This is a genomic window from Dactylosporangium sp. NPDC048998 (assembly GCF_043197855.1).
Classification (GTDB): domain Bacteria; phylum Actinomycetota; class Actinomycetes; order Mycobacteriales; family Micromonosporaceae; genus Dactylosporangium.
In genome coordinates this window covers 55727-110098 of sequence record NZ_JBICTV010000028.1, presented here as the reverse complement: position 1 = coordinate 110098, position 54372 = coordinate 55727, and the positions used below count along the sequence as shown (strand labels likewise).

The window sequence follows — 54372 nt, the reverse complement described above, 5'->3', positions numbered from 1 at the left end:
ACGGTGCTGGCGTTGTCCTTCTCGTTCGGCACCCGGAAGGTGACCTTGCTGTAGCCGCCCTGCACGGCCGAGGCGGAGCTGACCGTGACGTGCGCAGACGCCGGGCCGGGCAGCGCGAGAGCGGCCGCCGCGGCGGCGAGCACGGCGACGCCGGCACGAAGAAGGGCGGTACGACGCATCGATGATCCTTCCAGGTCTGTCTGACTAGCTCGGCGAGATGGTCGACGGGTGGTCGCTGCCACACGCCGGAAAGTTCTCGGGAACCCCGCGGCCGGTTCCGCCGACTACCTGCCGAGCGGCGACCGCATCCGGCGCCGTCGATACGTCTTCGGAGGTCTCCGCCATGTCCGTCGCCACCGACGTCTCCCCGCCCGCCGACGACCCGGAGGCACCACCGATCGCCGCACCCGCCTCGGCGCCGGGCCGGTCGTGGTCATGGTCGTGGTCGATCGTGCCGCTGCTGACCCGGCTGCACTTCTACGCCGGCATTCTCGTCGCGCCGCTGCTGGCCGTCGCCGCGGTCACCGGGCTGCTGTTCGCCTTCGCCCCGCAGCTCGACGGCCTCGTGTACGACAAGGAACTCCACGCCGTGCAGGCCGGACCGGGCCTGCCCAGGCCGCTGTCGGAGCAGGTCGCCGCCGCCGTCGCCGCCCACCCGACCGGCACCCTCGCGTCGGTGCTGCCCGCAGCGGCGCCGGACGCGACCACGCGGGTCGTGTTCAGCCTGCCCGAACTCGGCGAGAAGCAGCACACCGTCTACGTCGACCCGTACACCGGGCAGATCCGCGGGCAGCTCACCACCTGGTACAACGAGACGCCGCTCATGACCTGGCTCGACGATCTGCACCGCAACCTGCACCTCTATGATCTCGGCCGGGTGTACTCCGAGGTCGCCGCCAGTTGGCTGTGGGTCCTCGTCCTCGGCGGCCTGATCCTGTGGTGCAACCGCCAGTGGCGCACCCGCGGCATCCGCCGCCGCGGCCGCGCCGAGGCTACCCTGCTCTACGACCTCACCGCGGCCAAGGGCGTGCGCCGCACCCGCGGCATGCACGCCGCCACCGGCGTCTGGCTCGTCGTCGGCCTGCTCTTCCTGTCGGCCACCGGCCTGACCTGGTCCCGGTGGGCCGGCGAGAACTTCACCCTGGCCCTGGACAAGCTGCACGCCCACCAGCCGGACCTCGATACCGCCATCGCCGCCGGTGCGGCTCCGGCGGCTTCCGGGGGCCATCACGGCGGAGGCACGACGGGCGCCGCGCCCGGCGACCCGGCCCAGATCGACACGGTACTGCACGTCGCCCGCGGCGCCGGGATGACCGGCCCGATCATCATCACCCCGCCGGCCGAGGCCGGGCAGGCGTGGACCGTGGCCGGGGACGACCGGGTCTGGCCGGTCGGCCTCGACCGCATCGCCGTCGACCCCGCCACGGCGACGGTGACGGCCCGCTCCGACTTCGCCGACTGGCCGCTGCTGGCCCAGCTGTCCAAGCTCGGCATCCAGGCCCACATGGGATACCTGTTCGGCCTGGCCAACCAGATCCTGCTCGCGGCCCTCGCACTCGGGCTGCTGTGCGTCATCGTCTGGGGCTACCGCATGTGGTGGCAGCGCCGCCCCACCCGCGCCGCCCGGCGCGCCCCGCTCGGCGCACCGCCGGCCCGCGGCGCGTGGCGGCGGCTGCGCCTGCCCCTGCTCATCGCCGGCGTCCTGGTCACCGCGGCGATCGGCTGGGCGCTGCCCACCTTCGGCGTCACCCTCATCGGGTTTCTGGTCATCGACGTCGTCGTCGGGCTGGTCCGGCGGGGCCGACGTCAAGCCGCCGTGCCGACCTCACCGGCGCCGGCGAATGCCTGACCGCTGACGAGCTCGGGCGTACCGGGCGGTGTTCCAGCAGCGCCCCGCCCGGTACGCTCGCCCCGCAGTCTTCCGGCGCGGCGGCCGGAACCCCGATGTCGGTGGCGGCGCACCGGCACGAACCTGTGAGCCGGCCCAGGGCCGGGTCGCTTCCCTCGTGAAGGAGTGCCGCCGTGCCACCCACCGCCGCCACCAAACCGGACGACGCCGCAGAGGCGTCGGCCCGGACGCGCTCTCGCGACGCCTGGTACAGGGCGCTCGCCGTCGCCGTCGTCGCGCTGACGGCGACCGTCGCGGTCGTCCTGTTCACGCGCGGCGACGATGCCGGCAGCGCCGCCGGGACAGCACCGGCGGCCGATATCGGCGCCGGCCCGGTCGACCGGGAACTCACCGTCACGATCACGAACCGCACCGCGAGCCCGCCGACCAGCCGGATCGAGATCGCCCGCGGCAGCACCATCCGGATCACGGTCACCTCGGACGCCCAGGACGAGCTGCACGTGCACGGCTACGACCGCAAGGCCACCCTCACCCCCGGCCAGCCGGGCTCGGTGCAGTTCCGCGCCGACACGCCCGGCCTGTTCGAGGTGGAGACCCACATCAGCGACCTGGTGCTGTTCCAGCTCGTCGTGCGGTAAACGCCGCCGCGGGTCGTCGAACGACCGCCAGCCGGCGCCGGGGTGCGGCCGCGGCCACGCGGCGCCGGCGTCGCGGTCGTCCACCGGCGAATCACCCGTGCAGTCGGTGCAGGACCTCCCGGCATGCCTCCGCGCACCGCAGCGTCGCCTGCGAGCACATCCGGCAGTGGTCGTGGTGGTGGGCGTGCTTGCCGCACAGCTCGGCGCTGTGCTCGCAGGCCATCACGCACGCCTCCAGCATCGAGCTCAGCAGCGCGGCGTCGGCGCCCCGGCTGACCAGCCGGCGGCCCGCCGCCACTACGTCGGCGCAGTTCAAGTCCCGGACGATCGCGTCCTGCAGCACGCGGACGTCATCCTCGGCGACCATGGCGGCCGCGCAGGTGGTGACGGCCTCCTCGCACGCCACCATGGCGTCGATCACCGCCGCCAGCCGCTCGCTGCTCACCTCCGGGCGAAAACTCACGGCGAACGTGTCAAGGAGCTCCCGGGTCTGCGACATGGCCATCCTCCCGACGTCCGGTAGAGACTGCACGCAACTACCACGGAAGCGACGCCCGAAACCGGGCTGGCCCGGCCTGGTCCGGGTGGGTCAGGCCGGGATGCGCAGCGGCGTGGCGCCGCCGATGCCGATGAAGTCAAGGCCCGGGTTGCCGCTGGCGATCGCCCGCGCCGCCTGCGCCCGCCAGGCGGCCCGGCGGGCGGCGGCGTGCCCGAGCCGCCAGAGCAGGTCCAGCAGCAGCACCGGCAGCAGCCGAGGAGAGGCGACCAACTCGTCGACGGTGCCGAAGACCGTCTGCGCGGCGAGGTGGCCGGCCCGGCGTACCACGGTCGCACGCGAGTGGTGCCCGCCCTCGGCGCCGAACAGGTACTCCCCCACCGGCACCCAACGCGGCGACCGGGTCACCCGCGGCGGCAGCGGCTCGAGCACGTGCGAGGCGGCCTGCAGCAGCGAACCGAGGACCACCCACGCCAGCGGCTGCGCCAGGAGCGCCGAGCCGGCGATCGCATGCGGCCGCAGCTCGTACGCGGCGTTGGCGAGGGCGTACAGGGCCGCGACCAGTACCACACCGCTCGCACCCCAGAGCGGATCGCGCTCCTTCACCGCCCACCACAGCCACCACACCGCCAGGCCCGCGGCGGCGGGCAGGGACGTATTGACCGGCAGCGACCCGAGCGGCAGCGCACAGCACGCCGCGAGCATCGAGGCCACGATGAGCGGCATGCAGACCGCGTGCCCGACCCTGGCCAACGCGGTCCGGTGGAAAATCAGGTTCAGATACGCCTGGTACCGCAGGTTCAGCACCGTGACGTTCGTGCTGGGCGTGACGGTGGCGATGGCCCACCAGCGGGCCAGCGGGCTGCCGCCCTCCACCGCCGGCGCGAACCACGCGGGCGCGTGGCGCAGCCAGAACAGCTGCCCGCGGCTCGGCGCCACCCAGATCTCCGCGGCCACCCCGTCGACGCGACGCAGGTACCGATCGATCGAACCGTCCATCCGGGTCCCCGATCATCCGCCCTCGTGCCGTCGAGCCGCACGTTACACGGATCCCCTCGACGACCGGGTGCTCCCGTTTCCGCGCCGGGTCGACGCCGGTGAGGATCAGGCCGCGGCGCCGGCGCCGTGGTGGTGTGGGGCCGGTTCGCGGCGACGCCAGTTGGCGGGGATGGTCTCGTCGAGGACGTCGTCGATGGTGATCACGCCGAGAAGGTGGTGGTCGTTGTCGACGACGGGCAGGGTGGGCAGATTGTAGTCGGCCATCAGGGTGGCGATCTCGATCTGGTCGGCGTGGGCCGGCACGTGGACCGGGTCCGGATCGGCGGTGGTGTGCAGGGTGGCGTCCGGATCGGCCTGCAGCAGGGCGACCAGCCCGATCGCGCCGGCCAGGCGGCCGTCGGGGGTGAGGGTGTAGACGGTGGCGAGGGCCTCGGGTTGGGTGGTGGTGGCCTGGTGGACGGCCTGGAGCGCCTCGTGCACAGTGGTGTGTCCGGGCAGGGCGAGGGCGTCGACGCCCATCAGGCCGCCGGCGGTGGCGTTGTGGTAGCCGAGCAGGGTGGTGACCTTGACGCGGTGCTGGTCCGGTAGGAGTCCGAGTACCGGCAGGCGCCGCTCGTGCGGCAGTCCGGCGATGGCGTCGGCGGCTTCGTCGGCGCGCATGTGGGCGATCACATCGGCGACCTCGGCGTCGCTGCGGTCGGCGAGCAGGTGGCTTTGCTGGTCGTCGTCGAGTTCTTCGAAGACGTCGGCCTCCAGTTCGGGGTCGGCGTGCACCTGGGTGAGGATCTCCCGTTGCTCCGGGGCGGAGGCGTCTTCCAGCAGGTCGGCCAGTTCGGCGGGTTTGAGGCGGCGCAGCCGGGCCAGCGGGTGGCGAACACGCAGGGATGGCTGGTGGCCGATGAGCGGCTCGAACGCGAGCCAGTCGCGGAACGGGTGGTGCGGGTGGTGGCCGGGGCGGTGCAGCCAGCGCAGGCGGTGGACGTCGACGCCGGACAGCACCCACCCGCCGGCCGGGCCGGCGGTCAGTTCGACGTCGTGGGCGTGGACCAGCCGGGCGTTGGCGGTGTCGAGCAGCCGGTGGCCCAGCACGTCGGCGCGTAGCAGTACCTCCCCCTCGCGGCGTTGGAAGGCGCGCAGGTCGACGCGGGCGCTGGCGAGTTCGACACGGTCGGGCTGCCAGGCGCGTACCACCTCGGCGGGGATGAACACCTGCCGCCGGCCGAGTTCGGCGACCAGGCCGGTGACCGGCGGATAGCCGCCGTCGGCGGGCAGCCGCACGATGACGTCGACGAGATGTCCCAGCCGCTGGCCTCGCGCGTCGATCGCGGCGGTCTTCAGCAGCCGTGACAGCATCAGCCGGGGCGCCCGGGCCGGACCGGTGGCGAACGGGGTGGTGGCCGCGGAATTCACCGCGTCACCCCCTTTCTGGGGACGTTTCCCAGCGTTTCACCTTCTAGTGTCCCAGGGCGAGCTGTGCCACCCGGACCGCGACGAGCGCAACGGCGATGACCAGGTAGCCGCGCAGCACCACCAGGCCCAGCCGCCGTCCGGCCGACAGGCGCGGCCGTGCCAGCAGCGCCAGTGGGGGCATCCGCCATGAGGCACGCTGTGACCGGTCGATCGGGGGCATGGCCGGTCTGGGGTGGCGGCGGCGGTCCACTACCAGCCATGCCGCGCCGAGCAGCCCGAGCAGGGCGCCCGCGGCGAGGATGGCCAGCATCTGGGTGACGGTGATCCTGGGGTACAGGACGCTGACGGTCAAGATGATCGACAGCGTCACCAGCACGCCGATGACGGCCGAGGTGAACAGGTTGGTGCCCCAGCGGTTGACCCAGGGGCCCAGCACCGCCCGGTCGTTGCACAGCAGCAGCAGGAACACCGTCGCCGAGGGCAGCAGCACCCCGGCCAGGGTCTGCACCCCCTCCGTCAGCAGCCCCAGCGGGGAGCCGGGAACGACCACGATGACCGCCGAGGCCAGCAGCAGCAGGGCGAACACCGCGTAGAACGCCTTGGCCTGCCGCGGCGTGCGATGCAGCGAGTGCTTGAGCCCCAGCACGTCACCGATGGCGTACGAGGTGGCCAGGCCGACCGCGGCCGCCCCGATGATCGAGGCGTCGATCAGCGCGATCGCGAACAGGATGCCCGCCACCTGGCTGACGTACCGGTCCAGGCCGGCGGCGACCCCTGCGGCGTCGGTGAAGTGCCCGAACTCGGGGCGGCCGCCGAACGCGGCGGCGGCGGCGCACATCATCGCCGCCGCGCCGACCACGACGATGACGATGCCGATCCACAGGTCGACCTGCTCGTAGCGGATGAATCGCGGTGTGATCCGCTTGTCGATCACGTAGGACTGCTGGAAGAACAGCTGCCACGGCGCGATCGTGGTGCCGACGATCGCGATGATCAGCAACAGCACCGTGGACAGTTCGCCGGTCGGCATGCCCGGCACCACGAAGTCTCGGCCGACCTGCCCCAGCGGCGGGTGGGCCAGCACCACCACGGGAATCAGCGCCAGGGAACCGGCCACCAGGATCATGCAGGCCCGTTCGAACCGCTGGAACGAGCCGGTACTGGCCGCGGCGACCACCGCCACGGCGGCCACCAGCACACCGGGGACCTTGGGCAGACCGAGATAGCCCAGCCCGAGGCTGATGCCGATGAACTCCGTGACGATGGTCAGCGCGTTGAGCAGGAACAGGTCGATCACGCTGAACGCGCCCCAGAACCGCCCGTAGCGTTCGAGGATGAGCCGGGCATGTCCCACTCCGGTCACCGCGCCCAGCCGCAGGACCATCTCCTGGTTGACGTACAGCACCGGCACCAGCAGCAACAGCGTCCACAGCAGCCGGGTGCCGTAGTTCTGCCCGGCCTGGGTGTAGGTGCCGAACGCGCCGGCGTCGTTGTCGCCCACCATCACGATCAGGCCCGGGCCGATGATCGCCAGCAGGGTCTTCACCCTGGTCGACAGACCCCGGCGGACTTCGGTGTCGTCGGCCGCGATGCTGCCCAGCGCACCCCGGATGTCTCCGGTGCGCACCGGGTCCAGTACCGCCTGCTCGTCTGCGGTGCGTGTGTGCGTCCTGGCCATCGCACACCCCCTTTCCCGCGTCGGGCGGGATTGAGGCGGCACGCGCAGCTGGCTCGATGGGGTACAGCATCAAGCGGTCGGGCGAAAGTCCTGGTCAGCGGGTGCCGCGAGCGAACCGGGGAAGGTCAAGAACAGGTGGAAGCGGACGATATCCGCCGGGACTGGAATCCACTGCGCTCGCCTCCCTCCGTGCCGGGCGTTGCAGCATCGCACCGCAGGTCGAGGCTCACTCGCGCGTACGAGGTCCGTCCGATCATTGTGCGCGCGTACGCGTTCGGCCGACAAACCCGGCCGGCTCTCATCGCGCACGACGGTTACCGGGCGGAGCGGTCCTGCAGCGACGGGTCGGCGGCGATCATCGCCTCCAGGGGCAGCAGCGCGGACCCCGTCGCGACGGCGTCGCCGCCGAACGCCGCGTCCAGCAGCCGGAACTGGCTTCCCGGCCGGGGCAGGCTGTGGCGGCGGACGGCCGCCTCGATCGGGCCGCTCAGCGACTCCATCAGCCGCAGCCCGACCCAGCCGCCGATCACGATCCGCTCCGGGCCGGTCAGGTTGACCATGCCGCCGAGCGCGGCGCCGAGGCAGTCGACCACGTCGTCGACGATGGCCGATGCCGCCGGGTCGCCGTCGGCGGCGGCCGCGAGGAGCTCGCCGATCGCGCGCCATCCCGAGCCTTCGAACCGCCCGCCCGAACGGCGCCAGGCGTCGAGGATCGCGTCGGCGCCCAGGTACGCCTCGACGCAGCCGCGGTTGCCGCAGCGGCAGACGCGGCCGCCCCGCTCGATGACGGTGTGCCCCCACTCGCCGGCGCTGGAGTGCGCGCCCTGCAGCAGCCGGCCCTCGGTCACCACGCCGAGGCCGACGCCGCGGCCGAGCAGGGCCACGAGGGCATGGTCGGCGCCGCGGGCGTTGCCGAACCACAGCTCCGCGCGGGCCTGCATCTTCGCGCCGTTCTCGGCCAGCACCGGCATGCCGACGTCGCACAGCGAGGCGACGGGGACCGGCGGCCAGCCCAGGCTCTGCGCGTACAGCATCTGCCGCCCGTCCGCGGCGACCTCGACCAGGCCGGGCAGGCCCAGGCCGATGCCCAGCAGGGTCGGCCACCGCGCGGCGTTGCGCTCGCGCAGGGCCTCGAGGGCGTCCTGCAGGTCGACGCTGATCTTCTCCGGCGACTCCTCGGCCGCGCCGCCGCGGAACTCGCGGTCGATGCGGTGCATCGCGAGATCGAACATCTCCACGGCGACGCCGCGCTCGCCGATGTCGGCGCCGATCGTCACGGCGCTCTCGGCGCGCGGGGCGATGACCGCGATCGGCCGGCCGCCCTTCGACGACATCGAGCCGCGCTCCTCGACGAGGCCGTCGGCGATGAGGTCCGCGACGAGGTTGGCGGCCGACGCCGTCGACAGCCCGCTGTGCCGCGCGATCTCCGCTCGCGTGGTCTGCTGGGCGAGGATGACGTGCCGCAGCACCAGCGCCCGGTTGCGCTGCCGCAGCGTGGTGACCGTCGACACCTCGGGCAGGCTGGTGGTGTGCCGACCGGCGGCGGGCTCGGCGCTCATGGTTGCTTGATCATACTCGGTGTCAGTCCACGGTCAGTTCGATCGCGCGCAGCCGGGCGGCGGTGGTCGCGCGGGCGACGATGCGGTCGCCGTGCCAGTGCACCTCGAACGAGCCGTCGCCGTCCACCCGCCATCCGGAGGGCCGGTGCTCCAGCGGGAAGTGCAGTTCCTCGCCCGCCGCCACGCTGATCGGCGCGGTCTCCCCGGCCGTGTAGGGCTCGCCCGCCGGGTGGTGCCACACGCGCGTGGTGTCGAACTCGCCGAAGCGGTCCCGGAACCGGGCCCGCTGGTCGATGTAGCCCCAGCCGGGCACGCTCAGCGGCGCGCGGCCGAACATCGCGTTGACGACGTCCGGGCGTCGCTCGCAGGCCGGCAGTGCGACGGCGTCGAGGTACCGCTGCAGGATCCGCCATGCTGTGGCGGCGTCGACGCCGGAGGCCGGGTCCGCGATGAGCTCCCAGCCGTCGGGCCGCCGCGCCGACAGCGGCGAGGTGCGGGTGTCGAGCTTCTTCCACGGCCAGAAGTTCCAGCCGATGCCGTGCTGCTCGTAGAGGCGGTGCGCGGTGTAGATCCACTCCGGCGTGTTCTCGCCGCCCTCGCCCATGTAGATGGGCAGGCCGAGGCGGTACCGGGCGTCGAGGTAGGGCTGGATGCTCGAACGGTCGGGCGAGCACCAGTAGCGGTGGAACTGCAGGGCCGAGTTGGGGTCGAGCACCTCCGTGAAGATCGACCAGTTGGTCGCCCAGTGCGAGCCCTCGTAGACCAGCAGGTGGTCCGGGTCGACGGCCCGGATCGCGGCGGTCAGCTCCCGGTACAGGTCGACGAGCTCTGCGGCGTAGACGTGCTGCCACTCGTTCGGCAGGGGTTCGTTGAGCAGGTCGTAGCCCAGCACGACGGTGCGGTGACGGTACCGCCGGGCGATCTCCCGCCACAGCTCGACGGTCAGCCGACGGTACCGCTCGTCCATGAACAGCTCGGGCCGGCCGTTGGGCGAGTCGTCGATGTTGGTGCCGGTCTGCCCGCCGGGCGCGCCGTGCAGGTCGAGCAGCACCCACAGGTCGTGCCGCTCGCACCAGTCCAGCAGGGCGTCCACGTGCGCGAATCCCTCCGGCAGGAAGCGGCCGGCGTCGTCGACGAGGACGCGGGAGTTCAGCGGCAGCCGGACGTGGTCGTAGCCCAGCGCGGCGATCTCGGCGATGTCGGCCTCGGTGACGAACGTGGCGCGGAACCGGGCCCAGAACTCGCTCGCCCGGCCCGGCCCGACGAGCCGCTCGACGTGCCGCTCGATCTGCCGCGGCGAGCTCAGCTCGTCCCCGAACCGCCACATGTACCCCTCGGGCAGCAGCCAGTTGCCGAGGCCGATGCCCCGCAGCAGCAGCGGGTGGCCCGCGCCGTCGAGCAGCTGGGCGCCGCCGGCGCGGACGAAGCCGGAGAGTCGCTTGCGCATGAAGTGAACGCCTTTACTCATTTGAGGCCGGACATGGTGAAGCCCTGCACGACGAACCGCTGCAGGACGACGAACACGGCGAGGACCGGCACGACCATGAGGGTCGCGGCGGCCATCTGCAGGGACGGGTTGGTGGCGATCTGCCGGTTCAGCAACGACACCCCGACGGAGAGGGTGTAGAGCCGTTGGTCGTCGGCGACGATGAGCGGCCACAGGAAGCTGTTCCACCCGGCGATGAAGGCGAGCACGGCCTGCACCGCGAGGATCGGCCGGGACAGCGGCAGGACGATGCGCAGGAAGATCCGCACCTCCCCGGCGCCGTCGATGCGGGCCGCCTCCAGCATCTCCGTCGGGATCGTGGACATGAACTGGCGGAACAGGAACACGCTGAACCCCGAGACCAGGCCGGGCAGCGCGATGCCCAGCAGCGTGTTGGTGAGCCCGAGGCCGTTCAGGATGAGGTACGTCGGGACCATGGTCACCTGGACGGGGATCATCATCGTGACGAGCACCAGGAAGAACAGCGGCTCCCGGCCGCGGAAGCGGAACTTCGCGAACCCGTAGCCGGCCATCGCCATGAGCAGCACGCCGGCCATCCCGACGAGGACGACGGCGACGGTGTTGGCGAGGTACCGGCCGAAGTCGAGCTCCTCGAACAGCTGCCGGAAGTACTCCAGCGTCGGCTGCCGCGGCAGAACCTTCGGCGGATAGGCGACGGACTCGCTGCGCGGCTTCACCGACCCGAACACCATCCACACGAACGGGAACGCGGTGACGAGGGCACCGACGCCAAGCACTCCGCCGACGACGACGGTGAGGTTCCTACGCTTCGGCATCGGCGCGCACCACCCGCAGTTGCAGCAGCGTGACCGCCGCGATGACGACGAACAGGACCACCGACCCGGCGCTGGCGTAGCCGAACTGGCTGACGGAGAAGCCCTTCTGGTACAGGAACAGCGAGATGCTCGTCGACTCGCCGAGCGGGCCGCCCTTGGTGAGCACGAACGGCTCGTCGAAGAACTGCAGCCAGGCGATGGCGGTCGTGACCGTGACGAACAGGATCGCGAAGCGCAGCAGCGGCACGACGATCGAGACCGTCTTGCGCAGCTCGCCGGCGCCGTCGAGGGACGCGGCCTCGAGGTACTCCTTCGGCACGCTCTGCAGGGCGGCCAGGAAGATGATGATGTTCAGGCCGGTGCCGCGCCAGACGGCGACGAGCACGACCGAGAACTTCACCCACAGCGGGTCGCTCAGCCACCGCACCTCGGGCAGGCCGGCCACCGACAGCAGGTGGTTGAGCAGGCCGAACTGGGTGTTGTAGAGGTACCCCCAGACGAGCGAGACGGCCACGACCGCGGTGATGGCGGGCACGAAGTAGAAGCTGCGCAGCGCCCGGAAGTACCGGTTGTCCGAGCGGTTCAGCAGCAGCGCGACCGCGAGCGACAGCACCACGACCGACGGCACGCCGATGACGACGAAGATGCCGGTGTTGGTGAGCGCCTGCCAGAACTCGTGGTCGGCGAACAGCCGCCGGTAGTTGGCGAGGCCGGCGAAGCCGATCCGGGAGCGGTCGCCGAGGCCGGCGAGGTTGAGGTCGGTGAGGCTGACGCCGAGCGCGACCAGGATCGGCAGGACGCCGAAGGCCAGCAGCAGCACCATCGCCGGGGAGATGAAGCCGTACGGCGCGAGACGGGGTTTCACGGCGGTTCCCTCCGTTGGGGTGGGCGGGCGGTTGGGCCCGCCCACGGTGCTTCAGTCGACGGAGGTGCCGTTCGTCGCGCTGTAGAGGCCTTTGAGGGCGGTGTCGCGGTTGGCGCCGGTGAGGACGATCGAGTTGAGCGCGTCGAGCAGCGCCTTGCCCGTCTCGCCGTCCCAGTTCGGCACGAGCGGCAGCAGCTTCGCGCCGGCGAGCTGTTTGGCGTACACCGTCACGAACGGGTCGGCGGTGAGCGACGGGTCGCCGAGCGCGGCCTTGACCGTCGGCAGCTGGCCGTCGAGCTTGTACCACGTGAGCTGGGTCTGCGGCTCCGACAGGTAGTCGAGCAGCTGGAGCGCGCCGTCGCGGTTGCCGGTGCTGCCCCACACGCCGAGGCTCGACCCGGCCAGCAGCGACGCGTTGGTGCTGCCGCTCGGGATCGGGGCCACGGCCCATTTGCCCTTGAGCTCGGGCGCGGCGGAGGTGACGGCGCCGGCGAGGTACGGGCCGGACACGAGCATCGGCGCGACGCCCGACGTGAAGCCCTGCACCTGGTCGAAGTCGGCGTTGGTGGGCACGCTCTTGTCGGCGTAGAGCCCGGTGTAGAGGTCGACGGCCTTGCCGAACTGCGGGGTGTCGAACGAGATCTTGCCCGCGCTGTCCACGATCTGGCCGCCCTGGCTCCAGGTCATGATGACCGGCAGGGCGCTGTCCCACTGCGGGATGTAGTAGCCGTACTGGCCCTTGCCGCGCCCGGCGAGCGTTTTGGCGTCGGCGCGCAGTTCGTCCCAGGTGGACGGTGGCTCGCTGATGCCGTTGGCCTGCAGGATGTCGGTGCGGTAGAAGAGCACCCTGGTGTCGCTGATCCAGGGGGCGCTGACGACCTTGCCGCCGATCGCCGCGGACTTGCCGGCGACGCCGTCGAGGAACCGGTCCGCGGCCAGGTTCGGGTGGGCCGCGAGGATCTGGTCGTCGAACGTGAGCAGCGCGCCGGAGCTCGCGAACGTGCGCAGCTTGGACAGCCCGATCTGCAGCACGTCGGGCCCCTTGCCCGACGCGACGGCGGTGGTGAACTTCTGGTCGATCGAGTCCCACGGGATCGCGACGGTGTCGACGGTGATGCCGGTCTTGTCGGTGAACGGTTTGACGAGCTCCTCGAAGTGGGCGGAGCTGTCGCCCATGATCCAGACCGTGAGCTGCTTGGGGCCGGCTTTGGGGTCGGCGGAGGCCGAGCAGCCGGCGAGGGCGAGCGCGGCGGCGAGGGCGGCCGCGAGGAGGGGACGACGTCTCATGGCGGGGCGTTCCTTTCGGACGGGGCGTGCGTCCATTTGTATGCGGCTTACGCTAAGCCATAGAAAAAGCCTCCACAAGCATCTCTTCCGTCGATGGACGGCCGCGGCTCGCGGGCGCCGGTCCGCGGCGAGATGCCCGGCGCGCTGCGGAAATGAGCCGCCGCGGGCTGCGCACGTCCGGGAACGCCGATTCCGCCCCCGCTCACCCGGACCGCCGATACCATGCGCGCGTGACGGAGACGATCGCGCCATGACGGCCCTGCCCGGATCGCTGCGCGACCTGGTCGCGTCCGGCCCGATGACCCACGTGAGCACCGTCAACCCCGACGGCAGCCCGCACGTGACGGTCGTCTGGATCGGGCTGGACGGCGACGACCTCGTCAGCGGCCACCTCGGGTACTACCGGAAGCTGCGCAACATCGAACGCGACCCGCGCGTGGTGCTGTCGTTCGACGCCCCGCGCGTGCCGGGCAAGTTCTTGAACGACTACGCCGCGCTGCGCACACACGCCGTCGTCGAGGCCAGCGACGCGGCGTGGGACCTGCTCAACCGCCTGGCGAAGGTGTACGTCACGCCGGCCACCGAGTTTCCGGCGCCGCGCGGGCCCGGCTACATCGTGCGGTACTCCGTCGAGCACATCGGCGGCGTCGGCCCCTGGGCACCGGCCGCGCGCTGAACGAGCGGCGGCGTGTCGCCCGTCACAGCTCAACCGTGTCACGCCCGGGTGCCGGGCCGCATCTGCGTGTGTGTCGGCAACACACATGACGGAGGACGGCACCATGGGTACCCACGAAATCCTGGTCCTCGGGGCGGGCTATGCGGGGATGTCCGCGGCGATCCAGCTCGCGGCCCGGGCCGGGCGGCGCGAAGGCGTACGGGTGACGGTGGTCAACCCGCACGAGCGCTTCACCGAACGGATGCGCCTGCACATGACCGGCACCGGGCAGCACCTCGCCGAGTTCAGCATCCCGCAGCTGCTGCAGGGCACCGGTGCGGCGTTCGTGCGCGGCTGGGTCACGGCGATCGACGCGGACGCGCGGACCGTGCGGGTCGACGACGCGCGGGTGCTGCGCTACGACACGATGGTGTACGCGCTCGGCAGCGAGGCCGACACCTCGGCGGTGCCGGGCGTGGACGACTACGCGTACACCCTGAACAGCGCCCAGGACGCGGAACTCCTCGCCGACCGCCTGGCCCGCCTCGGCGACGGCGGCACGGTGGTGGTCGCCGGCAGCGGGCTGACCGGCATCGAGTCGGCCGCGGAGATCGCCGAACGGCATCCGGGGCTCGACGTTGTGCTGCTCGGGCGGGACGAGCCCGGTGCGAGCATGCACCCGAAGGTCGCGGCCTACCTGCGCGCCGCGCTGGGGCGGCTGGGCGTCCGGGTGCGCGGCGGGGTCGAGGTGGTGAAGGTGCTGCCCGACGCCGTCGAGCTGGCCGGCGGGGAGACCGTCGCCGCCGGCACGGTGCTGTGGACGAGCGGCACGCGGGTGTCGCCGCTCGCCGCCGCGGCCGGGCTGCGCGTCGACGGCCGCGGCCGGATCGTCACCGACCCGGCGCTGCGCTCGGTCTCGCATCCGCAGGTGTACGCCGTGGGCGACGCGGCCGCGATCCGGCAGGGCTTCGGCATCATGCACGGCACCTGCCAGGGCGGCATGCCCACGGGTGTGCACGCGGCGCTGTCGATCCTGCGGGCCCTGGAGGGCAAGGAGCCCAAGCCGTTCCGGTTCGGGTACTACCACACGCCGGTCAGCCTCGGCCGCAACGATGCGGTGGTGCAGTTCACGCACCCCGACGACAGCCCGCGGCGCATCTATCTGACGGGGCGGCTCGCGGTGCGGTACAAGGAGACGGTGACCGCCGCGCCCTGGCCGACCTTCGCCCGCATGAAGAAGATGCCCGCCTCGGGCGCGTTCTGGCCCCGCGGCGGCCGCTTCACCCGCACCCGGGCGGCCCGGTGACGCACCCGGACCAGCGTGTGTTCTCCGAGCACCGCAACCTGCTGTTCTCCGTGGCGTACCGCATCCTCGGCTCGGCCACCGACGCCGAGGATGCGGTCCAGGACACCTGGATCCGCTGGTCGGCCGCCGACCGGTCGCAGGTGGCCGACCCGAGGGCCTACCTCGTGCGGATCGCCTCCAACGAGGCCCTGCAGCGGCTGCGCGCCGCCCGGCACCGGCGCGAGACGTACGTCGGGCCGTGGCTGCCCGAGCCGATCCTCACCAGCGCGGACACCGCCGACACTGTCGCCGGCGCCGACTCGGTGTCGATGGCGATGCTGGTGGTGCTGGAGACGCTCAGCCCGCTGGAGCGCGCGGTGTTCGTGCTCAAGGAGGTGTTCGACTTCAGCCACGCCGAGATCGCGACGGCGGTCGAGCGCTCGGAGACCGCCGTACGCCAGGCCGCCCACCGCGCCCGCGAGCACGTCCGCGCCCGCCGGCCCCGCTTCGCCGCGGACCGCTCACGGCAGCGCGCGGTCACCGAGCGGTTTCTGGCCGCGGCGACGGGCGGCGACGTCAACGCCCTCATGGAGCTGCTCTCCCCCGAGGTCACGCTGTGGACCGACGGCGGAGGCAAGGTACGCCAGGCGATTCGCCCGATCACCGGCGCCGTGACGGTCGCGGCGTGGTTCGCGGCCATCGGCACCGTCACGTACCAGGGCGTCGCCCCCGCGGACATGCGCGCCGCCCTGGTGGAGCTCAACGGTGCTCCGGGCGTCGTGTTCAGCGGCCCGGACCGCGTGATCGCCACGGTCACGTTCGACGTCGCCGAGGACGGCCGCATCGCCGCCATCCACAACGTCGCCAACCCCGACAAGCTCCGCGCGGTCGCGGAGGGCACCGCCCACGAGCTCTAGGCCACCCCAAACGCTTGCCGACTTTAGCAACTTATAAGGTCGCACAATGATGGGCGGCACCGCGGCCGATGATCGGAACACGGTGGGCTCAGGGTACGGTTTCGCGCAGGTGAGGGGGTGGGCCGGTGAGCAAGCCGCTGTATCAGGCGAAGGCTGAATTCTTCAAGGCCCTGGCTCATCCCGCCCGCATCCGGGTCCTGGAGCTGCTGTCCGAGCGCGAGCACTCGGTGTCGGAGATGCTGCCGGAGGTCGGCCTGGAGGCCGCGCACCTGTCGCAGCAACTGTCGGTGCTGCGCAAGATGAACCTGGTGGTGACCCGCAAGGAAGGCTCGGCCGTCTTCTACTCCCTGGTCAGCCCGCGCGTCGCCGAGCTCCTCGCGGTCGCCCGCACCATATTGACCGAGGTCATCGCGTCGCGGGCCGAGCTGCTCGACGACCTGCGCGCGCAGAAGCCTGTGGACCGATAGCCGCGCCGCCGCGTTGATACCCAGGATCCTCAAGGTCGGCCGCGCGGCCGGGTCCACAACCGACGCCGCCCGGCAGGTGATGCCGGCGCCCAGTGAGCAGGACCTCGCCACCGCGTACGAGCTCATCTACGTGACCGCGGCCGGCAAGGACTACCGGGCGGAGGCCCACGAGGTCGCGGCGCTGATCCGCCGGCGCAATCCCACCGCCGACAGCCTGCTCGACGTGGCCTGCGGCACCGGCCTGCACCTGTCCCACCTGCGCAAGGTGTTCGCTCACGTCGAAGGACTCGAGGTCTCCGACGCGATGCGTCAGGCCGCCGTCCAGCGGCTCACCGGAGTCGCCGTGCACGCCGGGGACATGCGCGACTTCCAGCTGGGCCGCACGTTCAGCGCGGTCACCTGCCTGTTCTCCGCCATCGGCTACGCGCAGTCGGTCGACGAACTGCACCAGACCCTCGAGCGCCTGGCGGCACACCTCGAACCGGGGGGCGTGGTGCTGCTCGAACCCTGGTACACGCCGGACCAGTGGACTCCCGGCACGGTGCACCCGGGCGTGGCGGGTGACGGCCATCGGCACGTCACGAGAATGTGCTACTCGCACCAGTCCGGCACCACCTCGACCATGACCATGCACTACATGCTCGGCGAACCCGGCGTCGGTATCCGGCACTGGACCGAGGAGCACGTCATGACCCTGTTCACCAACAGGCAGTACCGTCGCGCGATCTCCCGGGCCGGCTTCCGCGACGTCGAGTGGCTGCCCGGCTGGCGCGACCAGCGCCCGCGGATCGTCGCCGTCAAACCGTGACCCACGCCACTGACGGCGGACGAGCCGGCGACGCAGCGGCTTGCGAAATTGCTAAACTGCGCATCTGATTAATAACCTAGTACCGCGGACCTCCCCTCCCCCTGGAGCGACAAACGACCATGGCCGCGTTCAACCTCTGGCGCAAGATCCGCCGGACCGGGCGGGTGGCCGAGCCCGCCGGGCCCCGCCCGGCCGGGCTCTCCTGCCCGAAGGCCGCCTTCCTGGCCGGATCGGTGCAGGTCCGGCACGTGGACGCCGGCTCGTGCAACGGCTGCGAGGTCGAGATCTCCTCGGCGTTCGGGCCGGTGTACGACGCCGAGCGCTACGGCGCCCGGCTGGTCGCCTCGCCGCGGCACGCCGACGCGCTACTGGTGACTGGGCCGGTGACGCGCAACATGGCGACGCCGTTGCGGCGCACCCTCGACACGGTGTCCGAGCCGCGGATCGTGGTGGCGGTCGGGGACTGTGCGATCGACGCGGGCGAGTTCGCCGGCGGCTACGGCGTGCAGGGCGGGGTGGCCGACGTGGTGCCGGTCGACGTGCGGGTCCCCGGGTGCCCGCCGGAGCCGGATGCGATCGTGGCCGCGCTGCGCGGGTTGACCGGCCGGTGAACGTGATCGCCTCCGCGCTGGCCGCCGGGTGCGTCCTGGCGGCGGCCGGTGTCCTCGCCGCGCTGTGCGCTCCTGCGCGGGCCCGCCCCGGGCTCGTCGGCGCCGCGACGGCGGGGATCGGGCTGGCCGGCCTCGTCGCCGGCGTGGCCGCGCTTCGCGGCCAGGCGTTCACGGCCCGGCTGCCCGGCCTGCTGCCCCTCACCGGGGTGCAGCTCGGGCTCGACCCGCTCGGCGGCTGGTTCATCGCCGTGACCGGCGGCGTGCTGGCGGTCACGGCGCTGTACGGCATCGGCTACGCCGGCCACGGTCACGGCCCGAGCGGGCGTGCGGTGCAGTCGGCACTGCCGGTGTTCGCCCTGGCGCTGCTGCTCGTGCCGGCCGCCGCGAGCGTGCCGACGCTGCTGGTGCTGTGGGAGTTGATGGCGGCCACCTCGCTCGTGCTGGTGCTGGCCGAGCACCGGGCGCGCCCGGCGGTGGCCGAGGCCGGCCGGTGGTACGCCGTCCTGACCCACCTCGGGTTCGTGGCGATCCTGCTCGGCCTGGTGCTGTACGCCGCCCACGCGGGCGGCGACTCGTTCGCCGACCTGCGCGCCGCCCACCTGTCGCCGGGCGTGCGCGGCGTGGTGTTCGTGCTGGTGCTCACCGGGTTCGGGTCGAAGTCCGGCCTGGTACCGCTGCACGTGTGGCTGCCCCGCGCGCACGCCGAAGCCCCGAGCCCGGTCTCGGCGATGCTGTCCGCCGCGATGGTCAACCTCGGCGTGTACGGGGTGGTCCGGGTCGGCTTCGACCTGCTGGGCGGGGGCGCCCGCTGGTGGTGGCTGCTCGTCCTCGCGCTGGGCGTCGTGTCGGCGCTCTACGGCATCCTGCAGGCCGCCGTCGCGGCCGACCTCAAACGCCTGCTGGCCTACTCGACGGTGGAGAACATGGGCCTGGTCTTCCTCGGCCTGGGCGCCGCCGGCATCTTCCACACCGCCGACGCGCCCGCCCTCGCCGCCCTGGCCATGAGCGCGGCCCTGCTGCACGTGCTCAACCACGCCGGGTTCAAGGCGCTGCTGTTCACCGCCGCCGGGTCGGTGCTGCGCGCCACCGGCAGCCGCGACCTGGACGCCCTGGGCGGGCTGCGCCCACGCATGCCCGTCACCACGGCGCTGTTCGCCGTCGGCGCGCTGGGGGCGGCGGCGCTGCCGCCGGGCAACGGCTTCGTCTCCGAGTGGCTGCTGCTGCAGTCGCTGGTCCACGCGCTGCCGGCCGGAGGCGTGGTCACCGCGGTCGCGATGCCCCTCGCGGTAGCGGCGGTGGCGCTGACCGCCGGGCTGGCGGTCGCCACCTTCGTCAAGGCGCTGGGGGTCGGGTTCTTCGCCCGCCCCCGCAGCGACGCGGCAGCCTCGGCGGCGGAGCCCCCGCCGTCGATGCTCGCCGCGATGGGCGCCCTGGCGGCGGCCTGCGCCGGCCTAGCGCTGGCCCCCACGGCGCTGGGTGGGGTGCTCTCCCGGGCCGCCGGCGCGGCACTGCACGTCCCCGCGGCCGCGGTCGGTGGTGGGGTGAGCGTGCACCTGGCCGGGGTCGCCAGCACCATGTCGCCGCTGCTGATCGCGGTGGCCCTGGTGGCCGCCGTGGCCGTGACGGCCGTCCTGGTGCGGCTGGTGACCATACGGGTCGCCCGGCGCCGGGCGGTGCCGCTGTGGGACTGCGGCGCCGGAGCGCCCACCGCCCGGATGCAGTACACCGCAACCTCGTTCGCCGAGCCGATGCAGCGGGTGTTCGACGACGTCCTCGCACCGGAGACCGACGTCGACGTGACCCCGCACGCCGAATCGGCATACCTTGTCGCGCGGGTGGCCTACCAGGCCCGGGTGCCGGACCGGGTGGAGCACGCCGTCTACGCCCCGATCGTCGCGGCCGCGCGCCGACTGGGCCGGCTGGGACCGGTGCTGGCCAACGGCAGCGTGCATCGCTACCTGGCCTACGGGTTCTTCGGCGTGATCGGCCTGCTGCTGGTGCTGGCGGTGACCCGATGACGACGGCGAGCACCGTGTCCGCGTCGATCGCCGCCGCAGCGCAGGTCGTCGTGGTGGCGGCCGGCGGGCCGCTGCTGATCGGCGTGATGCGCCAGGTCCGCGCCCGGCTGGAGGGGCGCGCCGGCGCCGGCGTCACCCAGCCGTGGCGGGACCTACGCAAGCTGCTGCGCCGGGCGCCGGCGACCCCGACCGGCACCGGCTGGGCCTTCCGGCTCGCGCCCCTGCTGTTGACGGGGACCTCGCTGGTGCTGGCCGCGGTGGTTCCGCTGCTGAGCACCGCCTCGCCGCTGGATTCGATCGCGGACCTGTTCGTCGTGGTCGGGCTGCTCGCCCTGGGTACCGTCACGCTCGCCCTGGCCGCACTGGACACCGGCACCGCCTTCGGCGGCATGGGCGCCAGCCGGGAGATCACGATCCTGGCGCTGGTGGAGCCGACGATCCTGGTCTCGGTCTTCGCGCTGTCCGCGCGGGTGGGCTCCACCAACCTGGCCGAGATCGTCGGCGCCACGCTGCACGCTCCGCTGACGGTCGCCTCACCGGCCAGCCTCCTGGCCGCCGCCGCCCTCGCGATCGTGGTGGTGGCGGAGACCGGGCGGCTGCCGGTGGACAACCCCGCCACGCATCTGGAGCTCACCATGATCCACGAGGCGATGGTGCTGGAGTACGCCGGCGCCGACCTGGCCCTGGTCGAGTGGGCGTCCTCGATGCGCCTCACCGTCCTGCTCGGCCTGCTGGCCTCCCTGTTCGCGCCGTGGGGCATCGCCGGTGCCGGCCTGGCGGGCTTGGCCGCGCTTCCGCTCGCCCTGCTGGCCTTCGTGGCGAAGGTGGCGGTGCTGGGTGCGGGGCTGGGTGCGGCCGAGGTGTTCATCGCCAAGCTGCGCCTGTTCCGCGTGCCGGAGCTGCTCGCCGGCTCGTTCGTGCTCGCCCTGCTCGCCGTCGCCTCCTCCTTCTTCCTCGCCTGAGTTCCCGGGGCCGAACATGACCGACACCAGCTATCCACTGTTGCTCGACCTGGCCGCCGGCCTGTTCCTGCTCTCCGCGATCGGCGTGCTGTGGCGCCACCAGCTCGCCCCCATGATCCGGCTGTTCGGGCTCCAGGGCGCCGCGCTGGCCGCGATCGTCGCGATCATGGGCGTCCACCAGCGCAGCCTGGAGCTGATCCTGGTCGCCGTCGGCCTGGGCCTGCTGCGGGCCGGTGTCCTGCCGTATCTGGCCCGGCGGGCCCTGGGCGGCACGGCGGCCGAGACCCGCGAGACCCGGCCCGTGGTCAACACGGCAGCGTCCCTGCTCGCGGCGGCCGTCCTGACCCTGCTCGCGTACGCGGTCACCCGGCCGCTCGTCGCGCTGGCACCGTCGGCGGCCACCACGATCCTGCCGGCCGCGGTGGCGGTGGTGCTGATCGGGTTCTTCGCGCTGGTCACCCGCCGCCGGGCGGTGTCGCAGGTGGTGGGGTTCCTGTTGCTGGACAACGGGATCACCGCCACCGCGTTCCTGGCCGCCGCCGGCGTCCCGCTGATCGTGGAGCTCGGCGTCTCCTTCGACCTGCTGCTGGTGGTCCTCGTGCTGCAGGTCCTGACCACCCGGCTGCGGGCCACGTTCGGCACCAGCGACCTGGACGAGCTGCGGGAGTTGCACGACTGATGCCCACGCTGCTGCTCCTCGCCCCGATCCTGCTGCCGCTCGTGGCCGCCCTGCTCTTCGCCGCCGCCGGCTGGCGCGGCCGCAGCACCGCCTGGGCGGGCATCGCCACCACGGCCCTCCTGGCGGCCGACGCGATCGCCCTGGCCGCCACCGTCACCCGGGAGGGGCAGGTCCGCACGGCAGGCGGCCTGATCCGCGCCGATGCCCTCTCCGCGTGGATGCTGCTCGGGGTCGGCGCGGTCGCCCTGCTGGCCTGCTGGGCCTCCCCGGCCTACCTCGCCGCCGGGCAGGTCGGCCGGCGCCGAGCGCGCTGGTACGGCATCCTGCTGCACCTGTTCATCGCCGCGATGGCCACCGCGGTGCTGGCCGGCAACCTCGGCGTGCTGTGGGTCGCGGTCGAGGCCACCACCATCGTCACCGCGTTCCTGGTCGGCCACCATCGCGACCGGCCCGCCCTGGAGGCGGCCTGGAAGTACGTGGTCATCTGCTCCGCCGCCATCGCCATCGCGTTCCTCGGCCTGGTGCTGCTGTACTCCGCCGCCAAGCACGCCGGCCTCTCCGGCGAGGACGCGCTGGACTGGGCCGCGCTCACCGGGCATGCCGGCGAGCTGGACCCGGCGGTCACCCGCATCGCCGTCGGCCTCGCGGTCGTGGGCTTCGGCGCCAAGGCCGGCCTCATCCCGCTGCACGCCTGGCTGCCCGACGCCCACTCGCAGGCCCCCGCGCCGGTGTCGGCGCTCATGTCCGGCGTGCTGCTCCCGGTCGCTCTCTACGCCGTGCTGCGGGTCAAGGCCATCGCCGATCCCGCGCTCGGCGGCGGATACCTGCGCACCCTGCTGCTGATCATGGCGCTGGCCACCCTCGCCCTCGCCGCGATCCTGCTGATCGGGCAGCGCGACTACAAGCGCATGCTGGCCTACTCGTCGATGGAGCACATGGGCCTGATCGCCCTGGCCGCGGCGATCGGCAGCCGCCTCGCGGTCGCCGCGCTGCTGCTGCACATGGCCGGGCACGGCCTGGCCAAGACCGTCGCCTTCCTGTCCTGCGGGCACATCCTGCACCGGCACCACAGCAGCCGGATCACCGACGTCCGCGCTCTCGCCACGCGCATGCCGTTGCTGGCCGGGCTGTTCGGCCTCGCCGTCCTCGCCCTGCTCGGCTTCCCCCCGGCCGCGCTCTTCGCCAGCGAGCTCGGTATCGCCCGCGCCGGCGCGACCGCCGGACTGACGTGGGCGACCGCCGCCGCGTTCGCCCTGACCCTGGCCGCCTTCGCCGCCATCGCCGCGCACACCGGGCGGATGCTGCTGGGCCCACCCCCGCAAGAAGCCGCCACCGGTGAGCCGGCCGTACCGTTCACCGTCGCCGCCGCGCTGCCCCTGATCGCCGGCCTGCTCGGGGTGGCCGCCCTCGGCGTGACCCTCGGGCCGGTCACCGACCTGCTGCACGCCGCCGCAACCGTCGTGGCAGGAGGATCATGACCGGCCACCACCGGGTCGCCGTCGCGACCACCGCCGCCACCCTGGCCGAACACGCCGGCACCCTGCAACGCAGGGGCTTCCGGCTGGCCCTCGTCGCCGCCCACCACGACCCCGGACCCGATCGGGGCACGATGCGCGTCGTCTACCTGTACGTCGCGGCCGACCCGGACCGGCGAGTGGAACTCCACCTGCCCGTCGACCCCGCGGCCCCGGCCGTGCCGACCCTGGCCGGGCTGTCGTTCCCGGCCGGCCGCTTCGAACGCGAGATGCACGACCTGTACGGCATCCGGCCCGTCGACCACCCGCTGCCCCGCCGGCTCGTCCGCCACCCGCACTGGCCCTCCGGCTGGTACCCGATGCGCCGCGACGCCGGCCCCCCGCCCCGGTTCGGCGACACCGACGAGCCGTTCCCGTTCCTCACCGTGCAGGGTCCGGGGGTGTACGAGATCCCGGTCGGGCCGGTCCACGCCGGGCTGATCGAGCCCGGCCACTTCCGGTTCTCGGTCGTCGGGGAAACCATTCTCAAGCTGAAGGCCCGCCTGTGGTACGTCCACAAGGGCGTCGAGAAACTGTTCGAGGGCCGCGACGTCCAGGCCGGCCTGCCCCTGGCGGAACGCATCTCCGGCGACACCGCCGTCGGCCACGCGCTGGCCTACTGCCTCGCCCTCGAGGACGCCCGGCAGTTCGAGGTGCCGTTCGAGGCGCGGCGGATGCGCGCGATCCTGCTCGAACTGGAACGCCTCTACAACCATGTCGGCGACATCGGCGCCCTGTGCAACGACGTCGGCCACGGCGTGCTCAACGCCCACGCGCTGCGCATCAAGGAAACCCTGCTGCGCCTCAACCGGGACACCACCGGCCACCGGCTGCTGCGCGGCGGGGTCCGGCCCGGCGGCGCCGCCCTCCGCGAGGTCCCCTCCCCCGACCGGCTGGCCGCCATCGGCGCCGACATCCGCGAGGTCGTCGACCTCGCGCTGGGCAATTCGCTCGTGGCCGAACGCTTCACCGGAACCGCGGTCCTCACCGTCGAGCAGGCCCGCGATCTCGGCGCGCTCGGCTACGTCGCCCGCGCCAGCGGTCTCGGCACCGACGCCCGCCTCGACCACCCCGCCGGCGTCCTCGACGACGAGGGCCTGCGCATGAGCGACCTGTTCACCGTCGCCACCCACGGCACCGGTGACGTCCTGGCCCGCTTCCAGCAACGCGCCGCCGAGATCGACGCCTCCCTCGCCGCGCTGGGCGTCCTGGTCCGCACCGTCACCCCCGGCACCGTCGCCACCTGGCCCGGCACCGACCACATGCCCTCGGCCGGCCCCGCCGCGTCCGGGGTGGGCATCGTGGAGGGCTGGCGCGGCACCATCGTGCACCGCGTCGAGATCGGCGCCGATGAGCGGCTGACCAGGGTCAAGGTCGTCGACCCCTCGTTCTTCAACTGGCCCGCGCTCCCGGTGGCCCTCGCGGGCACCATCGTGCCGGACTTCCCCCTGGTCAACAAGAGCTTCAACCTGTCGTACGCCGGCAACGACCTGTAATCGCAACCGGAATTCGCCGTCCGCGGCGCTCAGTCCGCGGCATCCCACGCGCCGGCGACGAGCACGACCCGGAAGCCGTCCGGGTCGGCGACGGTGACGCCGACCCGGTCCCAGTAGGGGTTGGCGCTGGGGACCGGGGTCGCGCCCGAGCGGGCGACGAGGGCCTCGACGGCGGCGCGGTCGCCCAGGTACAGCACGATCAACTGCTCCTCGTGCGCCGCCGGCGGCGCCAGGTGGGCGGTGGCGGTGAACTCCAGGTGCGCGCCGGTGCCGGGCAGGTCGAGCATGACGCCGTCGTAGCCGTCGTGGCCGGCGGAGCGCCCGATCTCGGGCAGGCCCAGCCGGTCACGGTAGAACGCCACCACCTCGTCGAGCCGGGCCGTCTGCCGAGCGAAACGCACCTGCACAACGGGATCCTACGTCGGATGTGCCGGGAGGACCGGGCCGCCGTCCCACGAGGACCTGCTCACGCGGGCTCCTCGGTGAGGTGCCAGACCTCGCGCATCGGCGCCCACCAGTGCCCGGTGCCGGGCTCGGCGAGGGACTCCTGGCAGGGATCGGTGAGCTTCCACCACTCCCGCGTCTGCGGGTCGGCGGCGATACGCGCCTGGTCGGCGTCGTGGTCCCCGCCGACGTACTCGTAGTAGCCGAACAGCAGGTCGCCGTGCAGGAAGATGGTGTAGTTGCGGATGTTGGCCTCGTGCAGCGTCCGCTCGACGGCGGGCCAGACCGCGGCGTGAAGTTGCAGATACGTGTCCCGGTGCTCGGGCCGCAGCCGGATCACGGAGCCGTAGCGTCGCATCTCTTACCCTCCCGGGAGCACGCTAGCAGTACTGACAGCATCACGCCGGCAACCCGAATCGAGCGCGGGCCGGCCCGGGGTATCCCGAGCCGGCCCGATCTGGAGTGGCGATGGTGTGCGGGGTCAGGGGCTGGTGCAACTGATGTTGCTGGGCGTCAGCGAACCGTCGCCGGCGCCGGTGTACCCGAACGAGGTTGAGGCGCCGCCCGCGAGGGTGCCGTTGTACGAGGCGTTCTTGACCGTGACCGCCCCGCTCGTACCGCTGTTCACGCCGCTCCACAGGCTGGCGATGGTCTGCCCGCTCGGCAGGGTCATGCGCACGGTCCAACCGTTGAGCGTGGACGATCCGGTGTTGGTCACGGCCACGTCGGCATTGAAGCCGCCCTGCCAACTGCTGGACACCGAGTAGGTGGCGCGGCAGCCGCTACCGCCCGCCGGCGGCGTGGTGGTCGGGGGCGTGGTGGTCGGGGGCACGGTCGTCGGCGGCACGGTCGTCGGCGGCGCGGTGGTGGGGCCGCCGGTGCCTTCGCTGACGGTGATGTTGGAGCTACCGCTGCTCTGGTAGCCCTCGGTGGCCATGATCTGGTAGTTCATGGTGCCGAGGGTCAGGCCCAGGCTGCGCCATGCGTTGAAGTGGTTGGCGACGGTGATGGTGCCGCTGCTGCGGTGCGACTGCCGGACGCTCCAGTACTGGTAGAACGTCGCGGTGCCCTGGATGGAGGGCTGGTTGACGCGTTGGGTGCGGTAGATGTCGTAGGTGCTGCCGTCCGAGGTGACGGAACCCAGCCGGGTGGCGCCCGAACTCGGGTTGTACGAGCCGAAGTTCTCCACGACGTAGTACTCGATCAGCGGGTTGGTCGTCCAGCCGTACAGCGACAGGTACCCGTTGCCGTTCGGGCTGAAGGTGCCCGAGTAGTTCACGGTGTGGGTGCTGGAGCCGGGATTCCAACCCTTGCCGACCACCATGTTGTTCATGTTGCTCCACTGGACGCTGTAATTGCCGGCGGCGCCCAGGGTCATGGTGACGTTGCCGCTGTCCTTCCAGTACGAGTAGAAGAAGCCGTTGTGGGTGCCCGTCGCGTTCGAGGTGATGGTCAGGTTGGCATCGGCGCGGGCGACGCCGGGCAGCAGGGCCGCGGCCACGAGCATGGCCGTGGCGCAGGCGCCGCCGAACAGTAGCCGGGCACGGCTGGATCGGCGGCGTTTCGGACGGGTTGAGGCGTCGGTCATGTGGGCGTTTCCTCCTGGGACGGCTGGCGGGACGCCAGGCGGCGGGGCATGACCCGGTGGGGCATACGGCGGCCAGGGTTGCGGCCACCAGGCACGGCGCCGTGCCATGCGTGACGGCTCGATGACGTCGAAATCCGTCGATGGGACAGTATCGTCCGCCACGACGGAGGCGTCAACAATTCCCGGAAGATCTACGAAACGTAAGGGCTCCCTCAGAAGGGAGTTATGCCTGATCAAGCGCCCAGTCTTAGCGGATCATGATCGCGCGGCTTCGGTGAAAGGACCACTACTCTTCCGGAAGCCATCCGGAAGAGTCAGCGCATCCTCCGGTCCTCGAGCTGCTCAGCTTTTGAGCGCATAGAGCTTGACCAGCAACTCCGACAGGGCGGCCGGATCACAAACCCCCATGGGGGTACGCCGCGCGACCTGCCAGTGATCCGACCACACGTCATCCGCCCAGATCTCGGTGATCCGCTGGTCGGCGACCGCGTTGTAGGTCAACGTCGCTACGCCCGGATCCAGCTCGACCAGCAACGTCAGCCCGCCGGGCAGTTCGTGCGCCAGCTGGGTGTGCAGACGGCTCGACTGGTCGTACCCGTTCCCCTGCCACCGTCCGCGCAGCAGCCCTACGACCTGGTCCGTCGCCACCGGTCCGAATCCCCGCCAGGCTCGTCGCCGCGCGCTCGGCCTCGGTCAGCGCCACCGCCGGTCGGTGCACCTGCGGGAATGGCGGCAGAATCTCGTAGTCGGCGAAGATCTGCGCCCAGTCGGCGAGGTCCCCGCCGAGCTCCGCCGGGTGCACGATGCCGAGCGGCGCGTCCCCGTCGACGATCGCGGTCGTGTCGTGAATGTCCGCGAAGCTGCCGTCCTCCGCGATCCGTAGCGCCCGGACCAGGCATTTCCCCGGGTCGTACTCGCCCCACAACAGCCGCCGTGCGATCGGGCCCAGGATCGGGTGCGGCAGCAGGACTGCCGAGATGTCCCGCGCCGGCCGGAGCCGATGCGCGAGCATGTCCTGCTCCAGGCGCACGATCTGTGCCACCACGGTCGCTCGCAGATCCTGTTTCAACCGCAGGAATTGCTGGTACGCCTCGGGATTGGTGTCCTTGACGCCCGGCTTGGGCGGCCTCGTCAGACGCCGCCCGTCCGCGTCCATGGCGTAGGCGGTGAGGTGATGGTCCGTGACCACCGTGAACGCGCGCGGGCCGTAGTCCAGCGTGACCCCGGTGTCCAGCCCGTGCGTGACCGCCAGGCGGTCCGCCAGCTGCGTCACGGACAGTCCGCGCCGCGCGGCGGCCTGCGTGAGGTAGACCATGACCCGTTCGTTCGTCGGCCCGCCCGACATGCCCTCCTCGATCGCCAGTAGGTGCCGCAGCGCCACGTCCGTGCCCACCGTGGCCAGCACCGCGAATCCGTCGATCGCCCGCGCGTACCGGCTTTTCGCCGGCCACGACCGCACCAGCGGCGCGAGCGTGTCCATCGTGGCGTCGTCGCCGACGTGCGCTTGCGCCAGCACCACCCACGCCTCCGACGCCGGCATCTTGTCGGTCAGCCACTCCTGCAGCAGCGCCCGCCCGAATGCCGCCAGGCTTTGTCTGTCGCAGCCCGCGATCAGCCTCTCCGACTCCGGATCGGCCGCGTCTACCAGCGGCTGCGCGGCCGCCGACGACTCGACGGCCAGCGGCAGACCGCTGTCGTGCGGTGCGGGATCCCCGGGCGCCGGTTCCGGCGCCTCCGCCAGGCGTGACCGGGTCAGCGCACCGACCAACCGAGCGACCTCGTCCTGCGGCATCGTCCCGCCCCCGGCCAGCCGGATCTCCGGCAGCCGCTCAGGTCGGGCCCACTCCGGTGCCTTCACTTTCCGCGCGGCGTGCGCCGCGTCCGGAAACACCGAGGGTACGGGCGTGAGCAGGTCATCCGCCGGTCGCCAATTCGGCCCGCCGGCCGGTAGCTCACGGCCGGCGGCGGGTTCGAGCAGGGCGGCGACCCCGTACTCGTCAGCGATCTTGACAATGATCGGCCCGTGGCCGATGGCGGCCAGATAGCGCAGCGCGTCGTCGGCATTCTGTCGCGGCTTGCCCGGGCGCCCGAGCGCGCCCGGGATCAGCGCCCGCGCTGCGGTCTCGGCGTGCCGGTGCAGCCATAGTCGCGCCCACAGCCGCGCGGACCCGAGGTGCCGCAGCCATCCCGCGACCAGTGCGGCCGGCTCCGGCCCCCGGAACGGCAGCATCAGCACCCCCAGACGGTCGGCGCTCACACCCGCCTCGCTGAGTGCGAGCTCCAGCGCGTCCAGTTCGAACCGCGCGACCGCGACCCGGCCCACATCGATCCGTTGCCGGTGCCGCAGCAGCGGCAGCGGCGCCGCGAGCAGCGCCCGCGCCGACGCCTCGGGTCCCTTCGCGAACAGCCATGACACCTGCGCCAGGGTCAGATCGGAGAGCCGGTCCGCGCCGGTCGCCGCCTTGACCCAGTCGGGCTTCTCCAGTCCGTGGTCGAGCGCCGTGGCCCGCGACCACCACGCATCCCGCTCCCCGTTCTGCCACACCATGACGGTCCGCTCCTCGCAGACCAGCCCTTCGACCACGACCGGCTTGGGCCCCTTACCCGCCGCCATCGTCTCAGCCTCCCCCGTTCGTTCGCCTCGCGCAGGCCTGCCGCGACCGCTCCGCGCGGACCTGCGGCCCAACTCGCGAACCGGTCCAGAGACCGTATCGGAATGGTGGTGGGCATGACGTGATGGCGTCGGTGGCGGGCTGCCCGCAAGACGGGTTGCCAAGGGGGCTCGAGCGTTGACACACTGCTGCGGCACGTCACACGGGGAGGATCGGCTCATGAACCGTCGCTGTCTCATGTCCGCGATGTCCGCGGTGGTGGTGGCGCTGCTGGCGGGTTGTGGCGCGCCAGCCGGCACGGACGGCGACCTCGTCAACGACTGGGCGATGCTGCCGGCCGCCAAGGTGCCGGTCCCGGTGGCGGGTGCCTGCTACACGAGCACCTCGGTGCGCACCACCGACATGCGTAGCCCGGTCGCGTACGGCAAGCCGGTCGGCTGCACCGAGCCGCATGTGAGCGAGACGGTCTACGTCGGGGCGATCACCGGCTCCCTCGCCGACGCGAGCGAGCCGCCGAAGGGCGAGGCCTTGGGCGAAGCGTTCGCCACCTGCAGCACCCAAGCCAGCCAGTTCGTCGGCGACGACTGGCACAACGGCCTGCTCGACCTGATGGTCATGCCCCCGACGACCAGCCAGTGGCGCGGCGGCGCGCGGTACCTGCGCTGTGACCTCGCCGAGATCAAAAGTGACATGGACATCGTCACCGAGCGCAACACGAGCCTCAAAGACGCATTGCGCGGCGACCGCCCGCTGGCCCGCGGCTGCGGCAAGATGGTCCTGCACGGCGACGACTGGGACGACCTGCAGGCCGTGCCGTGTTCGGCCCCGCATGACGCGGAATACGCCGGAACCTTTCACAGCACCACCCGTGAATACCCGGACACGCTCGACAAGGGCCGCAGCGCGGTCGGTGACGGATGCTTCACCATGGTCGCGAAGTACACCGGCACCACTGAGACCCAACTCGAGCGCATGAAGGCTTTCTGGATGGGCTGGTGGCTCGGCGACGACAAGGCCTGGGTCTATGGCGATCGGATCGCTCGCTGCTACGTGCTGGTGGAATCCAGCAAGCCGATCACCAAGTCGCTCAAGGGCAACGGCACCGCGAAGATCTGATCGCGGTAGCCCGCCGGCTGAGCGCGACGGCCGGAGGATCGCGCGCAACCGGCGGTCCTCCGGCCGTCGCGCTGGTCAGCCCTGTGGGTTGAACGGAATCCCGGCGGGCTTGGACGCGGCGAGCAGCGACTCGAACGAGCCGTCCTTGATCTTGATCGTTGCCGAACCGAAGTCGGCGGTCATCAGCCGGTCACGCAGCGCCGTGCTGGGCCATCCGTTCCAGTCCACCAACGGCGGATAGCGCCAGTTGTGGTAGTGGTTTTCCGGCGGCTCGTCGTTGGCGTTGGCGAGCCGGAAGAAGTGGGTCGACGCACCGTCCTTGTGGTAGACGGTCTTGGGATGGGTTCCGTCGAACCGCACCTGCGAGCGCGGGTACGTCACCTGGCTGCTGTGCTGCGTCGTGGTCACGTACTCGACCTGGTTGCTCGCCTGGTTGACCCAGGAGATGACGTGCTCCCAGTCGTGCCGGTGGCCGCCGAGGCTGACGCCGGGCAGGGCCTGGTCCTTCTCGAAGTAGCTGGCGTAGACGATCGCACACCAGCCGTTGTTGCACTTCGACCGGGCATACGTCTGCGATCTGTCCAGATCGGACTGATCCCGGCAGTTGCCGTTGAGGGCCCCGGTGGGGTTGAGTCCCGGGTTGAGCGTGCCGGTGGGGCTGATGGCCGCGACGGCGTAGCAGCCATCGGTGTCGTAGTCGTACGCGGGTGAGAACGACTGCTCGTACCCTCCCGCGTTCTGCGGCAGATTGGGCAGCGAATCGGCGAAGGCCGCCGTCGCGCGCAGCATGACCCCGAGCACGGCCAGCACGGCCACGACCCATGACACGGTACGACGACGCCTGGCGAACGGGGCAACTGATGGCGATGACACGTGTTCCAACGCTTGCCTTTCGTGGATCCATACTCGTCGCCGCCAGAGCCGGCGACCATCAACAATATCGATGAAGACGAGTATGTCGCGCGACCGGCAAGGTGTGAACATCCCGTGACGCTCGACGAAACCCCTAGCGGGTCAAGCAGATCAGGATGCTGTCGGACCGGAGGGGATTTGAACCCCCGGTGGGGCATGGCACGCCAGCGGCCCCACGCACCTTCGAGCCGCCCGTGCGTGCCCGGCCTTCGACTCTGGGCGCTGCGATAACCCGGCTCTGCCACCGGTCCAGACGCAGTATGGTCCGATCTCGCCAACCAGGCAGGCGGATTTCTCGACGGCATTGCGCGCCGTCGGCGGCAGCTGGTTAGGCCGCCTGTGCCGCGCCGGCGAGCAGGCGGGCGGTGATGGTCGCCAGCCGTTCCCCCTGGTAGCGGGCTGCGGCGAGGGTCTCCTCCGATGGGGTGCCGCCGCCCGGGTGCGAGGTGCCGTAAGGGTTTCCGCCCGCCGGGTAGACGACCGGGTCGGCGTAGCCGGGCGCCACGATGATCGAGCCCCAGTGGTGGAAGGTGTTGTACAGGGCGAGCAGCGTCGACTCGTTGCCGCCGTGCATGTTGTACGCGCTGGTGAAGCCGGTGGCCGGCTTGTTCGCCATGGCGCCGGCCTGCCACAGGCTGCCAGTGGTGTCGATGAACTGCTTCAGCTGCGACGCGATGTTGCCGTAGCGGGTCGGCGAACCGAACGCGTAACCGTCCGCCCAGACCAGGTCGTCGAGCGTGGCGACCTCGACGTCCTGCGTGGCCGTGACGTGCGCTCGCCAGGCGGGATTGGCGTCGATGGCCGAGTCGGGGGCGAGCTCGGGAACCCGTCGTAGCCGGACCTCGGCGCCGACCTTCTCCGCGCCTTCGGCGGCCGCCTTGGCGAGCTCGTGGACGTTCCCGGTCGAGGAGTAGTAGATGACCGCGATTTTGGCACGCATGGCGAAGCCCCTTCCCGGGAATGAATCGGATACCTATCCGTTTCGCTCAGCACCCAGTAAATCGGATAGGAATCCGTTTCGCAACCCCCAAAGTGGATCATCATCCGGTAACCTCAGGCTATGGCCCCCGCCGAGCTCCCCGTGACCGGTCAACCCCCGCTGGAACGCTCGGACGCGGCCCGCAACCGGCGGAAGATCCTCGACGCGGCGGCCCGGTTGGTCGTCCAGGAGGGGCCGGAGGCGGTCACCATGAACGCGGTGGCGCACGCGGCCGGGATAGGCGTCGGCACCGTCTACCGGCGCTTCGGCGATGTGAGCCAGCTCCTGTTCGCCCTGCTCGACGAGGGCGAGCGGCGCTTCCAGGAGGCGTTCCTGACCGGCCCGCCGCCGCTCGGACCGGGCGCCCCGCCGGCCGACCGGCTGCGCGCCTTCCTCCACGCGGTCGCCGACCGGATCGTCGAGCAGCGCACGATCATCAGCGCGGCCGAGGCCGCCTCGTCGAAGGCCCGCTATCACAGCGGCGCCTACCTCACCATGCACACCCACGTATCGGTGCTGCTACAGGAGATCAACCCCGGCTCGGATCCGGCGGTCCTGGCGCATCTCCTGCTCGCGCCGTTCGCGTCGAGCCTGTTCGAGCATCTCATGGGCGAGCGCGGGGTGACCCCCGAGGAGATCAAGGCCGCCATCGACCGCCTGCTCGCGCCGTAGCCCGGCGGGACCCGACCTGGGTGTGGCCGCGATTGACGCGGGCATAACCGGCGCGTCCACCACCCGCAGCGCCCGCGGCCCGCGCAACTTGAGCTCGCCGTCGACGACCGCGTCGGCGCCGGTGCCCATAAGGTCTCGTCATCGACCGGGCCAGGGCTCGTCGGTGCACCGGGCCCTCATGAGGCGGGGGCTTCGTTGTCAGTAGGTCCAGATCCGCACGGTCGTGTCGGCAAGTTGCAGCAGTTGGCGGCCGCTTCGGTGGTGATGCGTCGGCGAGAAGCCGTGCAAGGTGGTCAGGCGGGTGCCGTCGGCGAGATTCCAGATGTGCAGCCCAACGGCGTCGGAGGTGAACAAGTGGATACCATCGCTGAAGAACCGCCCGGTCGCTGCGGGGAAGCTGCCGAGCTCGACCGCGGTTGGTAACCGCCATTGCCCGCCTGAACCAAGGCGGGTGGTGTCGAAGATCCGGGCGCCCGGCTGGATGTCGTCGGCGTCGTCGCCGACGCCCTCGACGGCGACCCGAACGGAGTCGATCCAGGTCATCGCCTGGTCCCAGTAGTACTCGCGGCCGCAGACATCAGTCCGGCTCGGGCCGTCCTCCGATTCCCACACGTTGTCGGTGAGCCACCGCTCGACGCTCCAGACAGCGGGAAAGCCGACCGGATGCCAGATCCAACCGTCGTCGAGAATTCGCTGGCCGTCGGGACTGAGATACAGGGCTCCATGAAAGTAGTCGAGGTAGTGTTCGGGCCGCGGTTCGTCCTGTCCGTGGAAGGTCGGCGACCGATCGGTCAACGATTGACCGGTGGCGGCGATGGACGCGTCCAGGCGGTTCCACTCGGTGCGGTGGATGACCACAATCTGTCCGACATGGCGGGTGAAGGCCAGCGAGAACGGTACGGTCTCCTCGTGGTAACCGTGGTTGTCCAGCGTCATGGTGACCCGGCCGGATCTCAGATCGATCACCTCACCGAAGCGGGCGTAGTCGTTGACCACCGCGGCGAACGTTGCATCGACGCACGTGTGCAGCCGCCGTCGTACACTGCGGCCGTTCCACGGCGCCCGGCCTTCTTCATTCGGTACGGTTGAATGCGCCAGATGCTCGTATGCGCCGGTTTGGATGTTCCATCGCCCGATGCGGCCCGTCTGGTCGAGGACAAGCCACGTTCGGTCATTGGCGACCGGCGCCAGATCCACGATCGAGTCGATCTGCACCGGCACCCGCACCTCAACGACGTCGTTCACGCTCACGTCCGGCATCCACTACGCCCTTCACCAGTGATCGTGTCGAGTTTGGCACGGCTACTCAATTCGGCAGCGCGGCGACCTCGTGGCTGGTTATGGCCACCGCTCGGTGGTGGCGCGAGCCGCCAGGGTGATCGGGTGCGTCTCGCCCAGCGCGTGAATCGAGTCGGCCAGCAGTTCGGCGGCCAACTGCCCGGCGAGTACTGCGTCACCTGAGACACCGACAGCGTCGACGAGCGTCTCGCGTTTGCGCAATGTCCGTACGTGCGCCGGTCCGTATGTCCTGGCCGACGCCTCGACCGCCCGCCGGGCCGCATCGCGGGCGGCGGTCGGCTCGCCGGTGTCGAGGAGGCAGCCAGCCAGGTTCCACCAGCAGTCGGCGAGCAGCGCCCACGGCACCGGGTCGCACGCCTCCGCATCGACGGCGAGCTTCTGGAACACCGCCGAGCCGGCCCCCGGACCATGCACCTCGCTGGTCCAGATCGCGACCTCAAATCGCGCCGACCAGTAGTCGTGATGCCGCGTGCCGAGCTGCTCGCGGGCGCGCCCCGCCACGTCGGCGGCGAGCGCGAGCGCCGCTTCCGGCTCGCCGACTGCGCCCAGCTGACGGGCGAGAAGTCGCTGCGCGTCCAGCGTCGTGGCATGATCGGAGCCGAGCAACGTCTCGGCCTCCCGGGCCGCGTCTCGCAGCAGTTGCAGTGCTCGCTCCGGCTGGCCCTGTCCAGCGACCTTCTCGCCCAGCTGCCACGCCAAGTCGAGCCGCATCTGCAGCAGCCGCAACGGGTCGGCAGACGCGTCCTCCCGCGCTGCTGCCAGGACCGCCTCGAACCGCGCGACCGCCTCGTCCTCCCGGCCCGCCTCGCCCAGGCAGTACGCGATGGCCGCCGCTGCGTCGTAGGCCCGGGCCGCGAGCGCCTTGTCGAACGCCGGCACCGCAAGGTCCGGCAACCCGGCGTACGAAGCCTGCCACACGACCTCGACGAGGTCCCTCGGCTCCGCGTGATCCATCACCGCCAGCCAGGTGTACTCCGGGACAGGCCGCGCGTCCGGATCTCGCGCGGCGGCATCGACGAGATAATCGAAGGCGAGATAGCCCGCGCCGGATGCCGGTTCGAGGAGGCTGCTCGTGCCGTACAGCGGCTGGGTGGCCCAGTCCAGAGCAGCCTGCCAGGGCCCGGGCCGTAGCGCCGGACCCCCGAGTTCCAGCAGGTAATGCTCATGCAGCGCCCGGAGCCGGTCGAGGGGGAATGGCCGGTGGTAGCCGGTACGCCGTACGTCGACCGCGGCGGTGACCAGCGCTGCGGCACGGGTACGAGGACCGACCGCCCACGCGTCGTGCAGTGCATCGAGCAGGCGCGGGCCGGCTGCCAGCCGCTCGGCCACACCGTGCCGATGGGCTCCGTCCAGGGCGCGCGCGATCCGCGGGTCGTGGCGGAACTCTCCCGCCCGGGTGAGCTCGTCGTGGCTCCATAGCCGCTCCAGGCGCACCTCGTGCGTGACGGCGGCCAGGACCTCGCGCCCGGCACGGGCCATTGGCCGTTCCGTCGTGGGCCGTTCCGCATCGTACCGATGGCTCAGCGCGTCGCGCTCGTGAGCGCGGATCGTGGCGAGGATGACTACGTCGCCTGGGACGTCCAGCAGGTCGCCGACCACTGTCTGGGTCAGCCCGCCCTGGCCGAGGTAGCGCTCCAGGTCATCCAGCCACAGCACACTCGGTCGATGCCGTCTCGCCGCAGTGACCGCTGCGGCGAGCCCGTCCGGGCCTCGCGGGTCTACACACACATGGCCGGGCAGAGTCCGGCGCATCGCCTCGAACACCAGACGAGTCTTGCCGGCCGTCGAGTCGCCCGTGACGAGCAGGAACCCGCCCTCCCGAAGCGCCGCCTCCACCTGAGGCAGGCGATCCCGCGGCACAAACGGCGGCACGCGATCCGGCGTGCTGTCGAGCGCCTCAGCGCGGTGCACGCCCATCCGGATGGGGTCGGTCAACCGGTCCACACGGGCGATGGCCGGGACAGTGGTACCAAGCCCGGCCCCTGCCGCACCCGACGCCAGCCGCGTCCGGCCCCGATCCGCGACGACGCCGGCAATCGCACCGACCACGGCCACGACGAGCGAAGCGCCGAGCCCGCTATACCGGTGGCCGGCAGCGGAGACCAGTGCAGCCACGGCCGCCGCCCCGCTGATCAGCCACCACCCGCGAGCTCGCGCCCACCAGCCCCGCACCATCCGCCGCACACCGGCGAACCTCATGCACTGCAGTATCCCGGCTCGACGCCGTCGGAGAAACCTCACGGTTCGCGTCGTATAGGCGAGGTGACGGCCTACGGCGCAGGTTCCAGTACGACGACCGGGATCTGGCGGGTGGTCTTCCGCTCGTAGTCGGCAAAGCCTGGATACGCCGCCTTCTGCGCGCTCCAGATCCGCTCCCGCTCGTCCCCTACGGCAACTCTGGCGACCAACTCGACCTTGCCCGTACCGATCTCCGCTTGGACCTGCGGATGAGCGAGCAGGTTGAAGTACCAGTCGGGATCGGTGGGCGCACCGCCCTTGGACGCGAACACGGCGTAGCCGCCGTCCACCGTCTGGTACATCACCGGGTTCACGCGAGGCTGGCCGCTCTTGGCGCCGACCGTGTGCAACAGCAGCAGCGGCGCGCCGGCGAACTGACCACCCACCTGCCCACCATTGGCGCGAAACTCAACGATGATCTTTTCGTTCCAGTCGCTCATGACCTCTCCTCACCCGCGTACCGGCTCCTCAATCACAATTCTGGCAGTCCGGCCGCAGCGTGACATCGCGACACGACCAAGCACTAACAAGCCGTACGGCGGTGACAGTGCGTAGCGCCTGGATCGCGGCAGATCAGCGGGACTTCCGAGCTGCCCGAGTCACCTCAAGCGGCTCGGAACCAGCTCCCTCTGCGAATGAACGGATGAGTTCGATATCGCTGCCCCAGGCGTCGAGCACGTCCGCGTGTCCGTGGCGACGGACCAAGGCTTCGACCGCAGGAAACAGCGCAAGTGACCGGGCGACGACTCGCGCCGGCGCGAGGGCGGTGTTCCAGGAGTCCGGCAGCGGGAAGTTGTCCAGTTCCCATTGGAGGTACTTGTTGTAGGGCCGAAGCCGCCCGTGCAACGCGAAAACGGTCTCCAGCAGCCAGGGCACGCTCTCAACCTCGTCCAGGTATGCGGCCTCCGCAGAGCCGTCCCGGTGACTCTTGACCACCCGGTAAAGTTGATTGAAGCAACCACGATCGTCACGTCGCAGTCGGATCGCGGGGTGGCCACGCCACGGGCGCGCGAACCGGTCAGGATCACACCGCGGACGGCGGGGATCAGCAGCCGCACGGGTCAAGACCAGCTCGACGATGTCTATGCTGCATTCACCTCTCTCTACGTGCCGATCACACCCACGTGGCCACGCCAGACGAAGCCGGACAGCGCGGCCGCGGCAACCGATTTCCGCGTTGATCCACCAAGATCGGATGCGCGCTCATCGGCAGTTCACCGCACCGGCCTGACCCCGACGCTCGTCGCGCGGCGTGACGGAGTTCGCCGACCTTGCGCTCGCGGGTCGGCGGCATGTGCGGATACCCTGGCCAGTCAGGTTTTGACCTCTCCCTGCCACGTCTTGAGCGTCAGTATTTGGCCATCGAGGTCCAGCCTGAGTCCAATCACCTCGTTGACCCCGTTGCGAATCGGCCTCAGTTCATTGAGGGGCCTCGCGATGACTGAGGCAAACGGTGGTTCCGTCGAGGCGTCCCGCGACAACCAACGCCCACCGTCGTAGTCGTAGTCGTAGGGGGCGAGCCATCTGTCGTCGCCCGGGTAGGTCTCCACGAGCTCGAGGGTCCAGTCGCTCCGGCCGGCGAGTAAGAGGCCTCGACCGTCATCGAACACAAGCTGCACCGGCCCAACACTGAGATCGTCGGGTTCGTCCGCCCAATGCCAGGCCAGCCGCACGACCTTCACAAGCCTGCGACCGATCAGCGCGTCCATCTGCGACCCTTCCTAGTGAATGGGCACGTTACCGGCTATGCCGACAGCTGGAGCAGTTCGCGCTCATCGGTCATGTCCGCGAGCCGGCATCCTCAACTCGTCGCAACAGTCCGTAGTGAGTTCATCGCGGCATTAGCGGATGTCACTCGACCGGCGGCTTCGCCGAACTCGCCTGATCGGCCAGTCGCCGCAGCCGTCTGACCTCATCGATCAACTCGCGATCGGACGGCACGCTGAGGATCGTGAGGCCCTCGGGCCCGAGTTCCCGCTGCGCCAGGCGAAGCGCCACCGTAAGCCAGGCGCGGAGATCGGCGAGCTCGCGAGCTGGATCCGTCACGTTTGGATCGTGCCACGATCGACAGGACCAGTGTCTCCTGCGCGCCCTGACGGCGGCTGATCCGGATGTCCAATCATCGCCAGGAGCGAGCCGTCGCCGATCGGTGTTACGCCGTAGCCGGGATGCAACTCACGCACGAGGTCAATGGCCTGCGCGGGGTCGGGTCTTCGCGCCCAAAGATCCTCGCCTCCAGCGCAGATGATCACAGCAGACTACGGCCGGTCGCCGTCGCTCCGGCAGAGGGCACAGCATGGGCCGTTCGCTCGACGCGCAGTCACAGCGGGTATCCGCTCATCAAGCAGTTCGCCTTGTTGTATCCCCAGCGCAGCTGGGAGGCTAGGAGGGACCGCGAGATCATCATCGATGGTCCCCCAAATTCCAGCGAGCGCCTGCCCCGTTTGGGGGAAGTCAACCGCAACCCTCGGGCACAGCATGACGCTATGAATCCGCACGGATCGGAAGGCGCTCGACTGCTCACTGTGCTGGCAGGGGCGATCCTCGCGATCGCCGCGTGCGATGGCGGTTCGGCCAATACCGCCGAACCAACTCCGACCGCGTCCGCCGCTGATTCGCACGCGGCCTGGGTCACCTACGTGCAGTGCGTGCGCAGCAACGGGCACCCCGAATTCCCGGACCCGGTGCAGGACTCGCACGGCGATTGGTCCGTCCCGGTGGACCCGGCCACCGTGAACGTCCCGGCCTGCGAAGACCCCCTCAGGCAGGCACTGCGGGCATCGCGGGTCAAGCGAGAGCCAACGGCCGCCGAGATGGCAAGGCTGCGACAGTACGCACAGTGCGTACGCGAGCACGGCATGCCGAACTACCCGGATCCGGGTACCGACGGTGTCATCGACATGCCGGAGGGCATGCGCGACAACCCGTCGCTGGGACCGGCCCTCGTGGCCTGTCAGCAGTACGCGCCGCAGCCGCAACCGAAGTAGTCCCGCCCAGACATTCGCACGCTCGCCGCAATTCGGCGGCGGTACATCGGGCGGGTTGTCGCGTCATCGAATACGGGCTGTCGAAGCATGCGATTGACGGCCAATATCTGGTCCCGGGACGTACGCCAATGTCAGAGACCGTACGCGCGTCGGCGGCGTGCAGCTCCATCTGTTGCACGCGGCTTCCAGTAAACTCTGGGTATACTACCTTGCCGGAGGCGCGGTCGCGTAGCACCCAGTTGATGCCGTAGGTGAACGCGTCTACCTCGTCTGCAAGGTTGATCCAGACGCTGTCCAGAAACTCAGTGGCCAGCATCTGCTCGTGGATGGGGAGGCTGATCCCGGTTACGGGTCCGCCAAAACCACTTAGGTCAACATGTACGAGTTTGCGTTCGTACTCCTGCTGCTGTTACGTGGTCACGATGGGACATGCTCCTGTCGTCGCCGCAACCATAAGTACCGGCAGTGACGCGAACGGTCAATACTCCGACCGCACATCTCGCGTCGATGTCGCCACGGCGATCAAACCTGGCGACCTCTTTCATCGGCACAACGTCGGGGCTATGTGGACCGACCGCTCAGGTGGAGATGAGGTGATCGGCGGGCTCGCGGCTGGTGTGCAGGTCCCAGTAGAGGCGTGCGATGTCGTCGGGTTGCTTGAGCGGGGCGCCTTCTGGGGCGCCCGGCGTGCCGGCGATCCATACGCCGATCGCGACATGGCCGGCGTAGATTCCCTTGTCGGCCAGTGCGCCGTTGAGGGTGAGGGCCCATTTGCGTAGGGCCGCGCCCGCCATACCGGCGCTGACGAACACCGGCGCAGGTGTGACCGACGACGCGCCGGTGGTGTACAGCAGTGTTCCGGTGCCGGCGGCCAGCATTGCTGGCAGCACTGTACGTGTCGCGGTGATCGCGCCGTAGCAGATGCTTTCGATCTGCGGCCCGAGGTTGTTCACGGTGACGTCCAGGGCTGCGGTGCTGCGCGCAGCCTCGCTGTTTCCTGCGGCTGGGGCGGAGTAGTGCAGCACGTCGATTCCGCCGAACCGTCCCGCGGCGCTGTCCAGGGCGGCGGCCAATGCGGAACGGTCGGTGACATCGGCGGGAAAGCCGGCCGCCTTGACACCTTCGGTCGCCAGTTTCTCGGTGAGCTCAGCGAGTCGCTCTTTCGAGCGGGCGATCAGCGCGATATCGAAGCCGTGACCGCCGAAGATCCTCCCGAGAGACAAGCCGAGGCGAGCCCCGGCGGCAACGAGCGCGATTGCGGGCATGGTGATCTCCTTGGACGAGGGATTCGCCCCACCGGCAACGTGGCGGGATGGCCTCACCTCATCACCGGTGTGCGCAATACGTCCAAGACCGAAAGGGCAACGATCGATAACCTGAAGGAATGGAGCCGTTGGAGACACGGGAACTGGCGTACTTCTTGGCGGTTGCCGACGAGCTGCACTTCGGCCGCGCCGCGACCCGACTGGGCATCGCGCAGCCGGCAGTGTCCAAGACGATCCGACAACTGGAACGCAGGCTGGGCGTCACCCTGTTCGAGCGGACCAGCCGCGCGGTCACGCTGACCGAGGCCGGCCGGGTCCTGACCCGCGAGGCACGCGTCGCGCTGGACGCGGTATCCGCCGCGGCGCTGCGTACGCAGCGGGCCGGCATCCCCGAGCCGCGCCTGATACTGGCCATGAAGCCCGGCGGTGACGGGGGTCTGCTCCCGACTATCCTCGCCGCGTACGAACGCGAGTCAGAGGTACTGCCGGTCGAGGTGGTCTTCGACGCCGACAGCGCCAGTATGCTGCGCGAAGGACGGGCGGATGCAGCGCTGCTGTACGCGCCGCCCGACGAGTTACGTGGGCTGGACACCGAAACACTGCTGACAGAGGCACCGGTCGCTGTGCTACCCAGGTCCCACCCACTCGCACGACGGGCGAGCCTGCAAATGGCCGACCTGGCGGGCGAAAACCTGCACCGCAAGCCAGGCGATCCCAGCGCGATGAAGAGCCTCAGCGCACTGATGCACCTGATCGCCCTCGGGCGCAAAGTCGCCGTGCTCCCCCGCGTACTGACGACGCCGCTACGCGACGATCTCACCGCGGTTCCGATGACGGACGTTCAGCCGGTCGTCCTCATGCTCGCCTGGCCCGCGCATAGCACATCCCCGTCCGTCGCGGCCCTCGCTCGCGCCGCCACGGCCGCTATACACCCAACGCGTTCGCACCGTCCGTGATTCCAGGTAGTCAACCACCGCAGCGGACACGAGATCGGGCAACGGAGTGCCCGGCCCTGCGCGGGATATCCAGCTCGACCAGGAACGGTACGGCCACCACGGTCACTGGATAAACGCTGCCCTGATGCCAGATCGACGAGTAGAAACCGTCCCGGCCCTCGTCGGCGGCCTCCAGATCCGGGTCAGCCATCGCCCGCAGGATGTCCGGCGCCTCTGTGGCCGGGCCGTAGGCCCCTCGCACGCCGACCAGTCGATCTCATCGAGTCCCACGAGCATCGCGCCAATATAGAGGCCCGTGCGTCCTCGGCCTCGCCCTGCAGCCCGGGGCAGCGGTCCGCCCCCGGCACCGGCGGCAGGCCGAGGCGATGAACGCCGACTAGCTCGCCCACCACGGGGCCGGGACGTGACCTTGCCCACCTCGCCTCAGGGCGACGCACAGGGGCAGGTCAATCGCTGTTAACCGGCAGTTAAAGTGGCGCTGCGAAGTCGTGCTCCGACCGGGGTGCGCCTTCGAAGTGCTTCACGGGATCCGTGGAGCCCAGCCGTTGCGACGTTCTCCGGGCCAACCGAATCGGAGCGGCTGCAACCCCAACGCCCGACCGGCGCGACCGGCGGGCCAACCCGGAACGGAGCAAGCCACGCCATGAGCGTGACTACGAACGATCCTGCTGCCCCGGTCGAGCCGGCGGAACCCGCCGCACGTGGCCGCCTCGACCGATACTTCGAGATCACCCGCAGGGGCTCGACGGTCAAGCGCGAGATGCTTGCCGGGCTCACCACGTTCGCGACGATGGCGTACATCGTCGTGCTCAACCCGCTGATCATCGGCACCGCCCCGGACAAGGACGGCAACCTGCTCGGCATTGCGCCGGTCGCCGGGGTCACCGCGCTCGTCGCCGCGGTCATGACGATCATGATGGGTGTCGTCGGCCGGGTCCCGTTCGCCGTGGCGACCGGTCTGGGCCTGAACGCTTTCGTCGCGTACGCCGTGGCCTCCCAGATGACCTGGGCCGAGGCGATGGGTCTGGTGGTGATCGAGGGTCTGATCATCACCGTGCTGGTGCTGACCGGCTTCCGGAAGGCCGTCTTCAGGGCCATCCCCGCCGAGCTGAAGGCGGCCATCGCCGCCGGTATCGGCCTGTTCATCGCGCTGATCGGCTTCGTCGACGGCGGTCTGGTCCGGGCCGGCACCGGCGTACCGCTGCAGCTCGGCTCGGGCAGCAACGGCACGCTGCACGGCTGGCCCACGGTCGTCTTCGTGGTCGGCCTGCTGGTCACCGGCATCCTGGCCGCCCGCAAGGTGAAGGCCGGCGTCCTGATCGGCATCGTGGCCACCACGGCCGTCGCCGTGATCGTCAACGCGTTCACCAAGCCCGGCCCGGCCCTCGTCGACGGCAAGCCCAATCCGGACGGGTGGCGGCTCAACGTCCCGACCCTGCCGGACCCGCTGGTCCAGAAGCCCGACCTGCACCTGCTCGGCAACGTGTCGTTCAGCGCGTTCGCGCACGCCGGCGTGATGACCGCGCTGCTGCTGGTCTTCACCCTCGTCCTGGCCGACTTCTTCGACGTGATGGGCACCACCGTCGGCCTGGCCAAGCAGGCCAACCTGGCCACTGAGGACGGCACCGACATGCCCCGGCTGGGCAAGGTGCTCTTCGTCGACGGTGTCGCCGCGGTCGCCGGCGGCGCGGGCAGCGCCTCCTCCGCCACCACCTACGTGGAGTCCTCCTCCGGCATCGCGGACGGTGGCCGCACCGGCCTGACCAGCGTGGTCACCGGCGTGCTCTTCCTCGGCGCGCTGCTACTCACCCCGCTGGTGACGCTGGTGCCGAGCGAGGCCGCCGGCCCGGCCCTGGTGGTCGTCGGCGCGCTGATGATTCGCCAGGTCAAGGACATCGACTTCACCGACGTGGGTGTCGCCGTTCCGGCCTTTCTGACAATGACCCTCATGCCGTTCACCTACTCGATCACCAACGGCATCGGCGCCGGCTTCGTCAGTTGGGTGGTGATCCGGGTCGCGCAGGGCAAGGCCCGCCAGATCCACCCGCTGATGTGGGCGGTCGCCGTCGCATTCGTGATCTACTTCGGCATCAACCTGGTCAAGGCCGTCACCGGCGTCAGCTGACCGGCCCCTCCGCCGCGCCCCGCTACCCCTGGCCCGAGGCTGCGGGGCGCGGCATATGCGGGCCTGCATCGGCTCAGGCATTCCCTAGGGACGGTAGGGCCGGAAGAACTCGCGCAGTTCCTCGGCGTACACGTGCGGCTGCTCGAACGGGGCGAAGTGCCCGCCGCCTGCGTGCTCGCTCACCCGCACCGTATTGGCGATCCGGTCGAGCCAGGCCCGCGGCGGCCGGACAAGGTCGGCGGGGAACAGCGAGAAGCCAGACGGCACCTCGACCCGGCGGGCATGCTGCGCGGGCGGGATGGCACCGTTCACGCGGTACATCCGCATCGCCGATCCGATCGTTCCGGTGAGCCAGTAGATGGTGACGTTGGTGAGAATCTCGTCGCGGGTGAACGCTCGTTCCACGTCGCCGCCGCAGTCGCTCCACGCGCGCAGCTTCTCCACGATCCAGGCGACGAGCCCGGCCGGCGAGTCGTTGAGCCCGACGGCGGCGGTCTGCGGCTTGGTGCGGTGCATGGCGGCGTAGGCACCCTCGGCCGCGGCCCAGCCAGCGGCGCCGTCGAGAAAGTCGCGCTCCTCGGGCGCGAGGTCGGCGCGGTCGCCGAGGTAGACGGGCAGGCCCGCATCCATGCGGTGCACGGCCACGACCCGGCCGGGGTGGTCAAGGGCGAGGTAGCGGCTCACCCCGCTGCCGATATCACCGCCGGCCGCACCGAAGCGCTCGTAGCCGAGGCGGCCCATGAGCTCGGCCCACAGCCCGGCGACCGCGATGGTGTCCGGCGGCGTCCCGACAGGCCGGTCGGAGTAGCCGTAGCCGGGCATGTCCGGCACGACGACGTCGAAGGCGTCGGCGGGGTCTCCTCCGTGCGCGGCGGGGTCCGTCAGCAGCGAGATGACTTTGGTGTACCGCCAGAAGGAGTCTGGCCAGCCGTGGCTCAGGATCAGCGGCAGCGCCCTTCCGGCCGGCGCGTTGGCGCGGGCGTGGACGAAGTGGACGCGGTGCCCGCCGAGCGTGGTCCGGTAGCGGGGCAGTCGGTTCAGCGCCGCCTCCTGCGCCGGCCAGTCGAAGCCGTCGGCCCAGTAGGCGGCGAGGTTGCGTAGGTACGCCACGTCGGCGCCCTGCGACCAGCCTGCGTCCTCGGGCGCGTCCGGCCACCGCGTCGCCCGCAGCCGCGCGCGAAGGTCGTCGAGGACGGCGGGTCCGGTGCTCGTCGTGAACGGCTCGGTCATGATCGATACGGTACGGGATGATTGGCAGGGCTTGTCCGAAAACGGGAAGTCCGTCGGCCGGGCTTGCGCTGCCGGTGATACCGGCGGCCTGGCTTTTCCCTATGATCGCGCGGTGGCCAGAGTCGTGCGAATGACCGACCGTATGCGAGGCGTCCCGGGCGTCGCCGGCGTGAGCGTCGCAGAGTTCATCCATCTTCCCGTGGGCGTCTCGATCCGCTCGCTCACCTTGGAACCAGGAGCTGAACTCGTCCTCACCAAGGGCGACGACGACGGCGAGGGCCTCTTCGTGACCCACGGAACGGGTCGGGTCACGAGCGAGCATGGCAGCCAAGAGGAGATAGTCGCTGGCAACATCGTCTACTTCGACTTCGATCCGAAGCTGGTACTCGGCACGGACGCGGGCATGATCGTGCTCCACATTCGCGGCGGCTTTCTGATGCCCGGTCCACGACCGTGAAGTGAGCGTCCGCGTCACCGGTGCGACGGTCGTAGCGCCCCTACGCTCCGCCCAGCAGTTGCTGGGTCGCGGCGCCGGTCAGCCACGTGCGGTACTGCTGCAGGCTCCACCGGCAGTGCCGCCGCAGGAGCTGATGGGTGTGCGGTGAGGCCAGCGCGTAGAGGATGTCCGTGGCCGTCTGCGCGCTCAGGCCGGCCCGCAGCGCGCCCTCGTTGTGCAGGGCCTGCGTCAGGGTGAGCCAGAGTTGCCGGGTGGCGCGCGACCCGGCGTCGGCGGCCTGCACGGTGACCATGATGAGGTCGCCGGCCCGCTCGAACAGCGCCACCGTGTAGTCGATCGCCCGGCCGATCGCCGCGCGCGGGTCGGTCTCGTCGAAGGCGTCCCGGATCTCCGGCCGGTCTGCCACCGCGACGGGCCGCTCGTCGCCGACGGTGGCCACGTCGAGCACGTGCCGGAAGAGGTCGGCCTTGCCGGGGAAGGCGGCGTAGACGGTGCGCTCGCCGACCCAGCTGTTGTAGGCGCCTACCACAGCGGCGCGCAGCGGGCCGCCGCTTGGCGGATGAGGTCCGGGTCCAGGTCGGTACCGCGCTCCGGCAGGTCCCGTTCCGGCCACTCAGACCACAGTTGCAGGGCCGTTGCACCGTCCGGGAGTTCGAACCACATCTTGAACTCGAAGCTCCCGTCTCCGCCACCGCCCCCGGCCACATGCACCGGAACGTCCATCACACCGGACGCTGTCTGCGCCCGAACGCCGAGCCGCAGATCCCCAGGACGTAGCAGATGCGGAAGGTCGAACGCCAGGTTCGGATTCGTGCCGCCGTCGTTGTCCTTGAGCCGGATCAGAAACTGAAAGACGAGTGCCGTGGGCAGGACGCGAGCCGCCGCCATCGCGACCACGGTCCGCTCATCAGCCAGCAACAACCGATCGAACTCGGCGACCGTCACCGGCAGCACATCCGACCGCGTGACCTGCCCGTCGTCGGCCATGGTCAGTAACTATACCGACACGCATTGTCGACACCGACCGCTTCGCAGTCCGCGTCGTGCGTCTTCGCGCCATCCCGACTCGTACGCCGACCGCGGCGCGAAGTACACCCACAGCGTCACGGCACTGGTCAGCACCTTCCCGTGCCGGTCGCCGTAGCCGCTCAGGTAGTCGACGCTCGCGTTCGGCAGATTGCCCGTGTCCGCCGAGCCACAAACGGAGCCCTGGCACACCGACCACATCTTGAAGTGCTTGTTCTGGAAGTTCCCGGAATCGGGGAAATACAGGTTGCTGCCGTTGAACCGCTTCGTGGTGGCCCCCGGGTTCACCGTGACGTTCGCCGTGTACCGATCCGTCACCTGACACGTGCTCGTGCAGTACTGCGCCTCGTAGATCAGGACCATGCCCGACCAGTACAGGCCACGGGAACCCCGGCTCCCACGGATCGCGAACGTGTTCGGGTCGTTCGGGTTATACGCTGTGATGGTCGCCGGCGCGGCGGCGTTCGACGCGGTGAACCGCAGCCGGTTGCGCAGCGACGTCACCGCGCTCAACTGCGTGGACGCGGGTGCGTCCGCCAGACCCGGCAGCCGCGGGTTGCGCCCGGCGGTGAGCGCCTGCTGCCAGGCATCGGCCTGCCTGACCGCCTGCGCGGCGTAGGCAGCATCGACCTTGGCGTGCCGCACAAGAACGGACGTCGGCTGGTGGGACCCGAGCTCACCGACAAACGGGTCCCGTTCTCACGGACGAAGCCAGACAGCCGCGAATATCCAAGGTCGCCGGAAAACCACACCACATACGCTCCACTCATGCGCAGCGTGTTCGTGTTCCCTGCAGGTGAACGAGCCGACACCGTCGCCTCACTTGATCGGCACCTGCCGCAGCAGCGCGATCCGTGGACTCTGGCTGGCAACCTCTACATCAACATCGACGATGGGCAGACCGGCCACCTCTTCGCCGACTGGGACCCAGACGACGTGGCGGTCCTCGAAGCGACCGTCGGACACCACCCCACCTGGGCGGTCCAGATCGACATCTCTGGTCGCATCGACGGCACGGCAGAGGTTCACCAACTGGTCGCGCTGCTGCTTGAGCGCGGAGGCGTGGCGATTGACGACTACTCCGCCCATCCCTGGACCCTGCAGGAAATCGAATCCGGAGCCGTGGTCGACGGTCTGCGCTTCTTCGACTTTCGCGCCTACCACGAACTCCACCGCAAACACTGACGTTCAGGGCTCGGTGACCACTCACGCGCAAGTTCAGAGAAGGGACGGGGACGAGGTGGTTGCGGCGGAACCAGCCGACTCCGCCCTTCTCGTGAGCGCCCTGCAGGCCGGGCTGGCAGTAGAAGGGATCGACTCCTGAGCTAATGATGATCATCAATCACGAGGTAGTCCGGTCTTGACGGCTTCTGCGATCTGCAGGGCAGCCTGGGCGGGTGTGAGGTGCGTGGTATCGACGACCTCGGCCTCGGCGTGTAGCCACGTGCGGGCCGCCTCGGCGTAGGGCTCGAGGTATTTGAGGCGGAACGGCGAGGGGACGGGGTGTTCCCTCTCGATGCGCCCGCGGAGGGTGTCTTGGTCGGCGTGGAGGACGAAGTGCCTAACCGGGATGGCATGCTGGTCGAGGCCCGCGCTGATCTCGCGCCAGTACTGCTCGACCAGGACGGTCATGGGGATCACCAGAGTGCCGCCGGTGTAGTCGAGAACGCGGCGGGCGGTCTCGACGACGAGCGGCCGCCACGGCGGCCAGTGCTGGAAGTTGTCCGTCTCGGGCAGCCCCGGCGTGATGTCCATGAGCGTCTCGCCGACCTTCTCGGCGTCGAACACCCGTGAATCCGGGATCAGTTGCTGCACGAGTGCACTGGTCGTTGTCTTGCCTGCGCCGTGGGTGCCGTTCATCCATATGATCACGGGATCCGATGCTAGCGGCACGGCCGAATCCGGGGCGGCTTCGGCGTTTCGTCCGATTGACGTCACAAATCTGCCGGGCGAGGCGGCATTCCGAGAGCGGCGGGTTCGTTCCGGGTCCCGTTGTCGATCTGGGCGAGCTTGTTGTCCGCTGCCACTGAAGTTGGTCCTCTTCGGCCTCTGTGAGCAGGTCGGATCAGATTCGATGTCAATGGCGTCGTGACGGCTTCGAGGTCAAGTCGTCGTTTGTTCGGGCCTTTTGTCAGTGAAGTTGGCCCGAATCTTCGGGTCGGTGGGCCCAGAAGAGTTGGTGGCCGCTGTCTCCTTCGGGCACGAACTGTTCGGAGTCGATGGTCAGGCCGGCCTGGGTGATCCAGTGACGGTAGGTGGCCGCGTCGGCGTGGCTCCACCACATGGTGGCGGTGCCGCCGAGCCAGTGGTCCTCGGTTCCGGTCCATTCCTGGGTGTGGACGCTCACGTAATTCCCCTGGCCTGGGCTCATGGAATGGGACTGGCTGCGGACTTGGCGGGGATGCTCAGAAAGGCGTTTGCCCTGGGGCGGGGGTCCGGGATTGGTGGATGTCGGGTGTCCGGTCCTCGATGTCGTCGGGTCAGGGTGCGGGGCGGCCGTGGTTGTCCCAGAAACCGGTTTCGGCACCAGCGGTGTGCAGGGCGGCGTTGAGCGCCTGGCGCTCGGCTTGGGTGGGGATGTCGGGGTGCGGCGCCGGGTCGGTCATTTGGTCGCGGCAGGTGCTGAGCCGGTGTTCGCTTTGCGATCGGCGGCCCGGGATAGCCGAGGACGCGAGCGGCCTCTGCAGTGCCGACGAGCTCGACCGAATCGCCGGTGCGGTCGCCGACCGGCGGTCGCCAGGGCGCCGGCCCGAACAGGGCTCCAGATGACCGGGGCTTGCCTGGCTCACCGATGCGGCGCGGGCCCGCTTGTGAAGAGACGCTCATGTCAGACGAAGCCGGCCGGGCGCGTCGAGGAGGGCTCGTGATCGTGCGACGAGCCGGCCCGCCGCCGTCCGGATCGCGATGTGCGCGAACTCGGTTATGCCGCCGACCCGGGCGACACGGCGGGCCGAGCAACAGTCAGTCCAGGGCCTGGCGGGCGATCGTCCGTGCCTCCCGTCCGGCCAGCAGCCAGCCGCCGGCGTAGGCGATGACCGGCAGCCCGGCCAGGATCGCGGCCAGGTTGGCCAGCGGCGGGTCGGCCAGCCAGTGTAGCTCGCGGGCGTACCAGGCCAGCATCGCCAGGTAGGCGCCGGCCGTGCCGATGACCGCCCCTGTCAGCGCGAGCGCCCCGGCAGTGGCGGCGGTGAGGGCCCGGCGGGTGCGGCGGGGCGCGCCGGCCGCAGTGAGCGTGCGCAGGTCGCGGGCGGTCTCGCTGCGGATCAGCCCGACGGTCATGGCGAGCACGCCGAGGCCGACCGCGATGCCCGCGGCGGTGAACCAGGCGGCCAGCCGGGTCTGGTCCGCGCCGGTCGGGCGGCTCTCGATGTTGAGCCCGGCCGCGACGGCCTGCTGCTGGGCCTTGTCGAGCTGCGCGGTGGTCAGCGGCCGCGGTGCCTTGACGAGCCAGCCGACCGGGCCCGGTGTGAGCCCGAGGGTGGTCACGGCGTGGTCGGTGAGCAGCGTGTTCGGCAGTGAGGTGTAGGTGGTGGGCAGCGGGACGTGCTGGGCCTTCGGGTGGAAGTCGCGCTTGCGGATCGGGATGACGTCGTAGCCGTTGACGTCCGGGCGCCCGGTGATCACCTCGGTGCCGGCGGCGATGCCGGCCGGGTCGATGCCGTAGTAGGTCAGCAGCTCCGGCGTGGCGATGAACAGCGGGATGGCGTCGCTGCTGCTGTAGGAGGCGCCGCCGTTGCCGGTCGGGTGTGGCCGGGCCAGGATGACCGCCGGTTTGCCGCCATGCTCCATCGGGGCGTCCGGTGAGATGCCGCCAGTAAGCGGGAGCACGGAGGTGGCCTGGAGGTCGGCGGCGATGGCGTCGACCTGCTTGCGCATGGTGTCGGCCTGCGCTGCGGTGAGCTCTGGGATCGTCCCGTTCAGGCCGTCCGGCGACAGCCAGACCAGGATCTGGTCGGTGGGCAGGTTGCCGCTGCCGGGAACGGCCGCCTTCGCGACGGTGACGCCGCCGGACAGGGCGACGACCGCCGAGATGCCGATCGCCAGCCCGATCGCCGCGAGGGCGGCGCTGGAGCGGGCGCGGTACCGCGACAGGTCCCGCATCGCCAGCCGCGCCGGGAGGGGTGCGTGGCGGGCGATCCGCCCGATGATCGCGACCCCGACGGGAGCGAGCAGGAGCAGCGCGATCGCGGTGGCGAGCACCCCGGCGACGATGTAGGGCGGCCGGCTTTGCCTCGCCAGGACCAGCGCGCCGAGGCCGAGGACGAGCAGCCCGGCCCCGACGAGGGCGAAGCGGTGGGCCGGGCGCGGCGGTGCCGGCCGCGCGGACAGTGCGGCGACGACCGGCATCCTGGCGGCGGCGCGGGCCGGCCACCAGGCGGCGAGGAGCGCGGTCAGGGTGGCCAGCCCCATGGCGATCAGCACCGGCGTCCAGGGTAGCCCGAACCGGTCGACGCGGTGGCCGAGCAGAGGCTCCAGCTGAGGGCCGAGCAGGACCCAGGCGGCGACGCCGACCGCGGCTCCGGCCAGAGCTCCGACGCCGCCGATGACTGCCCCGTTGGCGAGCAGGACGAGCCGGATGTGGCGGTGGCTGGCGCCGATGGCGCCGAGCATGCCGAGCGCGCGGAGCCGCCGCTGGGCCATGACGGTGAAGCCGGCGACCGCCAGCAGGCCGACGAAGACCAGCCCGATGGTCGCCAGGGCGAGCACCCCGACGCCGGCCGCCGCGTCGGTCTCGGGCGAGCGGACCTGAACGTTGGCGCCGTCCGGGCGGGGCTGGTTGCGGAAGACGCGGTCGGGGGCTCGGAGGAGCACGTCGACGTGGTCGGCCTCGATCTGGCCGGGTGCGGCGAGGGCGAACAGGTCGGCCAGGTTGAGCGGGTTCTCGACCAGGCCGACGATGGTCCAGGTGGTGCCGGCCTGGGTCCAGGTGCCGCCGACGTGCAGGCCGAAGAGCGTGGCGGTGCGATCGGTGACAGCGAGCTCGCCCGGGCCGTGCGGGTAGCGGCCCTGGTTGAGCCGGAGCATCGGGCTGCCGTAGGGGCCGCCGGGGTTCTGGGTGCGCAGGTCGACGCCGTTGGCGGAGCCGGGCACCGCGATCCGCTGCTTCGTGTGCTCGATCACGTCGATGGCGCCGAAGGAGCTGCGCAGCGTGGCGAGGTCGGTGTCCAGCTGGGTGCCGGTGCTGCCGAGGGTCACCAGGTGGTCGGCGGTGCCGAAGACGGCCGCCTGGGACGGGGCACTGGCCACCGCGCCGAGCCCGACGACGGTGGCCGCCACGGCCACCAGGAGCAGGCCGAGCACGATGCTCTGCTGGCGCCACTCGCGCCGGAACAGCCGCCAGGCCCAGCGGACCACCGCGCGCCGGGCCGGCATGCCGCCGTGGCCCGCGCCGAGCTCGACCGGCTTGTCCTGCACGGCCAGTGTCATCGGGTGGCCTCCTCGGCCAGCAGCGAGTCGGGGCCCGGTCGGGGGCCGGTGCGGTCGACGATGTGGCCGTCGCGGATGAACACGACCCGGTCGGCCCAGGACGCCAGCTGCGCGTCGTGGGTCACCACGACCGCGGCCAGGCCACGCTTGCAAGCGGCCAGGATCAGCCGCATGACGGCCTCGCCGTTGGCCGAGTCGAGGGCGCCGGTCGGCTCGTCGGCCAGCAGGAGCCGGCGGTCCCCGACGACGGCGCGGGCGATCGCGACCCGCTGCCGCTCGCCGCCGGAGAGCTGGTCGGGGAACCGGGTGGCGCGCTCGGCCAGGCCGAGCTCGGCGAGGGCGCGCAGCCCGGCCGCACGGGCCTGGCGGGCACCGGTGCCGTCGAGCTCGAGCGGCAGGGCCACGTTCTCGGCGGCGGTGAGGCCGGGCAGCAGGTTGAAGTCCTGGAAGACGTAGCCGATGGCCCGCCGCCGCAGCCGGGCCCGGTCGTCGCGGGACATTGCCGAGAGCGGCTGCCCCGCGACGATCACCTCGCCGGCGGTCGGCGTCTCCAGCGCACCGGCGATGGTGAGCAGCGTGCTCTTGCCCGAGCCGCTGGGGCCCATGACGGCGACCATGCTGCCCGGCTCGACGGTGAGGTGGACCTCCCGCAGGGCGTGCACCTCGTCGGCGCCGTCGAGATAGGTCTTGGAGACCCCGCGCAGTTCCAGCACCCCGGTCATCGGCGCACCCCCGCGCGGCGCCGCAGCAGCGGTGCGACGGCCGGCGCTGGGGCCGGCGGATCGAGCGCGGCCCGCTTCAGCCGGCCGTCGGCGCTGTCGAGCCACTGCACGACCGAGTCGAGCCGGAACAGCTCGGCGTCGACCACCAGGGCGAGGCCGAGGTCCAGGTGGGCCTCCTCCTCCTTGAGGCGGGTCCATTGCTGCATGAGCTCGATGAGGTACCGCCGATGGCTCTGGATGACCTCGTGCACGTCGGCTCCGGGCAGGCGTACTGCGATCAGGACCTTGATGACCAGCTCGTCCCGGGGTGGCGAGCTCAGGTCGGGCGGGGTCCGCAGCCAGCCGGCGAGCTCTTCCGCACCGTCCGCCGTGATCCGGAAGCCCTTCTGCGGGCCCGGCTCGGCGTCGTCGTCGGACTCGACGAGCCCATCCCGCTCGAGCCGCTGCAGCGTCGTGTAGACCTGCCCGACGTTGAGCGGCCACACCTCGCCGGTCCGCGCCTCGAATTCCTCGCGCAGCTGCAGACCGTACTTCGGGCCCTCGCTGAGCAGCGCCAGCAGCGCGTGCCGAATGCTCACGAGATCACCACACTCGAAATCATGACCCGTATCATACTGAGTATGATAGCGCGTGTCTACGGCGCTGGCGACTATAGAGATGCCGCCGTCGTGCTCGGCCTGCCGCGCCTTGCCCCGCTCGCCATGCCGCTCCCGGCTGGCGACGAGGGCGAAAGCGCCAGGATTGGCGACCGCGCACGGCGAGCGTCCGCGGACCGCGGCCACCCGGCGGCCGGGCCGGGCGCAGGGTGAGAGAAACGCTGGACCGAGCTACGCCCCGATGGCCGGGTGGAGCCCGGCGATCGCCCGCCCGGTCGCGCTCAGCCGGCCACGTGGCGTAGCCGCCGGAAACAGGACGCCGTCAGCAGGCCAGCGAGCAACAGGTACGGCGCCGACTCGGCGAACTGGAACGGCCAGACCGGTCGGCAGGCTGGTATGTCGCCGTCACGTGGAGGTCGCGCTGGGCGAAGCACGTCAAGGTCCGGCGGAACTGGTCATCCTGGTTCAGCGGGCCGACGGGTGACGACCGGGTTTCCCGATCTGGTCCAGGTGCTTGCGCCGGCTGCGGACGTAGGCGCTCACGGCGGAGAAGGAGACGTTGAGCTGCAGGGTATTGGTGAGGTGGTCGTGGACCTGCTGGATCGTGGTTCGCTGGTGTCCCGGCGGCGGCTCGGTGAGCATGGTGTCGATGATTGCCTGGTGCCGGTCAAGTCGTGATCCTCGCCGGGCTGTCGGTTTGCGGGGCGGTGGGGTCGGCGTCCGGAGCGCTGTTCGGACGGTGCGACGGTGAACGCCGTGACGTTCGGCCAGAAACCGCAGCGAGAGCGCGGGGTTGTTGGTGGCGTCACGGCGGATCGCGGTGAACAGCGCTATGCGGGCCTGTCGCTGCCGGAGCGATTCGCCCGATGAATCTGGCATGGGTCCGGGGAGATGTTCGCTGCGGTGCTCGGCGAGGGCTTTGGCCAGGTCGTTGGGGTGTCGGCCAGCGAGGGCCGCGAACCAGTCGAGCCGGATCGGGCCGTCGGGTTGTCCGCCGCGCAGGTAGCGGTCCAGGACCTTGGGGCGGAGGTGGTTGGCGTGGGCGAGCCTGCGCAGGTAGGAGGCCGTCGTTTCGGCGGTGCGCGGTCGTGGCCGGATCGGCAGCGGCCGTGGTAGGTCGGTTCCGGTCATCGGCGGCGGCGTTTGGTGGTGTGTTGGCTGTCGGCGGCGTGGTCGAGTTCGACAAGGTCGAGGACGGTCTTGGTGATCGCTTCGGTGCCGGTGAGGATGGCGTCAACGGCGGCG

The 54372-nt window shown here is 70.9% G+C and carries 56 protein-coding genes, 1 tRNA gene and 2 pseudogenes (1 of these 59 running past the window's edge); 20 read left to right on the top strand and 39 right to left on the bottom strand.

Annotation, left to right across the window (positions count from 1 at the left end; genetic code table 11):
• Positions 1–179: DUF1775 domain-containing protein (locus tag ACGFI8_RS38160; RefSeq protein WP_392812140.1), on the bottom strand; the 179-nt coding region annotated here is incomplete at its 3' end.
• Positions 180–343: 164 nt separating this feature from the next.
• Here ACGFI8_RS38160 and ACGFI8_RS38155 point away from each other — a divergent pair.
• Entirely contained in the window at positions 344–1849 is a 1506-nt protein-coding gene (locus tag ACGFI8_RS38155; protein ID WP_392812138.1) for a PepSY-associated TM helix domain-containing protein, read from the top strand.
• A 173-nt stretch (positions 1850–2022) separates the two neighbouring features.
• Positions 2023–2487: a hypothetical protein gene (locus tag ACGFI8_RS38150; RefSeq protein ID WP_392812137.1), complete on the top strand. Its 465-nt coding sequence runs from the start codon at positions 2023–2025 to the stop codon at positions 2485–2487.
• Between the two features lie 91 nt (positions 2488–2578).
• Here ACGFI8_RS38150 and ACGFI8_RS38145 read toward each other — a convergent pair whose 3' ends face one another.
• The 9 genes from ACGFI8_RS38145 to ACGFI8_RS38105 all read right to left on the bottom strand — a co-directional run bounded on the left by ACGFI8_RS38145 (position 2579) and on the right by ACGFI8_RS38105 (position 13064).
• The gene (locus ACGFI8_RS38145) at positions 2579–2986 is read right to left on the bottom strand and encodes a four-helix bundle copper-binding protein (protein WP_392812136.1); all 408 of its coding nucleotides are present in this window, start codon (positions 2984–2986) and stop codon (positions 2579–2581) included.
• 90 nt (positions 2987–3076) lie between these two features.
• Positions 3077–3982, bottom strand: a complete 906-nt coding sequence (locus tag ACGFI8_RS38140; protein ID WP_392812135.1) for a hypothetical protein — start codon at positions 3980–3982, stop codon at positions 3077–3079.
• Positions 3983–4087: 105 nt separating this feature from the next.
• The gene (locus tag ACGFI8_RS38135) at positions 4088–5392 is read right to left on the bottom strand and encodes a magnesium transporter MgtE N-terminal domain-containing protein (RefSeq protein ID WP_392812134.1); all 1305 of its coding nucleotides are present in this window, start codon (positions 5390–5392) and stop codon (positions 4088–4090) included.
• 43 nt (positions 5393–5435) lie between these two features.
• Positions 5436–7070 carry an NRAMP family divalent metal transporter gene (locus tag ACGFI8_RS38130; RefSeq protein WP_392812133.1) on the bottom strand — a complete coding sequence of 545 codons (1635 nt, stop codon included), beginning with the start codon at positions 7068–7070 and terminating at the stop codon, positions 5436–5438.
• A gap of 314 nt (positions 7071–7384) precedes the next feature.
• Entirely contained in the window at positions 7385–8629 is a 1245-nt protein-coding gene (locus ACGFI8_RS38125; protein ID WP_392812132.1) for an ROK family transcriptional regulator, read from the bottom strand.
• 22 nt (positions 8630–8651) lie between these two features.
• Positions 8652–10076 (bottom strand): glycoside hydrolase family 5 protein, encoded by a 1425-nt coding sequence (locus tag ACGFI8_RS38120; RefSeq protein ID WP_392812131.1) that lies wholly within the window; start codon positions 10074–10076, stop codon positions 8652–8654.
• A gap of 17 nt (positions 10077–10093) precedes the next feature.
• A complete protein-coding gene (locus ACGFI8_RS38115) occupies positions 10094–10912 on the bottom strand; it encodes a carbohydrate ABC transporter permease (RefSeq protein WP_392812130.1) in 819 nt (272 codons plus the stop codon).
• Positions 10899–11777: a carbohydrate ABC transporter permease gene (locus tag ACGFI8_RS38110; RefSeq protein WP_392812129.1), complete on the bottom strand. Its 879-nt coding sequence runs from the start codon at positions 11775–11777 to the stop codon at positions 10899–10901. Before ACGFI8_RS38110 ends, ACGFI8_RS38115 begins: the two co-directional genes overlap by 14 nt.
• 51 nt (positions 11778–11828) lie before the next feature.
• Complete coding sequence (locus ACGFI8_RS38105) at positions 11829–13064, bottom strand: extracellular solute-binding protein (protein ID WP_392812127.1); 1236 nt, start codon at positions 13062–13064, stop codon at positions 11829–11831.
• A gap of 250 nt (positions 13065–13314) precedes the next feature.
• On the opposite strand from ACGFI8_RS38105, the gene ACGFI8_RS38100 reads away from it, so the two are divergent.
• From ACGFI8_RS38100 to ACGFI8_RS38050, 11 genes are all read left to right on the top strand, one after another.
• Positions 13315–13740 (top strand): PPOX class F420-dependent oxidoreductase, encoded by a 426-nt coding sequence (locus ACGFI8_RS38100; RefSeq protein WP_392812125.1) that lies wholly within the window; start codon positions 13315–13317, stop codon positions 13738–13740.
• Between the two features lie 103 nt (positions 13741–13843).
• Positions 13844–15025, top strand: a complete 1182-nt coding sequence (locus tag ACGFI8_RS38095) for an NAD(P)/FAD-dependent oxidoreductase (protein ID WP_392812123.1) — start codon at positions 13844–13846, stop codon at positions 15023–15025.
• On the top strand, positions 15022–15921 hold the full coding sequence (locus ACGFI8_RS38090) for an RNA polymerase sigma-70 factor (RefSeq protein WP_392812121.1): 900 nt from the start codon (positions 15022–15024) through the stop codon (positions 15919–15921). The genes ACGFI8_RS38095 and ACGFI8_RS38090 overlap by 4 nt, the downstream gene beginning before the upstream one ends.
• A 125-nt stretch (positions 15922–16046) precedes the next feature.
• Positions 16047–16388: an ArsR/SmtB family transcription factor gene (locus ACGFI8_RS38085; RefSeq protein WP_392812120.1), complete on the top strand. Its 342-nt coding sequence runs from the start codon at positions 16047–16049 to the stop codon at positions 16386–16388.
• 13 nt (positions 16389–16401) lie between these two features.
• The gene (locus ACGFI8_RS38080) at positions 16402–17196 is read left to right on the top strand and encodes a class I SAM-dependent DNA methyltransferase (RefSeq protein ID WP_392812119.1); all 795 of its coding nucleotides are present in this window, start codon (positions 16402–16404) and stop codon (positions 17194–17196) included.
• Between the two features lie 119 nt (positions 17197–17315).
• A complete protein-coding gene (locus ACGFI8_RS38075; RefSeq protein ID WP_392812117.1) occupies positions 17316–17807 on the top strand; it encodes an NADH-quinone oxidoreductase subunit B family protein in 492 nt (163 codons plus the stop codon).
• On the top strand, positions 17804–19825 hold the full coding sequence (locus tag ACGFI8_RS38070) for a proton-conducting transporter membrane subunit (protein ID WP_392812116.1): 2022 nt from the start codon (positions 17804–17806) through the stop codon (positions 19823–19825). The genes ACGFI8_RS38075 and ACGFI8_RS38070 overlap by 4 nt, the downstream gene beginning before the upstream one ends.
• Positions 19822–20787, top strand: coding sequence for a respiratory chain complex I subunit 1 family protein (locus tag ACGFI8_RS38065; protein WP_392812115.1), 966 nt, complete (start codon positions 19822–19824; stop codon positions 20785–20787). Before ACGFI8_RS38070 ends, ACGFI8_RS38065 begins: the two co-directional genes overlap by 4 nt.
• Positions 20788–20803: 16 nt before the next feature.
• Positions 20804–21466 (top strand): hypothetical protein, encoded by a 663-nt coding sequence (locus tag ACGFI8_RS38060; protein ID WP_392812114.1) that lies wholly within the window; start codon positions 20804–20806, stop codon positions 21464–21466.
• A complete protein-coding gene (locus tag ACGFI8_RS38055; RefSeq protein WP_392812112.1) occupies positions 21466–22944 on the top strand; it encodes a proton-conducting transporter membrane subunit in 1479 nt (492 codons plus the stop codon). Before ACGFI8_RS38060 ends, ACGFI8_RS38055 begins: the two co-directional genes overlap by 1 nt.
• Positions 22941–24476 (top strand): NADH-quinone oxidoreductase subunit C, encoded by a 1536-nt coding sequence (locus ACGFI8_RS38050; RefSeq protein WP_392812110.1) that lies wholly within the window; start codon positions 22941–22943, stop codon positions 24474–24476. The genes ACGFI8_RS38055 and ACGFI8_RS38050 overlap by 4 nt, the downstream gene beginning before the upstream one ends.
• Positions 24477–24505: 29 nt before the next feature.
• Here ACGFI8_RS38050 and ACGFI8_RS38045 read toward each other — a convergent pair whose 3' ends face one another.
• The 4 genes from ACGFI8_RS38045 to ACGFI8_RS38030 all read right to left on the bottom strand — a co-directional run bounded on the left by ACGFI8_RS38045 (position 24506) and on the right by ACGFI8_RS38030 (position 29122).
• Positions 24506–24883 carry a VOC family protein gene (locus tag ACGFI8_RS38045; RefSeq protein WP_392812108.1) on the bottom strand — a complete coding sequence of 126 codons (378 nt, stop codon included), beginning with the start codon at positions 24881–24883 and terminating at the stop codon, positions 24506–24508.
• A gap of 59 nt (positions 24884–24942) precedes the next feature.
• The gene (locus ACGFI8_RS38040) at positions 24943–25278 is read right to left on the bottom strand and encodes an L-rhamnose mutarotase (RefSeq protein ID WP_392812106.1); all 336 of its coding nucleotides are present in this window, start codon (positions 25276–25278) and stop codon (positions 24943–24945) included.
• Positions 25279–25401: 123 nt separating this feature from the next.
• A complete protein-coding gene (locus tag ACGFI8_RS38035) occupies positions 25402–26508 on the bottom strand; it encodes a glycoside hydrolase family 11 protein (protein ID WP_392812105.1) in 1107 nt (368 codons plus the stop codon).
• Between the two features lie 448 nt (positions 26509–26956).
• Complete coding sequence (locus ACGFI8_RS38030) at positions 26957–29122, bottom strand: DUF4132 domain-containing protein (RefSeq protein WP_392812104.1); 2166 nt, start codon at positions 29120–29122, stop codon at positions 26957–26959.
• Between the two features lie 244 nt (positions 29123–29366).
• Between ACGFI8_RS38030 and ACGFI8_RS38025 the strand changes: the two genes are divergently transcribed.
• Entirely contained in the window at positions 29367–30236 is an 870-nt protein-coding gene (locus ACGFI8_RS38025) for a septum formation family protein (RefSeq protein ID WP_392812102.1), read from the top strand.
• A gap of 75 nt (positions 30237–30311) precedes the next feature.
• On the opposite strand, the gene ACGFI8_RS38020 is transcribed toward ACGFI8_RS38025, so the two are convergent.
• The 3 genes from ACGFI8_RS38020 to wrbA form a co-directional block, all read right to left on the bottom strand.
• On the bottom strand, positions 30312–31064 hold the full coding sequence (locus ACGFI8_RS38020; RefSeq protein WP_392812100.1) for an NPP1 family protein: 753 nt from the start codon (positions 31062–31064) through the stop codon (positions 30312–30314).
• Positions 31065–31271: 207 nt separating this feature from the next.
• A tRNA-OTHER gene (locus tag ACGFI8_RS38015) sits at positions 31272–31399 on the bottom strand.
• A gap of 77 nt (positions 31400–31476) precedes the next feature.
• Positions 31477–32088, bottom strand: a complete 612-nt coding sequence (wrbA, locus tag ACGFI8_RS38010; protein WP_392812098.1) for an NAD(P)H:quinone oxidoreductase — start codon at positions 32086–32088, stop codon at positions 31477–31479.
• Positions 32089–32208: 120 nt separating this feature from the next.
• On the opposite strand from wrbA, the gene ACGFI8_RS38005 reads away from it, so the two are divergent.
• Complete coding sequence (locus ACGFI8_RS38005; RefSeq protein WP_392812097.1) at positions 32209–32799, top strand: TetR/AcrR family transcriptional regulator; 591 nt, start codon at positions 32209–32211, stop codon at positions 32797–32799.
• Between the two features lie 30 nt (positions 32800–32829).
• On the opposite strand, the pseudogene ACGFI8_RS38000 reads toward ACGFI8_RS38005, so the two are convergent.
• From ACGFI8_RS38000 to ACGFI8_RS37965, 8 genes and pseudogenes are all read right to left on the bottom strand, one after another.
• Positions 32830–32928: pseudogene (locus ACGFI8_RS38000) on the bottom strand (GMC oxidoreductase); the annotation flags it as partial.
• A 69-nt stretch (positions 32929–32997) separates the two neighbouring features.
• On the bottom strand, positions 32998–34050 hold the full coding sequence (locus ACGFI8_RS37995; protein WP_392812096.1) for a hypothetical protein: 1053 nt from the start codon (positions 34048–34050) through the stop codon (positions 32998–33000).
• Positions 34051–34137: 87 nt separating this feature from the next.
• Complete coding sequence (locus ACGFI8_RS37990) at positions 34138–36297, bottom strand: tetratricopeptide repeat protein (protein WP_392812094.1); 2160 nt, start codon at positions 36295–36297, stop codon at positions 34138–34140.
• 71 nt (positions 36298–36368) lie between these two features.
• Positions 36369–36776 carry a nitroreductase family deazaflavin-dependent oxidoreductase gene (locus ACGFI8_RS37985; RefSeq protein WP_392812092.1) on the bottom strand — a complete coding sequence of 136 codons (408 nt, stop codon included), beginning with the start codon at positions 36774–36776 and terminating at the stop codon, positions 36369–36371.
• 133 nt (positions 36777–36909) lie between these two features.
• Entirely contained in the window at positions 36910–37212 is a 303-nt protein-coding gene (locus tag ACGFI8_RS37980; RefSeq protein WP_392812142.1) for a hypothetical protein, read from the bottom strand.
• Between the two features lie 92 nt (positions 37213–37304).
• Positions 37305–37364, bottom strand: a pseudogene (locus ACGFI8_RS37975) (nucleotidyltransferase domain-containing protein); the annotation flags it as partial.
• A gap of 285 nt (positions 37365–37649) precedes the next feature.
• Positions 37650–38045 (bottom strand): hypothetical protein, encoded by a 396-nt coding sequence (locus ACGFI8_RS37970; protein WP_392812091.1) that lies wholly within the window; start codon positions 38043–38045, stop codon positions 37650–37652.
• A 142-nt stretch (positions 38046–38187) separates the two neighbouring features.
• Positions 38188–38382 (bottom strand): hypothetical protein, encoded by a 195-nt coding sequence (locus ACGFI8_RS37965; protein ID WP_392812090.1) that lies wholly within the window; start codon positions 38380–38382, stop codon positions 38188–38190.
• 440 nt (positions 38383–38822) lie between these two features.
• Between ACGFI8_RS37965 and ACGFI8_RS37960 the strand changes: the two genes are divergently transcribed.
• Entirely contained in the window at positions 38823–39323 is a 501-nt protein-coding gene (locus ACGFI8_RS37960) for a hypothetical protein (protein WP_392812089.1), read from the top strand.
• Positions 39324–39901: 578 nt separating this feature from the next.
• On the opposite strand, the gene ACGFI8_RS37955 is transcribed toward ACGFI8_RS37960, so the two are convergent.
• Positions 39902–40588: an SDR family NAD(P)-dependent oxidoreductase gene (locus tag ACGFI8_RS37955; protein WP_392812087.1), complete on the bottom strand. Its 687-nt coding sequence runs from the start codon at positions 40586–40588 to the stop codon at positions 39902–39904.
• A 119-nt stretch (positions 40589–40707) separates the two neighbouring features.
• Between ACGFI8_RS37955 and ACGFI8_RS37950 the strand changes: the two genes are divergently transcribed.
• On the top strand, positions 40708–41544 hold the full coding sequence (locus ACGFI8_RS37950) for a LysR family transcriptional regulator (protein WP_392812085.1): 837 nt from the start codon (positions 40708–40710) through the stop codon (positions 41542–41544).
• Positions 41545–41554: 10 nt separating this feature from the next.
• On the opposite strand, the gene ACGFI8_RS37945 is transcribed toward ACGFI8_RS37950, so the two are convergent.
• Positions 41555–41734, bottom strand: a complete 180-nt coding sequence (locus ACGFI8_RS37945; protein ID WP_392812083.1) for a hypothetical protein — start codon at positions 41732–41734, stop codon at positions 41555–41557.
• Positions 41735–42187: 453 nt separating this feature from the next.
• On the opposite strand from ACGFI8_RS37945, the gene ACGFI8_RS37940 reads away from it, so the two are divergent.
• The gene (locus ACGFI8_RS37940) at positions 42188–43669 is read left to right on the top strand and encodes an NCS2 family permease (protein ID WP_392812082.1); all 1482 of its coding nucleotides are present in this window, start codon (positions 42188–42190) and stop codon (positions 43667–43669) included.
• Positions 43670–43753: 84 nt separating this feature from the next.
• Here the strand turns inward: ACGFI8_RS37940 and ACGFI8_RS37935 are convergent, their stop codons facing one another.
• Positions 43754–44899, bottom strand: a complete 1146-nt coding sequence (locus ACGFI8_RS37935) for an epoxide hydrolase family protein (protein WP_392812080.1) — start codon at positions 44897–44899, stop codon at positions 43754–43756.
• On the opposite strand from ACGFI8_RS37935, the gene ACGFI8_RS37930 reads away from it, so the two are divergent.
• Positions 44883–45356, top strand: coding sequence for a hypothetical protein (locus ACGFI8_RS37930; RefSeq protein ID WP_392812078.1), 474 nt, complete (start codon positions 44883–44885; stop codon positions 45354–45356). The two genes, ACGFI8_RS37935 and ACGFI8_RS37930, sit on opposite strands and share 17 nt — an antisense overlap.
• A gap of 40 nt (positions 45357–45396) precedes the next feature.
• Here the strand turns inward: ACGFI8_RS37930 and ACGFI8_RS37925 are convergent, their stop codons facing one another.
• The 3 genes from ACGFI8_RS37925 to ACGFI8_RS37915 are packed head-to-tail and all read right to left on the bottom strand — an operon-like array spanning position 45397 to position 47027.
• A complete protein-coding gene (locus ACGFI8_RS37925; RefSeq protein ID WP_392812077.1) occupies positions 45397–45885 on the bottom strand; it encodes a hypothetical protein in 489 nt (162 codons plus the stop codon).
• Positions 45879–46343 carry a hypothetical protein gene (locus ACGFI8_RS37920; RefSeq protein WP_392812075.1) on the bottom strand — a complete coding sequence of 155 codons (465 nt, stop codon included), beginning with the start codon at positions 46341–46343 and terminating at the stop codon, positions 45879–45881. Before ACGFI8_RS37920 ends, ACGFI8_RS37925 begins: the two co-directional genes overlap by 7 nt.
• A gap of 9 nt (positions 46344–46352) precedes the next feature.
• Positions 46353–47027: a hypothetical protein gene (locus ACGFI8_RS37915; RefSeq protein WP_392812074.1), complete on the bottom strand. Its 675-nt coding sequence runs from the start codon at positions 47025–47027 to the stop codon at positions 46353–46355.
• Positions 47028–47150: 123 nt separating this feature from the next.
• Between ACGFI8_RS37915 and ACGFI8_RS37910 the strand changes: the two genes are divergently transcribed.
• A complete protein-coding gene (locus ACGFI8_RS37910; protein ID WP_392812141.1) occupies positions 47151–47567 on the top strand; it encodes a hypothetical protein in 417 nt (138 codons plus the stop codon).
• A 153-nt stretch (positions 47568–47720) separates the two neighbouring features.
• Here ACGFI8_RS37910 and ACGFI8_RS37905 read toward each other — a convergent pair whose 3' ends face one another.
• From ACGFI8_RS37905 to ACGFI8_RS37870, 8 genes are all read right to left on the bottom strand, one after another.
• A complete protein-coding gene (locus ACGFI8_RS37905; protein ID WP_392812073.1) occupies positions 47721–48242 on the bottom strand; it encodes an ATP-binding protein in 522 nt (173 codons plus the stop codon).
• Between the two features lie 271 nt (positions 48243–48513).
• A complete protein-coding gene (locus tag ACGFI8_RS37900; RefSeq protein WP_392812071.1) occupies positions 48514–48729 on the bottom strand; it encodes a hypothetical protein in 216 nt (71 codons plus the stop codon).
• A 133-nt stretch (positions 48730–48862) separates the two neighbouring features.
• A complete protein-coding gene (locus ACGFI8_RS37895; protein WP_344613910.1) occupies positions 48863–48988 on the bottom strand; it encodes a hypothetical protein in 126 nt (41 codons plus the stop codon).
• Between the two features lie 355 nt (positions 48989–49343).
• Positions 49344–51809: an FtsX-like permease family protein gene (locus ACGFI8_RS37890; RefSeq protein WP_392812069.1), complete on the bottom strand. Its 2466-nt coding sequence runs from the start codon at positions 51807–51809 to the stop codon at positions 49344–49346.
• Positions 51806–52531, bottom strand: a complete 726-nt coding sequence (locus ACGFI8_RS37885; RefSeq protein WP_392812067.1) for an ABC transporter ATP-binding protein — start codon at positions 52529–52531, stop codon at positions 51806–51808. Before ACGFI8_RS37885 ends, ACGFI8_RS37890 begins: the two co-directional genes overlap by 4 nt.
• Positions 52528–53109, bottom strand: coding sequence for a PadR family transcriptional regulator (locus ACGFI8_RS37880; protein ID WP_344613913.1), 582 nt, complete (start codon positions 53107–53109; stop codon positions 52528–52530). The genes ACGFI8_RS37885 and ACGFI8_RS37880 overlap by 4 nt, the downstream gene beginning before the upstream one ends.
• A gap of 483 nt (positions 53110–53592) precedes the next feature.
• Positions 53593–54258: a hypothetical protein gene (locus tag ACGFI8_RS37875; RefSeq protein WP_392812065.1), complete on the bottom strand. Its 666-nt coding sequence runs from the start codon at positions 54256–54258 to the stop codon at positions 53593–53595.
• On the bottom strand, positions 54255–54372 hold the final stretch of the coding sequence (locus ACGFI8_RS37870; protein ID WP_392812063.1) for a TniB family NTP-binding protein. It continues 917 nt past the right edge of the window; only the last 118 of its 1035 coding nucleotides appear in the window; its start codon lies beyond the right edge, outside the window; the stop codon is at positions 54255–54257. Before ACGFI8_RS37870 ends, ACGFI8_RS37875 begins: the two co-directional genes overlap by 4 nt.

Bases quoted from the DNA above. Each gene is read 5' to 3' on its own strand.
- ACGFI8_RS38155 (WP_392812138.1), top strand. From the start codon at position 344: ATGTCCGTCGCCACCGACGTCTCCCCGCCCGCCGACGACCCGGAGGCA.
- ACGFI8_RS38145 (WP_392812136.1), bottom strand. From the start codon at position 2,986: ATGTCGCAGACCCGGGAGCTCCTTGACACGTTCGCCGTGAGTTTTCGC.
- ACGFI8_RS38140 (WP_392812135.1), bottom strand. From the start codon at position 3,982: ATGGACGGTTCGATCGATCGGTACCTGCGTCGCGTCGACGGGGTGGCC.
- ACGFI8_RS38130 (WP_392812133.1), bottom strand. From the start codon at position 7,070: ATGGCCAGGACGCACACACGCACCGCAGACGAGCAGGCGGTACTGGAC.
- ACGFI8_RS38125 (WP_392812132.1), bottom strand. From the start codon at position 8,629: ATGAGCGCCGAGCCCGCCGCCGGTCGGCACACCACCAGCCTGCCCGAG.
- ACGFI8_RS38120 (WP_392812131.1), bottom strand. From the start codon at position 10,076: ATGCGCAAGCGACTCTCCGGCTTCGTCCGCGCCGGCGGCGCCCAGCTG.
- ACGFI8_RS38115 (WP_392812130.1), bottom strand. From the start codon at position 10,912: ATGCCGAAGCGTAGGAACCTCACCGTCGTCGTCGGCGGAGTGCTTGGC.
- ACGFI8_RS38105 (WP_392812127.1), bottom strand. From the start codon at position 13,064: ATGAGACGTCGTCCCCTCCTCGCGGCCGCCCTCGCCGCCGCGCTCGCC.
- ACGFI8_RS38100 (WP_392812125.1), top strand. From the start codon at position 13,315: ATGACGGCCCTGCCCGGATCGCTGCGCGACCTGGTCGCGTCCGGCCCG.
- ACGFI8_RS38095 (WP_392812123.1), top strand. From the start codon at position 13,844: ATGGGTACCCACGAAATCCTGGTCCTCGGGGCGGGCTATGCGGGGATG.
- ACGFI8_RS38075 (WP_392812117.1), top strand. From the start codon at position 17,316: ATGGCCGCGTTCAACCTCTGGCGCAAGATCCGCCGGACCGGGCGGGTG.
- ACGFI8_RS38065 (WP_392812115.1), top strand. From the start codon at position 19,822: ATGACGACGGCGAGCACCGTGTCCGCGTCGATCGCCGCCGCAGCGCAG.
- ACGFI8_RS38060 (WP_392812114.1), top strand. From the start codon at position 20,804: ATGACCGACACCAGCTATCCACTGTTGCTCGACCTGGCCGCCGGCCTG.
- ACGFI8_RS38055 (WP_392812112.1), top strand. From the start codon at position 21,466: ATGCCCACGCTGCTGCTCCTCGCCCCGATCCTGCTGCCGCTCGTGGCC.
- ACGFI8_RS38050 (WP_392812110.1), top strand. From the start codon at position 22,941: ATGACCGGCCACCACCGGGTCGCCGTCGCGACCACCGCCGCCACCCTG.
- ACGFI8_RS38040 (WP_392812106.1), bottom strand. From the start codon at position 25,278: ATGCGACGCTACGGCTCCGTGATCCGGCTGCGGCCCGAGCACCGGGAC.
- ACGFI8_RS38035 (WP_392812105.1), bottom strand. From the start codon at position 26,508: ATGACCGACGCCTCAACCCGTCCGAAACGCCGCCGATCCAGCCGTGCC.
- ACGFI8_RS38030 (WP_392812104.1), bottom strand. From the start codon at position 29,122: ATGGCGGCGGGTAAGGGGCCCAAGCCGGTCGTGGTCGAAGGGCTGGTC.
- ACGFI8_RS38025 (WP_392812102.1), top strand. From the start codon at position 29,367: ATGTCCGCGGTGGTGGTGGCGCTGCTGGCGGGTTGTGGCGCGCCAGCC.
- wrbA (WP_392812098.1), bottom strand. From the start codon at position 32,088: ATGCGTGCCAAAATCGCGGTCATCTACTACTCCTCGACCGGGAACGTC.
- ACGFI8_RS38005 (WP_392812097.1), top strand. From the start codon at position 32,209: ATGGCCCCCGCCGAGCTCCCCGTGACCGGTCAACCCCCGCTGGAACGC.
- ACGFI8_RS37990 (WP_392812094.1), bottom strand. From the start codon at position 36,297: ATGAGGTTCGCCGGTGTGCGGCGGATGGTGCGGGGCTGGTGGGCGCGA.
- ACGFI8_RS37985 (WP_392812092.1), bottom strand. From the start codon at position 36,776: ATGAGCGACTGGAACGAAAAGATCATCGTTGAGTTTCGCGCCAATGGT.
- ACGFI8_RS37970 (WP_392812091.1), bottom strand. From the start codon at position 38,045: ATGGACGCGCTGATCGGTCGCAGGCTTGTGAAGGTCGTGCGGCTGGCC.
- ACGFI8_RS37960 (WP_392812089.1), top strand. From the start codon at position 38,823: ATGAATCCGCACGGATCGGAAGGCGCTCGACTGCTCACTGTGCTGGCA.
- ACGFI8_RS37955 (WP_392812087.1), bottom strand. From the start codon at position 40,588: ATGCCCGCAATCGCGCTCGTTGCCGCCGGGGCTCGCCTCGGCTTGTCT.
- ACGFI8_RS37950 (WP_392812085.1), top strand. From the start codon at position 40,708: ATGGAGCCGTTGGAGACACGGGAACTGGCGTACTTCTTGGCGGTTGCC.
- ACGFI8_RS37945 (WP_392812083.1), bottom strand. From the start codon at position 41,734: ATGGCTGACCCGGATCTGGAGGCCGCCGACGAGGGCCGGGACGGTTTC.
- ACGFI8_RS37940 (WP_392812082.1), top strand. From the start codon at position 42,188: ATGAGCGTGACTACGAACGATCCTGCTGCCCCGGTCGAGCCGGCGGAA.
- ACGFI8_RS37935 (WP_392812080.1), bottom strand. From the start codon at position 44,899: ATGACCGAGCCGTTCACGACGAGCACCGGACCCGCCGTCCTCGACGAC.
- ACGFI8_RS37920 (WP_392812075.1), bottom strand. From the start codon at position 46,343: ATGGCCGACGACGGGCAGGTCACGCGGTCGGATGTGCTGCCGGTGACG.
- ACGFI8_RS37910 (WP_392812141.1), top strand. From the start codon at position 47,151: ATGCGCAGCGTGTTCGTGTTCCCTGCAGGTGAACGAGCCGACACCGTC.
- ACGFI8_RS37905 (WP_392812073.1), bottom strand. From the start codon at position 48,242: ATGAACGGCACCCACGGCGCAGGCAAGACAACGACCAGTGCACTCGTG.
- ACGFI8_RS37895 (WP_344613910.1), bottom strand. From the start codon at position 48,988: ATGACCGACCCGGCGCCGCACCCCGACATCCCCACCCAAGCCGAGCGC.
- ACGFI8_RS37890 (WP_392812069.1), bottom strand. From the start codon at position 51,809: ATGACACTGGCCGTGCAGGACAAGCCGGTCGAGCTCGGCGCGGGCCAC.
- ACGFI8_RS37885 (WP_392812067.1), bottom strand. From the start codon at position 52,531: ATGACCGGGGTGCTGGAACTGCGCGGGGTCTCCAAGACCTATCTCGAC.
- ACGFI8_RS37875 (WP_392812065.1), bottom strand. From the start codon at position 54,258: ATGACCGGAACCGACCTACCACGGCCGCTGCCGATCCGGCCACGACCG.